The 55358-nt window shown below is 55.8% G+C and carries 59 protein-coding genes, 1 tRNA gene and 1 other RNA gene (2 of these 61 only partly in view); 37 read left to right on the top strand and 24 right to left on the bottom strand.

Annotation, left to right across the window (positions count from 1 at the left end):
• Window positions 1-1122, top strand: the 3' portion of a protein-coding gene (gene cls, locus CA832_RS12260; protein WP_088341890.1) for a cardiolipin synthase. It extends 276 nt beyond the left edge of the window; 1122 of the gene's 1398 nt are visible here — the last part of the coding sequence; its start codon lies beyond the left edge, outside the window; the stop codon is at window positions 1120-1122.
• 3 nt (window positions 1123-1125) lie between these two features.
• Here cls and CA832_RS12255 read toward each other — a convergent pair whose 3' ends face one another.
• The 5 genes from CA832_RS12255 to CA832_RS12235 all read right to left on the bottom strand — a co-directional run bounded on the left by CA832_RS12255 (window position 1126) and on the right by CA832_RS12235 (window position 5398).
• Entirely contained in the window at window positions 1126-1773 is a 648-nt protein-coding gene (locus tag CA832_RS12255) for a hypothetical protein (RefSeq protein WP_088341979.1), read from the bottom strand.
• Between the two features lie 124 nt (window positions 1774-1897).
• On the bottom strand, window positions 1898-3262 hold the full coding sequence (locus CA832_RS12250) for an MBL fold metallo-hydrolase RNA specificity domain-containing protein (RefSeq protein ID WP_088341889.1): 1365 nt from the start codon (window positions 3260-3262) through the stop codon (window positions 1898-1900).
• Window positions 3259-4122, bottom strand: coding sequence for a restriction endonuclease (locus tag CA832_RS12245; protein WP_088341888.1), 864 nt, complete (start codon window positions 4120-4122; stop codon window positions 3259-3261). Before CA832_RS12245 ends, CA832_RS12250 begins: the two co-directional genes overlap by 4 nt.
• A gap of 1 nt (window position 4123) precedes the next feature.
• Complete coding sequence (locus tag CA832_RS12240; protein WP_088341887.1) at window positions 4124-4528, bottom strand: hypothetical protein; 405 nt, start codon at window positions 4526-4528, stop codon at window positions 4124-4126.
• Window positions 4529-4540: 12 nt separating this feature from the next.
• The gene (locus tag CA832_RS12235; RefSeq protein ID WP_088341886.1) at window positions 4541-5398 is read right to left on the bottom strand and encodes a universal stress protein; all 858 of its coding nucleotides are present in this window, start codon (window positions 5396-5398) and stop codon (window positions 4541-4543) included.
• A 115-nt stretch (window positions 5399-5513) separates the two neighbouring features.
• Between CA832_RS12235 and trxA the strand changes: the two genes are divergently transcribed.
• Window positions 5514-5813, top strand: coding sequence for a thioredoxin (gene trxA / locus CA832_RS12230; RefSeq protein ID WP_088341885.1), 300 nt, complete (start codon window positions 5514-5516; stop codon window positions 5811-5813).
• 7 nt (window positions 5814-5820) lie between these two features.
• Here the strand turns inward: trxA and CA832_RS12225 are convergent, their stop codons facing one another.
• A complete protein-coding gene (locus CA832_RS12225) occupies window positions 5821-6252 on the bottom strand; it encodes a doxx family protein (RefSeq protein WP_233131799.1) in 432 nt (143 codons plus the stop codon).
• Window positions 6253-6522: 270 nt separating this feature from the next.
• On the opposite strand from CA832_RS12225, the gene CA832_RS12220 reads away from it, so the two are divergent.
• From CA832_RS12220 to CA832_RS12210, 3 genes are read left to right on the top strand one after another with little or no spacing between them, the layout of a single operon-like run.
• Entirely contained in the window at window positions 6523-7602 is a 1080-nt protein-coding gene (locus tag CA832_RS12220; protein ID WP_088341977.1) for an efflux RND transporter periplasmic adaptor subunit, read from the top strand.
• Window positions 7599-8861: an ABC transporter permease gene (locus CA832_RS12215; RefSeq protein ID WP_088341884.1), complete on the top strand. Its 1263-nt coding sequence runs from the start codon at window positions 7599-7601 to the stop codon at window positions 8859-8861. The genes CA832_RS12220 and CA832_RS12215 overlap by 4 nt, the downstream gene beginning before the upstream one ends.
• 5 nt (window positions 8862-8866) lie before the next feature.
• The gene (locus CA832_RS12210; protein WP_088341883.1) at window positions 8867-9547 is read left to right on the top strand and encodes an ABC transporter ATP-binding protein; all 681 of its coding nucleotides are present in this window, start codon (window positions 8867-8869) and stop codon (window positions 9545-9547) included.
• Here the strand turns inward: CA832_RS12210 and CA832_RS12205 are convergent.
• The 3 genes from CA832_RS12205 to CA832_RS12195 are packed head-to-tail and all read right to left on the bottom strand — an operon-like array spanning window position 9544 to window position 11526.
• The gene (locus CA832_RS12205) at window positions 9544-9840 is read right to left on the bottom strand and encodes a chaperone modulator CbpM (protein WP_088341882.1); all 297 of its coding nucleotides are present in this window, start codon (window positions 9838-9840) and stop codon (window positions 9544-9546) included. The genes CA832_RS12210 and CA832_RS12205 overlap by 4 nt on opposite strands.
• A gap of 3 nt (window positions 9841-9843) precedes the next feature.
• Window positions 9844-10734 (bottom strand): DnaJ C-terminal domain-containing protein, encoded by an 891-nt coding sequence (locus tag CA832_RS12200; RefSeq protein ID WP_088341976.1) that lies wholly within the window; start codon window positions 10732-10734, stop codon window positions 9844-9846.
• A 30-nt stretch (window positions 10735-10764) separates the two neighbouring features.
• On the bottom strand, window positions 10765-11526 hold the full coding sequence (locus tag CA832_RS12195; protein WP_088341881.1) for a sulfite exporter TauE/SafE family protein: 762 nt from the start codon (window positions 11524-11526) through the stop codon (window positions 10765-10767).
• A gap of 155 nt (window positions 11527-11681) precedes the next feature.
• On the opposite strand from CA832_RS12195, the gene CA832_RS12190 reads away from it, so the two are divergent.
• The 8 genes from CA832_RS12190 (at window position 11682) to CA832_RS12155 (ending at window position 19415) form a co-directional block, all read left to right on the top strand.
• Window positions 11682-11764: transfer RNA gene (locus CA832_RS12190), tRNA-Leu, on the top strand.
• A 432-nt stretch (window positions 11765-12196) separates the two neighbouring features.
• Window positions 12197-13447: an NAD(P)/FAD-dependent oxidoreductase gene (locus tag CA832_RS12185; protein WP_088341880.1), complete on the top strand. Its 1251-nt coding sequence runs from the start codon at window positions 12197-12199 to the stop codon at window positions 13445-13447.
• 155 nt (window positions 13448-13602) lie between these two features.
• Window positions 13603-14502 (top strand): MerR family transcriptional regulator, encoded by a 900-nt coding sequence (locus CA832_RS12180; protein WP_088341879.1) that lies wholly within the window; start codon window positions 13603-13605, stop codon window positions 14500-14502.
• Window positions 14503-14519: 17 nt separating this feature from the next.
• Window positions 14520-15995 (top strand): phytoene desaturase family protein, encoded by a 1476-nt coding sequence (locus tag CA832_RS12175; protein ID WP_088341878.1) that lies wholly within the window; start codon window positions 14520-14522, stop codon window positions 15993-15995.
• A complete protein-coding gene (locus tag CA832_RS12170) occupies window positions 15992-16831 on the top strand; it encodes a phytoene/squalene synthase family protein (RefSeq protein ID WP_088341877.1) in 840 nt (279 codons plus the stop codon). The genes CA832_RS12175 and CA832_RS12170 overlap by 4 nt, the downstream gene beginning before the upstream one ends.
• Before the next feature lie 2 nt (window positions 16832-16833).
• The gene (locus tag CA832_RS12165) at window positions 16834-17283 is read left to right on the top strand and encodes a sterol desaturase family protein (protein WP_088341876.1); all 450 of its coding nucleotides are present in this window, start codon (window positions 16834-16836) and stop codon (window positions 17281-17283) included.
• 6 nt (window positions 17284-17289) lie between these two features.
• Window positions 17290-18756, top strand: a complete 1467-nt coding sequence (crtD, locus tag CA832_RS12160) for a 1-hydroxycarotenoid 3,4-desaturase CrtD (protein ID WP_088341875.1) — start codon at window positions 17290-17292, stop codon at window positions 18754-18756.
• Window positions 18753-19415 (top strand): carotenoid biosynthesis protein, encoded by a 663-nt coding sequence (locus CA832_RS12155; protein ID WP_088341874.1) that lies wholly within the window; start codon window positions 18753-18755, stop codon window positions 19413-19415. The genes crtD and CA832_RS12155 overlap by 4 nt, the downstream gene beginning before the upstream one ends.
• On the opposite strand, the gene CA832_RS12150 is transcribed toward CA832_RS12155, so the two are convergent.
• Genes CA832_RS12150 through CA832_RS12140 form a run of 3 tightly spaced genes read right to left on the bottom strand, consistent with a single transcriptional unit; the run spans window position 19378 to window position 23000 of the window.
• Entirely contained in the window at window positions 19378-20067 is a 690-nt protein-coding gene (locus CA832_RS12150) for a DUF3291 domain-containing protein (RefSeq protein WP_143542387.1), read from the bottom strand. The genes CA832_RS12155 and CA832_RS12150 overlap by 38 nt on opposite strands.
• 52 nt (window positions 20068-20119) lie before the next feature.
• A complete protein-coding gene (locus tag CA832_RS12145; RefSeq protein ID WP_088341872.1) occupies window positions 20120-20683 on the bottom strand; it encodes a TlpA family protein disulfide reductase in 564 nt (187 codons plus the stop codon).
• Between the two features lie 46 nt (window positions 20684-20729).
• Window positions 20730-23000 (bottom strand): aconitate hydratase, encoded by a 2271-nt coding sequence (locus CA832_RS12140; RefSeq protein ID WP_088341871.1) that lies wholly within the window; start codon window positions 22998-23000, stop codon window positions 20730-20732.
• Between the two features lie 360 nt (window positions 23001-23360).
• On the opposite strand from CA832_RS12140, the gene CA832_RS12135 reads away from it, so the two are divergent.
• Window positions 23361-23840, top strand: coding sequence for a hypothetical protein (locus CA832_RS12135; protein WP_088341870.1), 480 nt, complete (start codon window positions 23361-23363; stop codon window positions 23838-23840).
• Window positions 23841-23888: 48 nt separating this feature from the next.
• On the opposite strand, the gene CA832_RS12130 is transcribed toward CA832_RS12135, so the two are convergent.
• From CA832_RS12130 to CA832_RS12120, 3 genes are read right to left on the bottom strand one after another with little or no spacing between them, the layout of a single operon-like run.
• Window positions 23889-24842, bottom strand: coding sequence for an AAA family ATPase (locus tag CA832_RS12130; protein ID WP_088341869.1), 954 nt, complete (start codon window positions 24840-24842; stop codon window positions 23889-23891).
• A 1-nt stretch (window position 24843) separates the two neighbouring features.
• On the bottom strand, window positions 24844-26289 hold the full coding sequence (locus tag CA832_RS12125; protein ID WP_233131798.1) for a peptidylprolyl isomerase: 1446 nt from the start codon (window positions 26287-26289) through the stop codon (window positions 24844-24846).
• Window positions 26276-27163 carry a peptidyl-prolyl cis-trans isomerase gene (locus CA832_RS12120; RefSeq protein ID WP_233131797.1) on the bottom strand — a complete coding sequence of 296 codons (888 nt, stop codon included), beginning with the start codon at window positions 27161-27163 and terminating at the stop codon, window positions 26276-26278. Before CA832_RS12120 ends, CA832_RS12125 begins: the two co-directional genes overlap by 14 nt.
• Window positions 27164-27278: 115 nt before the next feature.
• On the opposite strand from CA832_RS12120, the gene CA832_RS12115 reads away from it, so the two are divergent.
• Genes CA832_RS12115 through CA832_RS12105 form a run of 3 tightly spaced genes read left to right on the top strand, consistent with a single transcriptional unit; the run spans window position 27279 to window position 29128 of the window.
• Window positions 27279-27734, top strand: coding sequence for an SRPBCC family protein (locus CA832_RS12115; RefSeq protein ID WP_088341866.1), 456 nt, complete (start codon window positions 27279-27281; stop codon window positions 27732-27734).
• A 12-nt stretch (window positions 27735-27746) separates the two neighbouring features.
• Window positions 27747-27983, top strand: a complete 237-nt coding sequence (locus CA832_RS12110; RefSeq protein WP_088341865.1) for a hypothetical protein — start codon at window positions 27747-27749, stop codon at window positions 27981-27983.
• Window positions 27980-29128, top strand: a complete 1149-nt coding sequence (locus tag CA832_RS12105; RefSeq protein WP_088341864.1) for a serine hydrolase — start codon at window positions 27980-27982, stop codon at window positions 29126-29128. The genes CA832_RS12110 and CA832_RS12105 overlap by 4 nt, the downstream gene beginning before the upstream one ends.
• Window positions 29129-29308: 180 nt before the next feature.
• Here the strand turns inward: CA832_RS12105 and rny are convergent, their stop codons facing one another.
• The 4 genes from rny to CA832_RS12085 form a co-directional block, all read right to left on the bottom strand.
• A complete protein-coding gene (gene rny / locus CA832_RS12100; RefSeq protein ID WP_088341863.1) occupies window positions 29309-30877 on the bottom strand; it encodes a ribonuclease Y in 1569 nt (522 codons plus the stop codon).
• Window positions 30878-30954: 77 nt separating this feature from the next.
• Window positions 30955-31061, bottom strand: a non-coding RNA gene (gene ssrS, locus CA832_RS12095) — 6S RNA.
• Between the two features lie 54 nt (window positions 31062-31115).
• Entirely contained in the window at window positions 31116-31412 is a 297-nt protein-coding gene (locus tag CA832_RS12090) for a cell division protein ZapA (protein WP_088341862.1), read from the bottom strand.
• A gap of 15 nt (window positions 31413-31427) precedes the next feature.
• Window positions 31428-31718, bottom strand: coding sequence for a hypothetical protein (locus tag CA832_RS12085; protein WP_088341861.1), 291 nt, complete (start codon window positions 31716-31718; stop codon window positions 31428-31430).
• Window positions 31719-31872: 154 nt separating this feature from the next.
• Between CA832_RS12085 and CA832_RS12080 the strand changes: the two genes are divergently transcribed.
• Both CA832_RS12080 and CA832_RS12075 read left to right on the top strand, forming a co-directional pair.
• Window positions 31873-33573 (top strand): M23 family metallopeptidase, encoded by a 1701-nt coding sequence (locus tag CA832_RS12080; RefSeq protein WP_088341860.1) that lies wholly within the window; start codon window positions 31873-31875, stop codon window positions 33571-33573.
• Between the two features lie 95 nt (window positions 33574-33668).
• Entirely contained in the window at window positions 33669-34316 is a 648-nt protein-coding gene (locus CA832_RS12075; protein ID WP_088341859.1) for a hypothetical protein, read from the top strand.
• Window positions 34317-34320: 4 nt separating this feature from the next.
• Here the strand turns inward: CA832_RS12075 and CA832_RS12070 are convergent, their stop codons facing one another.
• Window positions 34321-35478 (bottom strand): cysteine desulfurase family protein, encoded by a 1158-nt coding sequence (locus tag CA832_RS12070; RefSeq protein ID WP_088341858.1) that lies wholly within the window; start codon window positions 35476-35478, stop codon window positions 34321-34323.
• A 109-nt stretch (window positions 35479-35587) separates the two neighbouring features.
• Here CA832_RS12070 and CA832_RS12065 point away from each other — a divergent pair, with 109 nt between their 5' ends.
• Window positions 35588-36094: a hypothetical protein gene (locus tag CA832_RS12065; protein WP_088341857.1), complete on the top strand. Its 507-nt coding sequence runs from the start codon at window positions 35588-35590 to the stop codon at window positions 36092-36094.
• Here the strand turns inward: CA832_RS12065 and CA832_RS12060 are convergent.
• Window positions 36091-36633, bottom strand: coding sequence for a Smr/MutS family protein (locus tag CA832_RS12060; protein WP_088341856.1), 543 nt, complete (start codon window positions 36631-36633; stop codon window positions 36091-36093). The two genes, CA832_RS12065 and CA832_RS12060, sit on opposite strands and share 4 nt — an antisense overlap.
• Window positions 36623-36814: a hypothetical protein gene (locus CA832_RS12055; protein ID WP_088341855.1), complete on the bottom strand. Its 192-nt coding sequence runs from the start codon at window positions 36812-36814 to the stop codon at window positions 36623-36625. Before CA832_RS12055 ends, CA832_RS12060 begins: the two co-directional genes overlap by 11 nt.
• Before the next feature lie 43 nt (window positions 36815-36857).
• Between CA832_RS12055 and CA832_RS12050 the strand changes: the two genes are divergently transcribed.
• From CA832_RS12050 to CA832_RS12035, 4 genes are read left to right on the top strand one after another with little or no spacing between them, the layout of a single operon-like run.
• Window positions 36858-37166, top strand: a complete 309-nt coding sequence (locus CA832_RS12050; RefSeq protein ID WP_088341854.1) for a DUF2752 domain-containing protein — start codon at window positions 36858-36860, stop codon at window positions 37164-37166.
• Between the two features lie 12 nt (window positions 37167-37178).
• Window positions 37179-37508, top strand: a complete 330-nt coding sequence (locus CA832_RS12045; protein ID WP_088341853.1) for a CCC motif membrane protein — start codon at window positions 37179-37181, stop codon at window positions 37506-37508.
• A 27-nt stretch (window positions 37509-37535) separates the two neighbouring features.
• Window positions 37536-37823, top strand: coding sequence for a CD225/dispanin family protein (locus tag CA832_RS12040; protein ID WP_088341852.1), 288 nt, complete (start codon window positions 37536-37538; stop codon window positions 37821-37823).
• Window positions 37810-38211 carry a DUF2752 domain-containing protein gene (locus CA832_RS12035; RefSeq protein ID WP_088341851.1) on the top strand — a complete coding sequence of 134 codons (402 nt, stop codon included), beginning with the start codon at window positions 37810-37812 and terminating at the stop codon, window positions 38209-38211. Before CA832_RS12040 ends, CA832_RS12035 begins: the two co-directional genes overlap by 14 nt.
• A 5-nt stretch (window positions 38212-38216) precedes the next feature.
• Here CA832_RS12035 and recQ read toward each other — a convergent pair whose 3' ends face one another.
• Window positions 38217-40412, bottom strand: coding sequence for a DNA helicase RecQ (gene recQ / locus CA832_RS12030; protein WP_088341850.1), 2196 nt, complete (start codon window positions 40410-40412; stop codon window positions 38217-38219).
• A gap of 245 nt (window positions 40413-40657) precedes the next feature.
• On the opposite strand from recQ, the gene CA832_RS12025 reads away from it, so the two are divergent.
• The 4 genes from CA832_RS12025 to lptB are packed head-to-tail and all read left to right on the top strand — an operon-like array spanning window position 40658 to window position 43593.
• Window positions 40658-41623 carry a KpsF/GutQ family sugar-phosphate isomerase gene (locus CA832_RS12025; protein ID WP_088341849.1) on the top strand — a complete coding sequence of 322 codons (966 nt, stop codon included), beginning with the start codon at window positions 40658-40660 and terminating at the stop codon, window positions 41621-41623.
• Entirely contained in the window at window positions 41623-42462 is an 840-nt protein-coding gene (gene tatC, locus CA832_RS12020; protein WP_088341848.1) for a twin-arginine translocase subunit TatC, read from the top strand. The genes CA832_RS12025 and tatC overlap by 1 nt, the downstream gene beginning before the upstream one ends.
• Window positions 42446-42799, top strand: coding sequence for a carboxymuconolactone decarboxylase family protein (locus CA832_RS12015; RefSeq protein WP_088341847.1), 354 nt, complete (start codon window positions 42446-42448; stop codon window positions 42797-42799). Before tatC ends, CA832_RS12015 begins: the two co-directional genes overlap by 17 nt.
• A gap of 53 nt (window positions 42800-42852) precedes the next feature.
• Window positions 42853-43593 carry an LPS export ABC transporter ATP-binding protein gene (gene lptB / locus CA832_RS12010; protein ID WP_088341846.1) on the top strand — a complete coding sequence of 247 codons (741 nt, stop codon included), beginning with the start codon at window positions 42853-42855 and terminating at the stop codon, window positions 43591-43593.
• Window positions 43594-43601: 8 nt separating this feature from the next.
• On the opposite strand, the gene CA832_RS12005 is transcribed toward lptB, so the two are convergent.
• Window positions 43602-44336: a CDP-alcohol phosphatidyltransferase family protein gene (locus CA832_RS12005; protein WP_088341845.1), complete on the bottom strand. Its 735-nt coding sequence runs from the start codon at window positions 44334-44336 to the stop codon at window positions 43602-43604.
• A 135-nt stretch (window positions 44337-44471) separates the two neighbouring features.
• On the opposite strand from CA832_RS12005, the gene CA832_RS12000 reads away from it, so the two are divergent.
• The 9 genes from CA832_RS12000 to CA832_RS11965 all read left to right on the top strand — a co-directional run.
• Window positions 44472-45644: a lipoprotein N-acyltransferase Lnb domain-containing protein gene (locus CA832_RS12000; protein WP_088341844.1), complete on the top strand. Its 1173-nt coding sequence runs from the start codon at window positions 44472-44474 to the stop codon at window positions 45642-45644.
• Entirely contained in the window at window positions 45641-47521 is a 1881-nt protein-coding gene (locus CA832_RS11995; protein ID WP_088341843.1) for an ABC-F family ATP-binding cassette domain-containing protein, read from the top strand. The genes CA832_RS12000 and CA832_RS11995 overlap by 4 nt, the downstream gene beginning before the upstream one ends.
• Before the next feature lie 42 nt (window positions 47522-47563).
• Window positions 47564-48034, top strand: coding sequence for a hypothetical protein (locus CA832_RS11990; protein ID WP_088341842.1), 471 nt, complete (start codon window positions 47564-47566; stop codon window positions 48032-48034).
• 21 nt (window positions 48035-48055) lie between these two features.
• Window positions 48056-48220, top strand: coding sequence for a hypothetical protein (locus tag CA832_RS15160; protein ID WP_198944484.1), 165 nt, complete (start codon window positions 48056-48058; stop codon window positions 48218-48220).
• A gap of 4 nt (window positions 48221-48224) precedes the next feature.
• The gene (locus CA832_RS11985; protein ID WP_088341841.1) at window positions 48225-48794 is read left to right on the top strand and encodes a cob(I)yrinic acid a,c-diamide adenosyltransferase; all 570 of its coding nucleotides are present in this window, start codon (window positions 48225-48227) and stop codon (window positions 48792-48794) included.
• A 121-nt stretch (window positions 48795-48915) separates the two neighbouring features.
• The gene (locus tag CA832_RS11980; protein WP_013551418.1) at window positions 48916-49140 is read left to right on the top strand and encodes a DUF2795 domain-containing protein; all 225 of its coding nucleotides are present in this window, start codon (window positions 48916-48918) and stop codon (window positions 49138-49140) included.
• 213 nt (window positions 49141-49353) lie between these two features.
• Complete coding sequence (gene secA, locus CA832_RS11975) at window positions 49354-52716, top strand: preprotein translocase subunit SecA (RefSeq protein WP_088341840.1); 3363 nt, start codon at window positions 49354-49356, stop codon at window positions 52714-52716.
• 157 nt (window positions 52717-52873) lie between these two features.
• Window positions 52874-54091, top strand: coding sequence for a sensor histidine kinase (locus CA832_RS11970; RefSeq protein WP_233131796.1), 1218 nt, complete (start codon window positions 52874-52876; stop codon window positions 54089-54091).
• A gap of 62 nt (window positions 54092-54153) precedes the next feature.
• Window positions 54154-55358, top strand: partial view of a M14 family zinc carboxypeptidase gene (locus CA832_RS11965; protein WP_088341838.1) — the 5' end (the start) only. The gene runs 1312 nt beyond the window's last position; the window shows 1205 of its 2517 coding nt (coding positions 1-1205); its start codon is at window positions 54154-54156; its stop codon lies beyond the right edge, outside the window.

Raw genomic sequence — 55358 nt, 5'->3', positions numbered from 1 at the left:
ATCGCATCACAAACCGGATTCCCGCTTAGTGCGGACAATGAGGTGGTCTTCCTCAAGGATGGGGAAGAGACCTTTAACCGTGTATTTCAGGCCCTGCAGGATGCCCGCACCACCATCCACCTGCAGTATTATATTTTTGAAGAAGGGGAACTGGCCGAGCGGCTGCTGGAACTTTTTACCCGAAAGGAAGCCGAAGGGGTGGAGGTCCGGCTTATCTACGACAGCATTGGGAGCTATTCCCTGAGCCCTTCCTACCTAAGGCGCCTGCGAAAGGCAGGGATTGAGGTCTATGCCTTCCTCCCGTTCCGGCTGGGTAAATTCATGACCTCGGTAAATTACCGCAACCACCGCAAGATCATTGTGGTGGACGGGGAAGTGGCCTTTACAGGGGGAATCAACATTTCGGACAAATACCTCAAAGGAGACCAGGACCTTGGCATGTGGCACGACATGAACCTGATGGTGCGCGGCAGTGCAGCGGTGCACCTGGACACGGTATTCGCCAACGATTGGGAATTGGTAACCCGCCAGCACCTTCCGCTGCCGGATTACCCAAAAGATGAGCCCCGAGGGTCATCGGCGGTACAAATCCTCGCTTCCAGCCCGGACGACGATTTCCCGCTTATGGAGCAGTTTTATTTCTCCCTGATCAACCATGCCCGCCGGCATATCTACATCACCAACCCCTATCTGATCCCCAGCCCGGCCATTCAGCTGGCCCTGCAAACCGCTGCCCTGGGCGGGGTGGATGTCCGGGTCCTGGTTTCAGCCCAGGCAGACAGCGCCCTGGTAAACTGGTGTGTCCGCTCCTACTTTAACGGGTTCCTGAAAAGCGGAATCCGGATTTACCAGTACCCGGAGGGGTTCCTCCACAGTAAAACCATTACGGTAGACGACCGGATTTGCACCGTGGGGACGGCCAATGTAGACAACAGGAGTTTTCAGCACAACTACGAGGTAAACGCCTTGATATTCGACCCGGAAAAGGCCATCACCCTGCGAGAGGATTTCATCCGGGACAGCGAGCGGAGTATTGTGCTCGATTATGAAACATTCCGCAGGCGGCCGTGGACCCACCGGCTTATTGAAGGTGCTGCCAGGACCCTGAGTCCCTTGCTGTAGCCCCTAAAACGCTTCGGTGCCCAGCAGGACCTGGTTCTCGGTCATGTTTTGGGTAATCAGTTCAATGAAGTCCTTCACGGCCTGACGCGTATTTCGGGGTTCTGAAATCAGCACCACACTGCGCCAGATCAGGTTGCGCTCCTTGCCTTCGCAGATGCAGTACACCGAGGTTTCGGCGTAGTAATCCGTGGCGAGTTCATAGTAGGAGCGGTCGTAATACACCCCCTGGTGAAGGATGTAGTCTTCGTTGAACCGGTCGTAGGATTCGCCAATCTCCCTTATTTTACGCCGTAGGGTGGTCCGGGTTTCCGTTCCGAGGACTTTGGTAAACAGAATGGCGTCGAAGTCCTTTTCCAGGAGTTGCTGTTCCACCAGGTCCAGTTCGGCCTCGGAGCGTTCGGAAGCGGTAAACTCCACGTCGAAAACATCGATACTGCGCACAGTTTCAATGCCCTGGTCTGAAAAGATTTCCTGCAGGCGGCTTTCGAACGCCTCCCGCACCCCCATATCCTGGGTAAGGCCAATTACGAGTAATTTGTTGGCGTTAAAGAGAACCGTATCGGGATCTTTATAGGAACTCTCCAGACGAACCGTACTACAGGCCATTGGGAGCAATAACAGAAAGAGACTGAACAATCGGAAAGGTTTCATGGCGTCTGTCTTTTCAGGGTTTGAGCGATTTCGGGAGAACGCCGGCTCCTCCTCCGGCAGGGTCCCACGCTTTTCTACAAGGTACACCCCAGAAGCGGTACCCCCAATGACAAAGGTCAGGGCTCTACAAGGTCACCACCTGCCCCTGTTGGGGCATTTCGGCTTCCCACCCGCGCTCGGTATACAACTTCACCCGTAAGGCGTCGCGGGCGGTTTCTTCCCCATGAACCAGGAAAACATGTGCGGGGCGTTCCCGGATTTGGGAGGTCCACCACAGGAGCTCCTCCTGGTCGGCATGGGCCGAGAGGGCATCGAGTTGCCGGACTTTTGCCGCTACCCGGGTATACCGGCCAAAAAGCTTCAGCTCGTGTGCACCTTCCAGCAGGTTTCGGCCCCGGGTCCCTTCTGCCTGAAAACCCACCAGTACAATGCGGGTAGTCTCCTGGTCCAGCAACTGGCTCAGGTAGGTCAGTACCCGACCGCCACTGAGCATCCCGCTGCCGGCAACCACCACCTTGGGCCGGGAATCATCTATGGCTTTCCAGGTATCCCGGTACTCCCGGATTAGGGTAACAGAGCGGGCCATAATCCCAAACTGGTCTTCGGGCAAGCGGTGCCACTGGGGAAAGCGCTGGAAGAGGGACCATACGTCAATCCCCATGGGGCTGTCCACATAGATCGGCAAGGGAGGGATGCGGTTCGCTTTCCGAAGCTGCCAGAGCAGATACACCACGGTTTGGAGGCGCTCAACCGCAAAACTGGGGATAATACAGGTCCCCCGGTCCCGGACGGCAGCATTGATCTCCAGGGCAAGATCCCGGCCCATATCGTCTTTGGGGTGCAAGGTATTTCCGTAAGTGCTCTCCAGAAGGAGTACATCTGCCCGGTCTGGCCGCTGGGGCGGGTAAAGCAAGGGGTCTTCCGGCCGGCCCACATCGCCGGAAAAGACCAGACGCTTTCCGTCCAGGTCCATCTCGATGAAGGCGGCCCCGAGGATATGTCCGTTGTACCGGAAGCGGAACCGCCATCCGGGCCGGATTTGCCGCCACTCTTCCAAGGAAACCGACTGCAGCAGCGGCAGGCTTAGGGCAACATCGGCAGGCTCGTAAAGGGGTTCCGGCCTGGCGTGACGGCTGTAGCCCTCCCTGGCCGCTTTTTCGGCTTCCTCTACCTGTATTTCCGCGCTGTCCTCCAGGACAATCCGCGCAACTTCCAGGCTGGGCGGCGTACCATAGACCGGGCCCCGGAATCCCTGACGGACCAACCGGGGCAGAAGCCCCACATGGTCCAGGTGCCCGTGGGTAAGCAACACGGCACGGATCGACTCCGGGGCAAGGGGCCAGGGGGCGCGGTTCAGGAGCCGTCGTTCTTTAAGACCCTGAAACAGGCCACAATCGACCAATACCCGATCCTCTCCGGATTCCACCAGGAATTTGGAGCCGGTAACCCCTCCGGCAGCACCCCAAAAATGAATCTTAAAAGGGCTCATGTTTTGTTTTTGGGTTCACACAATTCCAGGAATTCCCCCAGGATCCTGTCTTTCCTTTCCCGGGATACCCCAAGGTGGTCCAGCAAAAAGGCAGACTCCAGGAGCTGGCGCCCCAGCACCACCTCCCGTCCGAGTAAAAACTCCTTCTCCCGGCCACTTAGAAGCATACTGACCGTTATGGGGTATAGGCGGTGCCGGTCAATGCGGTCCTTCAGGCCATTCCCTCTGGGGTGGTTCCAACTGAGCAGATACAACCCCGCGCAGTTGCCGTACTTCAGGGCGTCGGAGGTGAACCGGGTATTGGTGACCACCCACCCGGGTTCCAGGCGGATGTCTAAAGCACCGTTTTTATCGGAACCGGCAGCGATATCCCGAAACCGGGAATCGATATACAGCGGGACTTTCACATGGCATTTGCGGCCGTCATCTGCATGGAACTTACATTCTATCAGGGTCTGGGTATCCCCGTTGCGGGCCACCACATCCACCTCGTGGTCTACGCAATCCCCATGTAGTATCACGTTGGTTGTCGCTGAGTACCCGGAGTGGTTCAGCAAGGCCGCAACGAATTTCTCGAAGGGGAATCCCGTGGGACCCAATTCGTAGATGGCCCGCTTGAGTTTGTAACGGGATGCAAAGGAATTCCTGTAGGCCCGCAGCAGGGAAAAGGCCCGGTTGTAAATCTCACGCGTGGTCATGCCCGGGTATAACTCACTGTTCAGGGTTTGGACAATGGCATCCACCGCCCCGGGATCTGCCCCGCTCCTGCGGAGCGAACGCCGGAGTTTAGCCTCCGAATACGTGGCCATCTGGCCCGAGGCTTTGCGGATTTTGGGCTTGGAAGCCCTGCTGCCGGCCATGTCAGTGGGCGTAATACTCCCGTACCAGGGCCCGGAACTGGTTCTCGGTCATGCTGTCTGCCGTGAGGACATCGCTCACGCGGGCAGCCAGTTCAGGGTGGCGGCGGTCCAAATAACGCTTAAACTGTTCGTTGGTTCCTGCCGGCCCGTAGAGGACCAGTTTGCCGGTATCCCCCAGACGGGCGCTGAGATCTTCGAAATAGCGATGCAGCTGTTGTTTTTCGCGCTCGGTGTACTTGCTGTCGTGCACCACCTGCTGCGGCCCCCACCGGGTTTTGGAACGGGACCCCCCTTTGGGGTTGAAAAATTCCACTTCAGAGGCTACTGTTTCGAGATGTTCTCCTGTTTCTGCCAGGTGTACCAGCCAGGCTTCCTGCTTGTCTATCCAAATGCCTGTATCTTTCATGACATACTGTTTTTAAGGGTTTGTAATCGATACCTGGGGGAGCACGAGCAACGGGATCCGGGTATGGAACCCAATCTGGTCGATGACCGGGGTCACCAACAGGTTCTCCAGGAAGGTATGGCGGTTGCGCACCAGGACCAGGAGCTGGACAGGTACTTCCGCCGCAAACGCATTGATGGCTTCTACCAGCCCGGCGCTTTCCCGCTCGTGCCATTCGGGTTTGAAGGGTTCGAGGCTATGGGCCAGGGCTTCCTTTCCGGCCACCCGCTCCGGGCTTTCATCTTCCGCTGTATACGTATGCAATACGTGCAAACGGGCACTGGTTTGGCGGAGTATCGCCTCCAGGACCGTCCAGGGCAAGGCGGCATAGGAAGCGGTATAATCGGCCGGGAAAAGGATGTTTTCCACCTCCGAAGCCTGTGCCTCTGAAGGAATGATCAATACGGGGATCCTGGATTTATGGGCTACCATAACCGCGTGGGTACCCAACAGTACTTCCTTGGCCCCTGTGGCCCCCTGGGTCCCCATGGCAATGAGGTGGAGGGATTCCTTTTCCGCCATTTCATTGAGTTCGGCATCGAGGGTGTTGAAAGCCGCATGGGTTATAAAACGGTGCTTCGGGTTATCTGCACTTTTCTGCAGCCGCTTGCGAAGCGTACTGAGCTTATCCATTACCCGGAACCGATAAAAATCGCCCAGTCCTATCTGCCCGGGGCTGTGCAACAGGTACTCGGCCCTGAAAAAAGAAGGGGTATAACTGTGCATCAGGAAAAAGACACAGGGCACCTCCCGGAAGAGTTCCAGGGTATAGCGGGCTGCCTTTTCGGCGGCCGGGGAAAAATCCGTGGGGATGGCAATACGCAGTTCCATAGGGCAGGTCTTGGAGGTTTATTTAAAGATACCCATCTTCCTGCCAACGGCATATGACTTAGGTCATGGGAGCCCTGGGGTTCCTATCCGTATTTTTGATCTATAAACGTGTAATATGAAGGCCTCCTTCAACCAGCTTATCGCCTCCGAAATCCCTGTCCTGGTAGATTTCCACGCCGAGTGGTGCGGGCCCTGCAAAACAATGGCTCCCATCCTGAAGCAACTCAAGGACAGTGCTGGCGCCCGCATTAAAATCATCAAGATAGATGTAGACCGAAACCCGGCCATTGCCGGGCGTTACCAGGTAAGGGGCGTCCCTACCCTGGTCCTGTTCAAAAACGGGCAGGCCGTATGGCGCCAGTCCGGGGTGGTCCCCATACAGGCGCTTACCCAGGCCGTAACCCCGTTTTTATAACACAGGCTTAGCTGCGCGGGAGCTTGCGGTACATGGCAACCATAACCCCCAGGAAAACCACGTTTTTGATGATATACTGCCCCACAAGGGTCAGGCCGAAGGGAAATTCAGTAAAGCAGAGTTCAGGAAAAAAGAACAGGGGGGTAAAGGTCAGGACAATGTGCAGAAGCGCTGCCGTTAAGGCACATTTGCGGCAAATACCCGTAATAAGCAGGGTGCCGATGGCGAATTCCCAAAGGGCGAGCAGGACCAGACCCAGGGAAGGGCCTATCAGGCCAAAAGTAAGCACTTCTATAGTGGACCCCGCCAGGGCTTCTGCCGGGCTGAGGCCCGGAAAGAACTTCAGGGCGCCAAACCAGAGGTATACCAGTCCAAGGCCCCTTGCAATAAAACCGAAGGGCTCAGATTGGGTCGATTTAAGTACAGATGGAAAATTCATACGTGTTAATTTATTAATGGTTTTGACGTTTGACTGGGGCCCAAACTAAATCTTTGGCCAGGGTCAAAATATGACAATCCTCATCGTCTGTTGCCCGAATCCGCGTCATTAACCCTTTATTAATCAACTTTTATCATCATTAACCCGGGGCAGGATTACCTGATACTTCCTACAAGCCCCTTTAATGAGAATTGTCATGCATATCTTCGGTTTACGGTGGTACCTTTAAGAATCCTTAACCTCTTGCGGATGAAACCTATTTCCCCTTTGATGGCAGTTGTATCTGCCCTTTCTGCCGCACTCTTGTCCGGGTGCCGGGGTGGCGAGGCCGGCATCGCCCCTGAAATCCTGGATGTGACCGAAGCGGTTTATGCCTCCGTAACCATTGTGCCGGACAGCATGTACCGGGTCCACGCTGCCGTGAGCGGCATCCTGGAGGCCAATCTTGTGGAAGAAGGCCGGCAGGTCGTTCCTGGCGACCCTTTGCTGCAGATCAACGGCCATGCCACGGACTTATACCGTGAAAACGCCCGCCTGCAAATGGAACTGGCAGCTTCCAACTTGCAGGGGGAAGCCAGCCCGCTCAATGACCTCGCAGCCCGGATACGGGTGGCTGAACTCACCTACCGGGACGATTCCACCAACTACGACCGCCAAACAAAACTCTGGGCACGGCAGATAGGCTCCCTGGCAGAACTGGAACGCCGGCAATTGGCCTTTGAGCGCTCGGCCAGTACCCTGCGGGAACTTCAAAGCGAATACCACCGCCTGCAGCGGGAACTGCGCACCCAGCTGGAACAAGCCCGAAACACCTATCAGGCCAGCAGTTCCGATGCCGAGGAGTTCCGTATACGCAGTACTATTTACGGTAAGGTTTATGCCCTCTACAAAGAACCGGGGGAAGCCGTCCTGCCCAACGAACCTTTGGCGATGCTGGGCAGTGCGGAAACCTTCCTTGCCGAAATGCTTGTAGACGAGGTAGACATAGTACGCCTGAAAACGGGCCAACAGGTTCTGATAACCCTGGATGCCTATGCAGACAGGCTTTTTGAGGGTAAGGTCTCCAAAATCTACCCGGAGAAAGACACCCGGAACCAAACCTTCCTGGTGGAAGCGCGGTTTACCACCCCCCCGGAAGTACTCTACCCTGGCCTTTCCGGGGAGGCCAACATCGTGATTGCTACCCGTCAGGACGCCCTGACAATACCGCGCAGCTATCTGGTGGGTGCCGACAGCGTCCGTACCACAGCGGGCATGGTTAAGGTGGAAACAGGTCTCATTACCCTGGATCGGGTGGAGATCCGCTCCGGATTGCAACCGGGAACACGTTTACTAAAACCCGAAGAATGAACCGGCTGAAACTCATCCTGGGGATTGCGCGAACCCACCTGGTAACCAAGATAAAGTCTACCGTAACGGCAGCCCTTGGGGTTACCTTCGGCATTGGCGCCTATATCACCCTGGTGAGTTTTATGACCGGGCTCAACCAGATGCTGGACGATTTGATCCTGAACCAGACCCCGCACATCCACCTCTACAACGAAGTGGAACCCGCGGCCGTACAGCCTGCCCATAGGCTGGAATCCCTCTCCGGTGATCTGCTGCAAATACAGTCTGTAAAACCCAAACAGGGCCAGCTGAAAATACACAATGCCCTGCCCATCCTGGACTACCTGCGCCGGGACGATCGCGTTCTGGGGGCCACCCCCCAGATCCGGGCACAGATATTCTATCTGTCGGGTTCCCAGGACCTGGGTGGTGTCCTTTCCGGAGTGGACATCCTGGAGGAGGACCGACTCTCCAATATCGGGGATTACATTGTGGCGGGCAGTCCGGAGGCCTTACATCGTTCCGAGAACGGCATTATCCTGGGCGCAGGACTGGCGGATAAGTTCTCCCTGGCCCTGGGAGACCGGATCCAGGTCAGTACCCCGGAAGGCGGGGTTTTCCCCCTTAAAATCGTAGGCCTCTACCAGAGCGGCCTGGCCGAAATAGACAATAGCCAGAGTTTTGCCCAGGTGCAGACGGTACAGCGGATTATGGGCAAGCCTACCAATTACATCACCGATATCAACGTCAAACTCCACAGGCTGGAAGCAGCAGTCCCAATGGCCCGGGAACTGGAAACCCTGTTCCGGGTGAGGGCGCGGGACATTCAGGAGGCCAATGCCCAGTTCGAAACCGGAACCAGTATCCGCAACCTCATCACCTATGCCGTTTCCATTACCCTGCTGATTGTAGCCGGCTTTGGCATCTACAACATCCTCAATATGCTCATCTACGAGAAGATGAACGATATCGCCATCCTGAAAGCCACGGGGTTTTCGGGCAGGGATGTCCACCAGATTTTTATGAGCCAGGCCCTTATTATCGGTCTGGGGGGCGGGTTGCTGGGCCTGCTTATCGGCTTCGGCCTCAGCCACCTCATCGACAGCCTGCCCTTCGAAACGGAGGCCCTGCCCACCATAAGCACCTTCCCGGTAAACCACGACCCCTGGTATTACCTGATCGGGATTGGTTTTGCCCTGGTGTCCACCTTTATTGCCGGGTACCTCCCTGCAGCCCGGGCCCGCAGGATAGACCCGGTTAAAATTATCAGAGGAAACTAATGCCTATGACCCCTGTCCTGGAAGCCAAACATATAGACAAGCACTTTACCAAGCCCGTGCGCTTCCACGTGCTGAAGGATATCGGTTTTAGCATACAACCGGGGGAATTCACCAGCATTATGGGGAAGTCAGGTTCCGGGAAATCTACACTCCTCTATATCCTCTCTACCATGGATACCGAATATACCGGATCCCTGTACCTGAAAGGGGAATTGCTAACCAGGAAACCAGCCAACCGGTTATCTGCCATCCGCAATGCCCATATCGGTTTCGTCTTCCAGTTCCATTACCTTTTAGGGGAATTCACCGTCCTGGATAATGTGATGCTCCCGGGCCTGAAACTGGCCCGGAAAACAACGGCGGAAGTCCGGCACGATGCCATGGAAAAGCTGAAAATGCTGCACATAGACCATCTGGCAGCCAAGCGGGCTTCGCGCATATCGGGAGGGGAAAAACAACGGGTGGCCATTGCCAGGGCCCTGATCAATGACCCGGCCATCCTGATGGGCGATGAACCCACGGGCAACCTGGACAGCTACAATTCCGAAAATGTCTTTCAGATTTTCAGGCAGCTCAAAGAAGAGAAAGGCCTGTCCCTCCTTATTGTGACCCACGACGAGGACTTTGCCCGCCGCACGGACCGCATCATCCAGATGGAGGACGGAAGGATTGTGACCGGGGGTTAGAAATCCTCCCAGCGACCCAGACGGGACCGGAGCATCCGGATTTCATCCTGCAACTCCCCTACACGTTGCAGCAACTGTTCCACTGCCAAGAGCCCCTGTGGTTCAATTTCAAGGTCGCGGTGCAATCGGATAAGGCGCTCCAGACGGGGTAACTGGCCATGGTCTATGACCTCTCCTGAATCCGTCTCCCGGATCTCAATGAGTTCAAATTCCCTCAGGCGGTACAAAAAGGTGCGTTCCAGGCCATGGCCCCGGCAAACATCGGAAATGTGGATATAGGTCTTGTTTTTCATGGTTCAGAGTTGCGTCTCTTTTAGCTGTTCGAACAAGGCTTTCTGACGGTCCGTAAGCTGTGTGGGCAGGGCCACCTCGTAGGAAACCACCAGGTCCCCATAAACGCCTTCTTCCTTATAAAACGGGAACCCTTTGCCTTTGAGTTTCACCCGGGTCCCGTTCTGGGTAAGCGGTTTGACCTTTAACCGGGCCTGCCCATCGAAGGTGTCGATAGTTAAGGTACCTCCAAGGACGGCTGTAGTAAGAGGAACCCGAACGGTTTTGTACAGCTGCGGGCCTTCCCTGGTGAAACCGCTTTGGTTCCGGATACTGAAGGTAATGTAGAGGTCACCATCCGGCCCACCGTTCAGGCCAGGCCCGCCATGGCCCTTGATCCGTATCGTCTGCCCGTTTTCCACCCCCGCAGGAATAGTGATGCGGATTTGTTTGCCGCCCAGGTCCAGGGTCCGTTTGTGCGTGCGGTAGGCCTGCTGCAAGTCCAGTTCCAGGGTTGCCGACAGGTCGGGCCCCTTAAACCCCCTGGCCTGGCGTGAACCGGAACGGGAGAACCCCCCGAACATCGATTCGAAAAAGTCCGAAAAGTCTCCCTCGCCACTGCCACTGTGGGTATGAGCCCCTCCCGTACCACGGGTCCGCCGGGCTTTCCGCTGCGCCTCGAAGGCCTCGGCGTGTTCCCAGTCCTTGCCGTACTGGTCGTATTTCTTGCGTTTCTCCGGGTCGCTCAGTACCTCATGGGCCTCGTTGACCTGCTTAAATCGCCGCTCGGCTTCCGCATCGCCCGGGTTCAAGTCCGGATGGTACTTCCGCGCCAGCCTCCTGTAGGCCTTTTTGATCTCTTTTTCACTGGCCGATTGGCCGAGTTCCAGAACCTTGTAATAATCGATAAATTCCACCATCACAAAAACATATAAATGCACCGATTCTCAATCTGCTACCCGAATCCAACCCAAGACGCCCGGTACATGGTAAACCAGGGTGACCAGGCCTATGAGCAGTAGCAGGAACAACACAAACTTCCTGAACTGCTGTTGGGTAATCCGCTGCAGTATTTTTTTCCCGATATACGTGCCCACAACGCTTACCACAATCAGAAAGGGCACCAGGTACAGATCGTGTTTGTGGATATACCCGTTGTTGGCATAAACCAGGGTCCGGCTGACATCAACAGCCAGATCGATGACTGCCGAAGTAGCGATGAATCGCTCCTTGGACAGGTTATAGGTAGTCATCACCGCACCGCGTACCGCCCCTCCGGTTCCCAAAATACCAGCCAGGAACCCCGAAAGGGCTCCCCCTATCAGGGCATTCTTCCCATCGGGCTTCACCTTAAGGTCACGCCGGATTAGAAATACCAGGGAGAACACCAGCAGGAAGACCCCCAGGACCATACTCAGCGACTCCGGGTCAATCCAGCGACTCATCCATGCCCCGGCCGAAACCAGCACCACAGCCGGGATTCCCATGTACAGGATCAGCGATTTATCGATCCCTTTACGGAAAAACCCGATCTTACTGAGGTTGCTCGCCAGGTGGTACAAGGCCGTAATCCCCAGCACGGACTGGAAATCCATGAAGAAATTGGCCATGGGCACGAAGTAGACGGAAGACCCGAAGCCCCCGACCGTCCCCAGAATTTCAGCCAGCAACGCCAACAAAATAAACCATGGCAGATACCGAGTGAGCATCAGCGTATGTGCTTTTCCCGAAGGTACATCTTTAAAAGGCCCAATTCCCTGATTTAGATCAGCCTCCATGCCCGTTGGACGGAATTTTCAGAAAACCTTGGAAAAGGTTTGGGCGGGATACAAAAAGGGGGTTATATTTGTGCCGCTAATTTCAGGGCCACGTGGCGGAATTGGTAGACGCGCTACCTTGAGGGGGTAGTGTCCTCAGGACGTGCTGGTTCGACTCCAGTCGTGGTCACTTAAAGCGAAAACCCCGCTCTCGCATGAGAGCGGGGTTTTGTTTTTCCGGGACCCGTCAAAAGCAAGCTTTTGTAAGGGGACCGGGAAAACAAAACCGCACTGGCAGAGCCAGTGCAGGGTTTGCATTTTCATGCGGGAGCACATTCTGGAGCACCGACCCCGATAGCTATCGGGGGAGGTACTCCAGATGAACATGCCAACCCGATAGGTGTCGGGAACAAACCCCTAAGAATTTAAAAGAGCTGCAATGGAGGTGCGGGGAAGGCGTGTACCTTGCATCCGGGGATTTGGGGCATTCCCCTTTGTGATTCGTCCTCTTTTTCTGAATCCCCACATCCCATGCGCCCCCAAATACCCCCTTCCAAATTCCATACTGTTTCGGCCAATGAAACCGGGCAATTCGTACATTAGCCCTACCAATTCAACGGCTATGGCAAAACATGTAGTTGTAATCGGAGGGGGCATCATGGGGCTCTGCTCGGCCTATTACCTGAAAAAAGAAGGACACCAGGTAACCGTTCTGGACCGCTCCTCTATGGATGGCGGGGCCTCCTACGTGAATGCCGGGTACCTAACCCCAAGCCATATCGTTCCCCTGGCGGCCCCAGGAGTCATGGCCAAGGGGCTGAAGTGGATGTTCAACAGCAGCAGCCCTTTCTACCTTAAACCGAGGCTCAATGCCGATTTTTTACGCTGGGCCTGGTACTTCCACCGCTCCTCCACGGCTTCGAAGGTGGCCCGCGCCCTGCCGGTCATCGCCGAGATCAACCTGCTGAGCAAGGCCCTGTACGAGGAAATGCATTCCAGTGGAGACCTGGGGCCGTTCCAACTGGAAAAAAACGGCCTGCTGATGATCTTCAGAACAGATGCAGCCAGACGCGCCGAATCAGAAGTCATGGCCTGGGCCCGGGACCTGGGCCTGGAAGCAGAGGAATTATCCCGGACAGCCCTCGACTCCCTTCAGCCGGGTTTGCGCCCGGAGATTGAAGGGGCATTCCATTACCATTGCGACGCCCATACAACCCCTACCCAGCTTATGCCCCTGTTGCGCAAATCTCTGGAAGAAAAGGGTGTTGCGATCCGGGTTAATACCGAAGCCACTGGCTTTAAGACGGCGGGAGGACATATCCGCAGTGTGCAGACACCCGAAGGCGAGGTCTTCGCAGACGAAGTGGTATTGGCTTCCGGCTCCTGGAGCCCGCTACTCGCCAAAAGACTCGGGCTTCGCCTTTCCCTGCAGGCCGGAAAGGGGTATCGCATAGATATTAAGGGCCAGACACCTGTACGCCTGCCGGCTGTATTGATGGAAACCAAGGTGGCTGTCACCCCCATGGAAGGGTTCACCCGTCTGGCCGGGACCATGGAACTCTCCGGAATTAATCACCAAATCCGGGAGAACCGGGTGAGGGCTATCGCCAGGGCAGCTGAGACGTATTATGAGGATTTCAAGGTCACCGAACCGGATTTGGCCGCGGCTAAATGCGGGCTCAGGCCTGTAAGTCCGGACGGGTTGCCCTACATCGGCCGTCCTGCTAAATGGGAAAACCTCACCCTGGCCACCGGACATGCCATGATGGGTTGGAGCCTGGGGCCTATTACAGGGAAGCTTATCTCAGAAATCATTTCGGAGAAACCTGCGTCCATGGCTTTGGACGCCTTCCACCCGGACCGGCGTTTTTAGCAAATTCCCACGCAACCGGCGGATCAAGCCGGCGTTTTGCAGCACTTTATGAAGGGACCTGCGGATTTTAAAGCAGTTCCCACAGAATTTTAACGATTCCTAAAGGTAGTGTTCCCATATTTTTGATACTTTTGTTTAATATTTGAGCTGAAAAAATGAACAGTGTTAAAAAATCCTTTGGTATCCGAGACCTTGAAAACCTGACCGGTATCAAGGCCCATACCATACGGATTTGGGAAAAGCGATACAACCTGCTGGAACCCGAGCGTACAGCCACCAATATCCGGACCTACAGCCTCAAAAGCCTCCAGAAACTGTTAAACATTACCCTGTTGTACAACAACGGGTATAAGATTTCCAAGATTGCAGAAATTCCGGAAGGCGAGATCCCGGTTCACGTCAGGGAAATTGTAGCTCAGAGTACGGTGAAAAGCCATGCGATAAATGCCCTGAAGCTCGCCATGATCAATTTTGATCAGGGCCTCTTCCAGAAAACCTTCGCCGGGCTTTTGTCCGAAAGGTCCTTCCGGGAGATTTTCTGGGATGTCTTTATCCCGCTACTGCATGAGTTGGGCCTGCTCTGGCAAACCGATACGATCGGTCCTGCACACGAGCATTTCATTACCCACCTGATTAAACAAAAAATCTACACCTGTACGGAGAAGCTTCAGACTATTGAGCCCACCAAAACAGACAAGGTCTTTGTACTCTACCTCCCCGAGAATGAAATCCACGAGATTGGCCTGCTCTTTGTCAATTACGAGCTGGTCCTGCGCGGGTACCGGACCATTTACCTGGGGCAGACCATCCCTCTGGAGAATCTGCCGGACCTGAAGAATTACTACGACGAGCCGTATTTTATATCTTATTTTACGGTTTCCCCAACAGCCGACGGCCTGCAAAGTTACCTGGACGACTTCCGGGAGCACCTGATGACCGATTCCCCGGCCCACCTGTGGATTCTCGGCAGACAAGCCGAACAGTTACTGGAAAAGGACCTGCCTGAGCATTTCCGAGCATTTAATTCCATCGAGCACTTGCTGGATGAAGTTTAAGCCTTAATTTAAGTCCCATGGAGAAGCGCGTTGCGATTATCGGATCCGGGTTTTCCGGCCTTTCAGCGGCCTGTTACCTGGCCCGGGAAGGCCACCAGGTTACTGTCCTGGAGAAAAACGAACAGCCTGGGGGCAGGGCCTCCCAACTGGTACGCGATGGGTTTACCTTCGATATGGGACCCAGCTGGTACTGGATGCCCGATATTTTTCAACGCTTTTTTGAGGATTTCGGCAAACAGGTGTCAGACTATTATACCCTGGACCGCCTGGACCCCGGTTACCAGATCATCTTCGAAGACGAGGTGGTGACCATCGGGGATAGCATGGAGAAGATCCAGGCCGAGTTCGAACGCATAGAACCCGGGAGTTCCCAGCCGCTGAAGCGGTTCATGGAACGGGCTGCCGACCATTACGATATCGCCATCAACAAGATGGTCTACAAACCAGGGCAATCGCCCCTGGAACTGGTTAGCCTCGATACCGTCCAGCGGGTAGGCCGCTTTTTCAGCACCATCAGCCGGGATGTGCGACGGGATTTTAAAAACCCGAAACTGGTTTCTATCCTCGAGTTTCCGGTCCTCTTCCTGGGGGCCAAGCCGTCGGACACCCCGTCGTTTTACAGTTTTATGAACCATGCGGATTTTGCCCTGGGCACCTGGCACCCCCGCGGGGGGATGTACCGGATTGTGGAGGCCATGGTCTCCCTGGCCAAATCCCTCGGCGTCCGGTTTGAAATGAATACCCCCGTACAGCAGATTGCCGTAGCCGATGGGCGCGCGACCGGGGTTTATACGCATCAGGGATTCTTCGAGGCAGATGTCGTCCTGAGTGGGGCGGATTACCACCACACGGAGACCCTTTTGCCACCAGAATACCGACAGTATTCCGAATCGTATTGGGATAAACGCACGTTTGCTCCCTCCTCCCTCTTATTCTATGTGGGATTCGACCAGAAAATAGGCGGTGTAAAACACCACAACCTGTTTTTCGATACCGATTTCGGGCAACACGCACGGGAAATCTACGATACTCCCAAGTGGCCCGAGGCCCCTCTGTTTTATGCCAACTTCCCCTCGGTAACCGATCCGTTGATGGCCCCTGAAGGCAAGGAAGCCGGATTTTTCCTGATTCCCCTGGCCCCGGGCCTGGAGGACAGCCCGGAGCTGCGGGAAACCTATTTCCAGCGCATCATGGACCGCTTTGAGGCCCGCACGGGAGAAAAGGTGCGCTCGAGCATCCTGTTCAAGGAAAGTTTTTGTGTCTCCGATTTTATGGAGCGCTATAATTCTTATAAGGGGAATGCCTATGGAATGGCCAATACCCTGAGGCAAACCGCATTTCTGAGGCCCGGCCTGCAGAGCAAAAAAGTGCAGGACCTCTATTTTACGGGCCAGCTCACAGTTCCCGGCCCGGGGGTACCCCCCTCCCTGATCTCCGGGAAACTGGTCTCCGAACTCATCGTGAAGCAAACCCCGCAACCCAGCACCGTATGAAAGCTCTCTTCGATACCGTCTCCCAACGCTGCAGCCAGGTCGTAACCCGGCGGTACAGCACATCGTTTTCCCTTGCCACCCGCATGCTGGCTCCCAGTATCCGCCAGGACATTTACAACATTTACGGCTTTGTGCGTTTCGCAGACGAAATCGTGGACTCCTTTCACGAATTCGATAAGGCTGACTTACTGGAGCGGTTCGAAGACGACCTGGAACACGCCCTGAAATCTGAGATTAGCCTGAACCCCATCCTGAATGCCTTCCAGGCCACCTACCACCGCTATAGCATCCACAGGCACCTGGTGGATGCCTTTATGAAGAGTATGCGGATGGACCTGCACAAAAAGGTCTACCGGTCCGAGGAGGAGTATAAGGAATACATCTACGGGTCTGCCGACGTTGTGGGCCTGATGTGCCTGTGTGTCTTTGTAAAGGGGGACCAGGTCCGCTATGAGGAACTCAAGGATTCCGCCATGGCGCTGGGCTCGGCCTTCCAGAAGGTCAACTTCCTCCGCGACCTGAGAGCGGATTTCGACGGGCTGGAACGCACCTATTTCCCCAACACCAACCTGCTGGAACTGGACGAAGCCTCCAAGGATCGGATTGTAGCGGAAATCGAGGCAGATTTTGCCAAAGGCTATGCCGGCATCCTTAAACTCCCGGCCGAATCCAAGTTTGGGGTTTACATGGCCTACCGCTACTACCACAAACTTCTGAAGAAGCTCCAGCGCACCCCATCCATGGAAATCCGCCACACGCGGATCCGGGTTCCCAATTATCAGAAAGTGGGGCTGCTGGCGCGTTCCTATGTAAAATATCGTTTAAATTTAGTATGAGTATGCATACCCTGTTCTGGATCGGAATCTTCCTGGCAACCTTTTGCTTTATGGAGTTTATGGCATGGTTTACCCACAAGTTCATCATGCACGGTTTCCTGTGGGTCCTGCATAAAGACCACCACCGCAAGGACCACGATTCCTGGTTTGAGCGCAACGATGCCTTCTTTATTTTCTATGCCGTGGTTTCCATGAGTTTCATCGCCACGGCAGTCAACACCTCCTTCTGGCAGGGATGGCCCATAGGTTTGGGCATCCTGGCTTATGGGATAGCGTATTTCCTGGTACACGACATTTTTATACACCAGCGATTCAAGCTGTTCCGCAATGCCAACAATTGGTATGCCCGGGGCATCCGCCGTGCCCACAAAATCCACCACAAGCACCTCGGCAAAGAGGATGGGGAATGCTTTGGAATGCTATTCGTACCCTTCAAATATTTCAAGAAATAACAGCCTATGGCTAAGGCATGTGTGGTAGGTTCCGGCATTGCTGGCCTGGCATCGGCTATTCGGCTGCGTCGTAAGGGATATCAGGTGGATGTCTTTGAAGCCAACCCCTACCCCGGCGGCAAAATGCACTCCGAACAATACCAGGGGTACCGGTTCGACCTGGGGCCTTCCCTCTTTACCATGCCGGGGTTGGTGGAAGAGCTTTTCGAGCTTTGCGGTAAAAGTCCGAAAGACCATTTTCCCTATATCCGCAAGGACACGCTCTGCCACTACTTCTGGGAAGACGGTACCCGGTTTCAGGCACCGGCCCCTCTGGCCTCCTTTGCCAGGGAGGCGGCTTGTATTTTCGGGGATGACGAGGACCGCATTGCCGCTTACCTGGAAAAAAACCGGAGGAAATTCGAACTGACCCGCTCTGTTTTCCTGGAACAATCCCTGCATAAACCCAAGACCTACCTGAAAGGCAGTACCCTCAAGGCATTGGCGGGTATCGGAGGGCTCGGTATTTTTAACACCCTCGATGGGGTTAACCGCGCCTACTTCCAAAGCCCAAAACTCGTACAGCTTTTCAACCGCTATGCCACCTACAATGGCTCCAACCCCTATCAGGCTCCTGGCATCATGTCTATGATTCCCCACCTGGAGATGGGCCTGGGCACTTACTTCCCCCGGGAGGGGATGCACCAGATTCCTGACAGCCTATACCAGCTGGCCTGCGAGCAGGGGGTCACCTTCCATTTCAACACCCCGGTAAACCAAATCCTGACCAAAGGAAAACGCGCCTGCGGGATTCGGGCAGGCGGGGTTGAAATACCGGCAGACCTGGTGGTATCCAATATGGACATCTATCCTACCTACCGCAACCTCCTGCCGGACCACCCAGCTCCGGAACGCACCCTCTCCCAAGAGCGATCCAGCTCTGCACTGATCTTTTACTGGGGCATACGAAAGGTATTTCCGCAGCTGGACCTGCACAACATTTTCTTCAGTGAAGACTACCCGGAGGAATTCAGGCAAATCTTCGAAGCCAGGGGGCTGTCTGCGGACCCCACGGTCTACATCAACATCACCAGTAAGGAGCGGCCAGCCGATGCTCCTGCCGGATGCGAAAACTGGTTTGTCATGATCAACGCCCCTGGGGACTACGGACAGGATTGGGACATCCTGGTAAATGCTGCCCGTAAAAACATCCTGGCAAAGCTGAGCCGCATTCTGGGGGAGCCCCTTGAGACCCTCATTGAAGTGGAAAAGGTGCTTACGCCCCCCGGGATATCCGAGCGTACCCGTTCCTTCCGCGGGGCCCTCTACGGGGCCGCCAGCAACAACCGTTTTGCGGCTTTCCTGCGGCACCCGAATTTCAGTAACCGAATCCGGGGATTATACTTTACAGGAGGGTCGGTCCACCCGGGAGGCGGGATTCCGCTTTGCCTGTTGTCCGCCAAAATCGTCAGCGATTCCATTCCCGCCGCATGAAGAACCTCGTTACCCTGTTAAACCGTCACAGAACCAAGGCTGGTATCTTCCTGATATGGCTGTTCCACCTGAGCGGCCTGGTGGGAATCCTGCTGGGCGGGGCCGAGTGGTTTATTCCCAAAACACCCCTGAACCTGATCCTCTGCGCCGGGTTATTCCTCTGGGTATTTCCGGTGAACACCCTGAAAAAGTCATGCTTGTTTGCCCTGATTGTGGTTTGCGGCATAGGGGCCGAGTGGATTGGGGTCCATACCGGGTACCTGTTCGGATCCTATTCCTACGGCGAGAACCTCGGTCCCAAACTGGATGGGGTGCCCTATCTCATCGGGATCAACTGGGCCTTGCTAAGTATGGCCAGCGGCAGCGTGAGTCAGTACTGGAAGCTGTCCATGGCCTGGCAGGTCCTCATCGGCGGGCTGCTGATGGTAAGTCTGGATTTCTTCCTGGAACAACTGGCTCCGGCACTAGGGTACTGGACCTTTGTCGGGGGGCATCCACCCCTGTGGAATTATATCTGCTGGCTGGTGTTGGCTCTACTCTTTCAGGGGTGCTACCATGCCCTGAAAATCCGGGGAAACCAGGAATTCTCCCTGCACCTGTTGGGTGCGCAATTTGTCTTCTTTATATCCCTTGCCCTTTACTATCCGGGCCTTCCCTGAATAGTCCCAGGTCGGGAATATCGGCCCAGCTTCCTACCGCGCGGTAGGGCAGGAACCGGGCAAAAAGCTCTTCCCGGTACCATCCCAGCTCCCGGGTTTTTCGGATAGCTACTTTATGCGCATCGGTCCCGTAGGCATAGCTTTCCATAGCTTCGGCGTTTTCCCATAGACTGAAAGTAGCCATGTCGATAAATGGGGTTTCCCCAACCCCTTTGCTATAGAGTAACCCCGGCATGGATACCAGGGGGCGCTGGGCAGAGGGGACATACTTCCAAAACCGGTAGAGGTACCGCTTGCGGATGGTGGCCCGGGTCAGCACCGCCACCGGACCGGTGCTGGCACCTGTTGGGGATGCTACAAACGGATTGCGGCCATCCCATTTGCCGTGGGATCGCAAGGGGCGCATAAACAGAGTCAGGTGTTCCGAGGCACGCTCCCGGAAGGCGCACATTATGGTGTGGGAATCCAGGAAATGCGTGGCATCGCCTTCATCATGCCAGGTCTGTAACAAGGCGTACACCCCCCAGTCCGGCCTGGTACTGAAGCCCGAGCGGCCCGTGCCCAGCATCTTGAAAAAAGTCTGGCCGGGGACATTCTTAAGCCTTCCGGGGGCCAGGCCCATCTGGGAAAGCGCCCAGAATTGATTGCTCAAACCGGTATACCGAAATAGCGTTATGGTGGTCATGGCTGGCATGGCACGGCACCTACTGGCGTAACAACCGGTCCAGCAAGTCCCGGACCTTACGGGAATCCCAGTCGGAGATGCCCTCCTCGGCCACCACTATGGCCCCGTTGCGGTCTATGACATAGGAACGCGGAGGATCCTGGGTCTCAACCGGGCTGGGCTCGCCAATAATGAGATAGGTAACCGGGAAGGTGAAGCCGTGTTCCTCCATAAAGGCCTCTACCGGCTCCCGCTCCTCGTCGGTAATGATGTAGAAATCCACCTTGCCCGCGTAGTCCTCGTATAAGGCCTGCATACTGCGCAGCTCGGGCAGGCAGGGCAGGCGCCAGGATGCCCAGAAGTTCAGGACTACAACCCGATCCTGGGACTGCCTGAAATTGAAAAACTCCCAGGAAGCATCTTTCAGGGTCCAGTCGTAGGAAGCCAGGGTTGGTCGCTCCCCTTGTGGCAGTTCAGACGGTGCAAAGGCAAAGAGCTCCATTAGCAGGAGCTTGGAGTGGTGCCCCAGAGGGGTGACAAAAAAAGACAGGACCACGCCTATCAGCAGGATATTCAGGAGGGTCTTTCGCTTTATCTGGGCCATGGGATAGAAAAAAAGCCCCCGCCTGGGCGGGGGCTTTAGGTTAGCATCAGGCGTTTTCCTTTTTAATCAGGTTCAGGGCCGAACCTTCCCGGAACCACTGGATCTGGGTGTTGTTATAGGAATGGTTGGCGATAATGGTATCGGTGCTGCCATCGGCATGGACCACTTCAATGGTAAGCGGTTTATCCGGCGCAAAGGCATCGATATCCACAAAGTTGAAGGTATCGTCTTCCTGGATTTTGTCGTAATCGGCCTCGTTGGCAAAAGTCAGCGCCAACATCCCCTGCTTCTTCAGGTTGGTTTCGTGGATACGGGCAAAGGACTTCACCAGTACGGCAGCCACCCCGAGGTGGCGCGGCTGCATGGCCGCATGCTCGCGGGAGGACCCCTCTCCGTAGTTGTGGTCGCCCACTACCAGGGTTTTGATCCCCTTGGCCTTGTAGGCCCGCTGGGTATCGGGGACTCCGCCATATTCGCCGGTGAGCTGGTTTTTGACAAAATTGGTCTTCTTGTTAAAGGCGTTTACGGCACCGATAAGGGTGTTGTTGGCAATATTGTCCAGGTGGCCCCGGAAGCGCAGCCAGGGCCCGGCCATGGAGATATGGTCGGTGGTGCATTTGCCGAAGGCTTTTATCAAAAGCTTCATCCCCTGCAGGGATTCCGGGCGGATGGGTTCAAAGGGCTCCAGCAACTGCAGGCGCTCGCTGTCTTCGGCCACGATTACTTCCACCCCGCTGCCATCGGCCATGGGGGCAACAAATCCGGCGTCTTCCACTGCAAAACCTTCTGGCGGTAACTCATAGCCCCGAGGCTCATCCAGACGTACCTCTTGCCCATCTTCATTGATGAGGGTGTCGGTTAAGGGGTTAAAATCCAGACGCCCGGCAATGGCTATGGCCGTAACCAATTCCGGTGACCCCACAAACGCGAGCGTATTGGGGTTGCCGTCTGCCCGCTTGGCAAAGTTGCGGTTAAAGGAGTGCACGATGGTGTTGCGCGGCCCCTGTGCAGCTTTGTCTCCATAGCGGTCCCACATCCCGATACATGGTCCGCAGGCATTGGCGAAGACCGTAGCCCCGATGTTGTTGAACGTATCGATAAACCCGTCCCGCTCTATGGTGTAGCGCACCTGCTCGGAACCGGGGGTAATGGTGAAGTCCGCTTTGGTCTTCAAGTTCTTTTCAGCCACTTGTTTGGCCAGAGAGGCAGCCCGTGAAATATCCTCATAGGAAGAGTTGGTACAGGAGCCGATCAGGCCTACCTCTACCTTGAGGGGCCAGTCGTTTTCCCTGGCGGCTTCCGACATCTTGGAGATGGGAGTGGCCAGGTCCGGCGTAAAGGGCCCGTTCAGGTGGGGCTCCAGGGTATTCAGGTCAATCTCTATGACCTGGTCGAAATAGGCCTCCGGGTTCGCATAGACCTCAGGGTCTGCGGTGAGGTATGGCGCCACCGCTTTGGCAGCATCGGCCACATCCGCCCGCCCGGTGGCGCGCAGGTAGCGGTCCATGGAGTCGTCGTATCCGAAGGTGGAGGTTGTGGCTCCAACTTCTGCGCCCATGTTGCAGATGGTTCCCTTCCCGGTACAGGACATGGAAGTAGCCCCTTCCCCGAAATATTCGATGATGGCACCGGTACCTCCCTTAACGGTTAGGATATCGGCCACCTTCAGGATGACATCCTTGGGGGCGGTCCACCCGGAGAGCTTCCCGGTGAGTTTTACTCCGATCAGTTTCGGGAATTTAAGTTCCCATGCCATCCCGGCCATCACATCCACAGCATCGGCGCCGCCTACGCCTATGGCCACCATTCCGAGGCCCCCTGCGTTTACGGTATGGGAATCCGTTCCGATCATCATCCCGCCGGGGAAGGCATAGTTCTCCAGGACCACCTGGTGGATAATCCCTGCTCCGGGCTTCCAGAAGCCGATTCCGTATTTATTCGATACCGAGCCGAGGAAATCAAAGACCTCGTTGCTGGTTTCATTGGCCCGCTTTAAATCTTTTTCGGCGCCTACCTTGGCTTGAATCAGGTGGTCGCAGTGCACCGTTGTGGGTACCGCAACCTTGGGTTTTCCGGCGTGCATAAACTGCAGCAGCGCCATCTGGGCCGTGGCATCCTGGCAGGCTACCCGGTCCGGGGCAAAATCGACGTAATCCTTTCCCCTTTCAAAAACCCGGGTCGGGGTACCGTCCCAAAGGTGAGCGTACAGGATTTTCTCCGCGAGGGTCAGGGGTTTGCCCACGAGTTTGCGGGCAGCGTCCACGCGGCCGGGCATGGCCTGGTAGACTTTTTGGATCATATCTATGTCGAATGCCATTCTCTAAAATTTTTCGGGTTTCGAATAGCTCCAAAAGTACTAAAAACAGCAGGGAATTAAAACTATTATCGGACCGGGAGCCACCGATTTGTGAAATCGGCAAATTCGGCATGCCTTCCTTGTCCAAACCTGGCCTTCTCTGGCAGGGAAACCGGTATTGCGGCAATACAGGGTGGCTTCTGTTCAGGACCCCGAAAACCGGGGAAAACCATGCCCCGCCAAAACGCCTTTCATTACGGAAATCAGTTGATTAGTGGGTTGATAAGTTTCATTCGTCGATAGAAGTTGTATTTCATGGAACATATACCTTTACCCATAGGTTTCCCCAATACATTTATAGTACCTATTAACCTTTTGAAAATGAAAAATGCCCCAAAAATCCTGCTGCTGCTTTTGCTATCCCTCGCATTGGCCTGCAGCAAAAGCGACGACGGAAAAACCCCCGATCCCGACAGCAACCCCGATCCTGAACCCGATCCCGTAGAACGCGTTACCTACAACCTGGTAGCGGCGAACGGCTCCGGAGCGGCGGGAACTGCCGAGCTGATCCGAAACGACAATGGAACCTCCACCATTTACATTGAACTCACGGCCGGCCCTGAAGGCCTGCACCCTGCCGCAGTTCATTACAACAGTGTAGCGGAAGGCGGAGCGGTGGCCATTACCCTGAATGCATGCGAATGCCAGATTAGTGAAACGGTCATCACCCAACTGGACAATGGCACCGCCATTAGTTTCGACGAACTAATGACCTTTGACGGCCACATCAACATCTACCAATCCGAGCAATTGCCGGAGAATGTGATTGCCCAGGTAGACATCGGGTCCAATGCCTTCTAGGAATAGCTTTAAATGAAGAAAACCGGCCAAACGGCCGGTTTTTTTGTTTCAGAGGAGCTTGCCTATGATATCGGCATCGGTAATGCCTTCTGCTTCTGCCTTGTAGTTCCTGAGGATGCGGTGCCTGAGGATGCCCATGGAAACCGCCTTCACATCTGAGATATCCGGGGAGAAACGCCCGTCTACCGCAGCGTGGGCCTTGGCAGCCAGTACCAGGTTCTGGGAGGCCCGGGGCCCGGCGCCCCAATCCAGGTATTCGTTAACCAGGTCTGGTACCCCGGGCTGGCCCGGGCGTGTTTTCTGGGCCAGTTCCACGGCGTAGCGCACAACGTTATCGGCCACCGGGATCCGCCGCACCAGGTGCTGGACCTCCAGTAGTTCCTCGGCCTGGAAAAGGGTTTTCAATTCGGGTTCGGTGTCGTCTGTGGTGGTCTTTACCACCTCGATTTCCTCCTCCACGCTGGGGTAAGTAAGTTCTATGGCGAACATAAACCGGTCCAGCTGGGCTTCGGGCAAGGGGTAGGTCCCCTCCTGCTCTATAGGGTTCTGGGTGGCCAGAACGAAATACGGGCGGGGCAGCTGGTAGCGCTGACCCGTAATAGTTACAGCCTTCTCCTGCATGGCTTCCAGGAGGGCTGCCTGGGTTTTGGGCGGGGTCCTGTTGATTTCATCGGCCAGGATGATATTGGCAAAAACGGGGCCCTTAACAAAGTGGAACTTGCGGTGTTCGTCCAGGATCTCGCTACCCAAAATGTCCGAAGGCATCAGATCCGGGGTAAACTGGATCCGCTTGAAGTCCAGACCCAGGGTCCTGGCAATGGTATTGACCATAAGGGTCTTGGCCAGGCCGGGTACCCCGATAAGCAGGGAATGCCCCCCGGTGTAGATAGACCACAATATCTGGTCTACTGCAGCCTGCTGGCCCACAATTACTTTCGCGATTTCCCTTTTGAGCTCCTGGTGTTTTACCACCAGCCGTTCCAGGGCAGCTACGTCGGACATACTATTCTTTTACCCAGTTATTGGCGAAGGAACAGGACTTGTATTCCCCGTTTACGCTGATATAGGTCTCGTCTATGTGCTCCTGTATCCATTCCCGGATGGCCTTAAACTGTTTGTCCCTGAGGGCCAGCTCCTGAATCTTCAGGTAGTCCTGGGCAAAGTCGGCCTCATGCTCGTCATACCGGTTGGAAACCATCAGGATTTTGTAAGTAGAGGGACCACCCCTGGGGTCATCTTCCCGGATGGGGAGGGAAATCTCGTTGTCCTTCAGGTTGCGCACCTGGTTGTAGAGGTTGGGGTCCATCTTGGTCAGCTCAAAACGGGAATCGAAGTTCATGGGGTTGCGCAATAACCCACCGTCAAATTTGGTCTCCTTCTCGTCCGAGAAATTCCGGGCCGCTTCGGCAAAGGTGTATTTGCCATCCATGATGTGCTTGCGTATAGTGTCTAGCTCCTTCCGAGCCGCTTCCATAGCGGAAGCTGGTACTTCGGGCTGGATCAGGATATGCCGGAGGTCCACTTCCTGACCCCGGATTTTTTCGATATAGATGATGTGGTACCCGAACTGTGTTTCAAAGGGTTCGGAAATCTCGCCTTCGCGCAGGCTGAAGGCCACATCCTTGAATTCCTTAACAAATTGGGTCTGGCGGGTGATGCTGTAAAACCCACCGTTGGATTTGGATCCGGGATCCTGGGAAAACAGGATAGCCTTAACGCGGAAATTGGCTCCATTGTCCTCCACGTCCTGTTTGATTTCCCGTAGCTTGTTGATGACCTTTTGCTTCTCCTCTTCCGGAATAACCGGCTTTTTAACGATCTGGGAGATCTCCAGCTCTGCTCCGAACACGGGCTTCTCATCTTCCGGGATGGCCTGGAAGAACTGGCGTACCTCTTCCGGAGTTACCTTGATTTCCCCAACGATTTCCTGCTGCATCTTCTGGGAAAGCATCTGCAGTTTATTGATCTGGAACAACTCCTCCCGCAGGTCTTCCACGCTTTCCTTGTTGTAGAATTCCAGCACCTTTTCCACAGAACCCAGGCGCTGCTCAAACTCCTGCATATACCGATCGCTGGTGGCGTACACCTCCTCGTCCGAGACCAGGATACTGTCCTGTACGGCCTGGTGGGCGTAAAGGCGGTCCTCCAGGAGTTTACCCAGCAGGCTGCAGCGGTTCACATCGGACTCGGTGGCACCCTGGGCCCGCAGGTCGATCAGGGTTTTTTCCACATCCGAATCCAGGATCACATAATCGCCCACAACGGCGGCAATCCCATCCAGCTTAACGCGCTGGCGCTGTTGCGCCCCGGTGTTCTCACTCATCTCCGCAGGGGGGGTAAGCTCCGCAGGGGGTTCAATCTGGGTGTCCGGCACAGAGTCTCTGACCTGGGCCCTGGCCACGCCTGCCGCCAGGAGCAACAGGGGCAATAGCAATTCAATTCTTTTCATAAATCTCAAATTCATTACGCTGTACCGCCTCGCTGAGCAGATCCGCCTCCAGCGTACTGAGGTAGCGCATTTTCCTACGGTTTAACAGTACCTGACGAAGGGTGGGCTCAATGAAGGAAAGGGGGGCGATGTCATTGATTTCGAGCACATCGACCACCTCTGCCAAATATACCCCCTGTTCGTCTTCCAGTTCAAAAAATTGTGACTTTTTTAAATATTCCGGGGCGTTTTCGGCGGTAAGAGGGGGGATTTCCGCAATAACTCGGGAGGTCTGAACCCAAAGGGAGTCGTTAAAATGCAACTTGCGGAACTGCACGCCTACAGAATCCAGGTATCGTACATCCTGGTCCGAAAAGCGTCGCAGCCGTTCCCGTACCTCGTCCGTATTGAGGAATTGCCGGGGCAATTCCACAAACCGCATTTGGACAAGGGGTTCCTGCAGACGGAAATTCTCCTTTTCCGCATCGTAAAAAGCCTGCAATTCGGAATCCCGGACCAGGGTATCCGAGGCTTCCGCAACCAGGGCTTCCTTGTAGGCCCGGGTATACAGGTCGGTGCGGTAATCCGAAATGAGTTTCTCGTATTCGGCAATCTGCTCCTGGGGCAGGTTCAACCGGGCTTTATCCATAAGCAACCGCCGGGTAGCCCAGACATTGATCAGGTTGGTCACAAAGGCTGCGCTGTCTTCTTTGGAAAGGTTCTCGGCAAGCAGTGGGGCCACATCGTCCCTGTAGAGGTAATGCTCCCCGACCCGGGCAATGGGTGTGCGCTCCGGCTGTTTGTTCCACAGGGATTCACACCCCACAACAGCCGTCAGGATAAGGGCCAGCAGCCCGGCCATCCGCAAACGGGAAACCAGCATCGGTTGGGTCATTCGCCAAAAATAACAATAACCACTGCTCCGGCAAGCGGGGAGTTTCGGATTAACAGATTTTTAGTAGGCCCGCACACCTCCATTTTTTGTATCTTAAAAGCCAAAGCAAGCCCCCATGAAATACACCTGCGAAATCACCATTGACCTGCCCCGGGACGAAATGGTGAAACTCCTGGACAACCCGGAAAATATGAAGCACTGGCAACGGGGGCTAACCGGATATAAGCACCTCTCGGGGACCCCGGGCCAGGAAGGCGCGCAGACCGAACTGGAATACCGCATGGGCCGCAGGCATATGCTCATGGTAGAAACCATCATCAAACACAACATGCCCTATGAAATGCACACGACTTACGACGTGAAGGGGGTGCATAATATCCAGAAAAACTATTTTCGCGAAGTAGACCCGACGCGGTCCCAGTGGGTGTCCGAATCCGAGTTCCAGTTTGCTTCCCTGGGGATGAAGCTCATGGGGTGGATCATGCCGGGCGCCTTTAAAAAGCAATCGATGAAATACCTGCAGGACTTTAAGCGCTTTGCCGAAACCGGCACTTCCGTTTTGCAGGAGTAACCGACCCAGCCTATGGAACGGACCGTAAAACTGATCTGGGATTTCCGCGGGCCGGACGCCCCGGCCACGGCAGCCCACTTTTTGCACCACCTCCAGGCCTACCCCCTGGAAGGCCTTGACCCGGAAACCGGGACGGAAAATAACGGGCCCTCACACAGCATTGCCTATATGATAGTACCGGAAAGCGCCATCCGTACCCTCCGGGATGCCTTAAAACCCCATAGGGGTATATATGTGGAATCGCCATGAGACTCATCCGTTACTTGCACATCCCGATCCTGCTCCAGTCCCTGTGGCTCTTCTTAGGCTGCGGGCAGGAGGCGGCCCCTGAAGACCCCCTCGCAGCCATCCTGCAATCCAGCGACCCGGCCATTGCACGGGTCATGGCAGACCCTGGGAAGTACGAACTGCAAATCCGGTATACCCAGGTACGGCGCGAAGGCGACTCGGTGCGTTTTGACGCGTTCGACTACCGGGTAGACCCTAGGGTGTATTACTACCCGGCCAGCACGGTAAAATTCCCGGTAGCGGTCCTGGCCCTGGAAAAACTCGCCACCATAGACAGCATAGACCGGGACACCCGGTATTACATTGAGGGTGACAGCGTGGAGCAGTCCTTTGCAGATGACCTGGTGCAAATCTTCGCGGTTAGCGACAACCACGCCAATAACCGCCTCTTCGAATTCCTCGGCCAGGATGCCATTAACGACTCCCTCGCCGCCCGCGGGGTGGGACCTGTGCGGCTTTCTCACCGCCTGGGGTACCACCGGGACGACACCAGCACCCAACCCCTGGTCTACTACCGCAACGACAGTACCACCTTCCAGTCTGGGCCTCTCACCAACCGGCCAGCGCAGCGCCTGGACCTGCCCGGGATCACCAAGGGGTCCGGGTATATGAGTGAAGACTCACTGGTGGCCCACCCCTTCGATTTCGGGCTGAAGAATTACCTGCCCTTGACCAGCCTGGACGGCATCCTGAAGCGGGTGATCTTCCCCGAGGCATTCCCGGAGCACGAGCGCTTCCGCCTGAGCCCCGAACAATTGGACTTTTTGCGGTATGCCATGCAGATTACCCCGAGGGAGGCCGGGTACGACCCGGAAATCTACCCGGACGGGTACTGCAAGTTCTTCATCTTCGGGGACGGGCAGGTCCGTATCCCTCGGGAATTGCAAATCTTCAATAAGGTGGGGTTTGCCTATGGTACCCTTTCGGACGGAGCGTATATCCGCGACTCCCGATACGGGGTGGAGTTCTTCCTTTGCGCCACCCTGCTGGTGAATGAGAACGGGGTATTCAACGATGACCAGTACGAATACGACGAGGTGGGCATCCCTTTTCTCGCTGCACTGGGACGCGCTGTTTACGAATATGAAAAACAGCGGGAAAAATAAAAACCCTTGGAAGGATAGTCCCTTACCGGATTCACCTGAGAAATCCTGATTCGTGCCGGGGGCGTCCCAGGGAGGCCAACCTGAAAGCCTGGCTGGAGCACGGCATCCTGCTCCACGAAAAAGAAGCCGACCTGAGGGGGGACCCCCTGGCCGGCTTCCAGTTTGTCAATATCTAATGGTTTATTTAGCTACGTTTACCGAACGGGTCTCCCGGATTACGGTAACCTTGACCTGCCCGGGGTAGGTCATATCGGTCTGGATCTTCTGGGATATCTCGAAGGAAAGCTGGGCAGCCTTTTCATCGCTTACCTTTTCGCTTTCCACAATGACCCGTAATTCGCGACCGGCCTGGATGGCATAGGCCTTCTGGACGCCGCCAAAACCAAAGGCGATCTGCTCCAGGTCCTTCAGGCGCTGGATGTAGGAGTCCAGTACCTGCCTGCGGGCGCCGGGGCGGGCGCCGCTAATGGCGTCACAAACCTGTACCACAGGGGCAATGAGGGACTGCATTTCCACCTCGTCGTGGTGGGCGCCAATGGCATTGCAGACTTCGGGTTTCTCCCCGTGTTTTTCCGCCCACTGCATCCCCAGGATGGCGTGGGGGGTCTCCATATCCACCTCGCTGATCGGCACCTTGCCGATATCGTGCAGCAGGCCGGCGCGTTTGGCCAGTTTGGGGTTCAGGCCCAGTTCGGCCGCCATCACCCCGCAGAGTTTGGCAACCTCCCGGGAGTGCTGCAGGAGGTTTTGCCCGTAGGAGGAGCGGTATTTCATGCGCCCGACCAGGCGGATGAGTTCCGGGTGCAGCCCGTGGATGCCCAGGTCAATTACCGTGCGCTTGCCCACCTCCACAATTTCCTGTTCGATCTGCTTCTCGGTCTTGCGGACGATTTCCTCGATCCGGGCCGGGTGGATGCGCCCGTCGGTCACCAGTTTGTGGAGCGACAGGCGGGCTACTTCCCGTCGTACCGAATCGAAGCAGGAGAGGATGATGGCCTCCGGGGTATCGTCTACGATGATCTCAACGCCCGTTGCCGCCTCTATGGCGCGGATGTTGCGGCCTTCACGGCCAATGATCCGGCCTTTTACATCGTCCGATTCCAGGTTAAAGACCGACACGCAGTTTTCCACGGCCTCTTCGGTCCCAATGCGCTGGATGGTGTTGACGATGATCTTTTTGGCTTCCTGCTGGGCGGTCATCTTGGCTTCCTCCACCGAGGTCTGTAAAAACGCCATGGCATCGGACTTGGCCTTCTCCTTGAGCGATTCCAGGAGCTGCGCCTTCGCCTCCTCGGCAGAGAGGCCGGAAATAACCTCGAGTTGCTGTACCTGGGAGGTGTGCAGTTTCTCCAATTCCTCCTGCTTGCGCTCGTAGAAATCCCGCTTCTGGTCAAGGTCATGAAGCTGGGCCTCCAGCTTCTCGTTGAGTTTTTTATTGCGGGCCAGTTCACTACTGACCTGCGATTCCTTGTCGCGGGTCCGTTTCTCGGCCTCGGAGATTTTCTTGTCCTTGGAGAGGATTACTTTTTCGTGTTCGGCCTTGAGTTCGAGGAATTTCTCCTTGGCCTGGTAGATTTTGTCTTTCTTGATCCCCTCCCCTTCGGACTGGGCATTTTTGATGATGGCGGCCGCCTCTTTCTTGGCGGAAGCGATGGTTTTGGAAGCTTTGCCCTTTTCGAGCATCTTGGCAATAAGGAAGCCTATCAGAAGGCCTGCTGCCAATGCGATAATACCAGTAGTCAGATCCATGTGTAGTGTTTTATAGTATCGCGGGCAGGGAGTGCACGGCTACGAAAAAAAAAGCCCACATTGATGAAGTTTTGTACAAACTCCAAAAAACAGGTTTAGGGCTAACAGGCTGATCAAGGATCCTTTCAGGAAGGCTTGCTTTTACAACCTAAACTCACCCTTTTTAAAAATGTAAGTGTTGAGTTTGTCAAAAAAATAATACCAATGTGGGCAGTATCCGTATGCTATGTAAAAGAACTTAAAGCGTACTCAGTTTGGATGTTACCAGGGCTTCGAGGGCTTGCAGGCGCTCGGTTACCTCCTGGTTGTCTTCCTGTTTTTCTATACCCCGCTGTTCAATTTTGGATGCAAACTGCAGGGCACACATGGCCAGCACATCCTGTTTATCTCTAACGGCGTAATTCTGTTCAAATTGCTTCGCAAGCTGCTCAATATTCTTCGCTGCCTTCCGCAACCCCTCCTCCTGAGCCGGGTCTATGGTCAGGGGGTAGACGCGGTCTGCGATGGATAGCTTTATCTTGAGCCTCTCGGTCATGGTTCTGAACCCTTGTTATTCAGCCAACTGGACGATACAATGGTCCAGTTCCCTGATTAACGCATTTATTTTGAGCTTGGCTTCTTTATTATTGGTCTCACTGCCCAGCACGGATTGGGCCATTTTCAGGGAGTTGTATTGCTGCTCCCACTCTTCGGCGGTGCGTTGGGCGGCTTCGTATTGGTCCCGCAGGGCCTGCAGGTCTCCTTCGAGGGCGGCCTTCTGTTGCTTAAGCAAATCCAGCTTGTGCAGCAGCTTGCTCACCTTGTTCTCGAGGGACCCGACGATATGTACCAACTCACTCACCTGGCTTCTTCCATGCTTTACACAAAGCTAACAAACCGGGGCCGACTTCGCAACCCTTTTCACATTTATAACGCGTAAGGGCACCCGGGCAAGGAAGTACCCCAGGCGCAGTGTTGCAATATTGCGGGCCGAATCCGTACTTTCGTATCCCAGTATGAAGCCCCTTTATTTTTTAACAACCCTGTTTGTTTTTATTGGCATGTTCCGCCTTGGCGCGCAATATGCCCCGGAAGAAACCCAGTTCAGACCACCCCTGGATATCCCTATTATCCTCGCGGGAACGTTTGGAGAACTGCGGTCTAACCACTTTCATGCCGGGGTGGATATCAAAACCCAGCAGCGCCAGGGTTTACCCGTATACGCCGTGGCAGACGGGACCGTGAGCCGGATAAAGGTCTCCCACTGGGGGTACGGCAAAGCCCTTTACGTGTCCCATCCCAATGGCTATACCACCGTCTATGCCCATTTGCAGAAATTCGGGCCGGGGATTGAGGAGCACGTGCGGGACTTGCAATATGGCAAGCAGTCCTACGAGGTGGAAACCTTCCCGGATTACGGGGAGCTGACGGTCAAAAAAGGGGATATTATCGCCTACAGCGGGAATACCGGCGGTTCCTCAGGGCCCCACCTGCATTTTGAGATCCGCAACAGCCTGGATGAAAAACCTACCAACCCCCTGCTCTACGGCCTGGAAGTGCGGGATGCCACCAACCCAACCCTGGAAGCGGCCTTCGCCTACCCCATCTCGGACAAGGCTCAGGTCAACCAAAGTGCGGATCGGGTTAAACTCACGGTCCGAAGGCAGGCAGACGGCAGTTTCCTGGCCGACCCTGTAACAGCCTCCGGCACCATCGGGTTCGGGGTTTCCGCCTACGACCGGCAGGACATGGCGGCCAACAAGAACGGGATTTACCGCCTGGTGCAGCGGGTCAACGGCACCACCCTTACCGACCTGGTCTTCGAACGGTTCTCCTTTGGGGAAACCCGTTATATCAACACCCTGATCGATTACCCTTATTACGCCCGCTACCGCAACCGGATCCAGAAGTGTTTCCGTGATCCGGGCAACAACCTCAGCATGTACCGGACCCTTGAAAACGAGGGCATGGTCGTCGTGGTGCCCGGGATGGACTACCAGGTGGAGGTGGAAGTGTTGGATCTGGCGGGCAACCGGACCCTGCTCCGCATCCCTGTGGAAGGCCGGGACCTCCCCCTTTCTGCGCCCCGGGAAGAGGCCCGCACGCCCTATTACGCCCGGGCAGACAAACCCTCGAGTTTCGACCTTGGGCAGGCCCAGGTGTATTTCCCATCCGGCAGCCTATACCAGGGCGCCTACCTCAACCTCGAAGCCAATGGAGATACCGTTCGCATCCACGATGCCAGCCTGCCGCTACACCGGAACTTCACCCTGACATTCGATGTAAGCCACCTCCCGGAAGCCAGCCGCAGACAGGCGTTTATTGCTCGCCTGGACGATCGCGACCGCCCGCAGTACACCCAAACCTATAAGCGGGCAGACCGTTTCAGCATGCGCAGCCGGGAACTGGGCCGTTTTACCCTGGCTTCGGATACCGTCCCGCCTTCCATCCGCCCCAAGAACTTCAAACCAAAGCAATGGCTCACCAATTACCGTTACCTCAGCCTGCAAATCCAAGATGACCTGAGTGGGATCAACACCTACTCCGCCCGGATAAACGGGCAGTGGATCCTGATGGAATACGAGCCCAAGACCCGGACCCTTACCTACACCTTCGACGACCGCATCGGGGATGCACGACAGTGCGACCTGGAGGTGGAAGTCACCGACAATGTGGGGAACACCAGCCGGTACGAAGCCACCGTCTTCAGGCGCTAAACCCCCGCCTTTAACGCCGCTTTGGGAATTCTCACCCTTGCCCTGACGGCATTTTGGCGTACTTTTGCAGCAGCCAAAAGCTGCAGATGCCGCCCATGAAAAAAGCATTATTCCTTCTTTTCCTATCGGTTTCGCTGGGTGTCAGCGCCCAGAAGGACATCTACCAGAGCAACCGCTTTGAGGAGCTGAGCAAGGACCACCGCGTTTTGGCTATCCTGCCTTTTTTTACCCACCTGGACCTGGACGATATACGCCCGGCCGAGCGGGAGCCCCTGGAAGAAAAGGAAGGCTATGCCGTACAGGATGCCCTCGAGATGTATTTCGGGCGCGGGCGGAAGAAAAAGAAATTCACCGTCGATTTCCAGAATACCCAGGAGACTAATGCCCTGCTGGCCCAAAATGAAATCACCTTTGGGAATATAGACCGCTACACCATCAAGGAACTGGCCGGGATATTGGGTGTGGACGGCATCATCAGCGGGAATCTGGACGTAAACGTCCTGCTTTCACAGGGGGTGCCGGCGGACTTCAGCCTGCTGGACTACTTTATGGGGGAAGCCGACTATGGCCGGATCGGGATAAAGATCAGTGATGGGGACTCCGGAAAGCTCCTGTGGAAATACGAGCAGGTGATCAGCCGAAAATCCGGGAAAAATACGGCAGATCTCATCGACAAGATGATGAAAAAAGCGGCCCGTAAATTCCCCTACGACAAGGAGAGCCGCCGGCAGTCCGGAAGTTAGGCTGTTATCCCTTTTGACCTTCCACGAACTCCTTCAGTACGGCAACCGTATAATCTACCTCCTCCCGCGTATTGTAATGCGACAGTGACAGCCTCAGGGAAGGCTGGCGGCGCTGCTCGGCATCCAGGATCTCGTTGAGTACGTGCGAGCCGCTGTCTGCACCGCTCTGGCAGGCACTCCCCCGGGAGCACGCGATACCTTTCAGGTCCAGGTGGAACAGCAGGAGCTGCGCCTGGTCTTCGGAAAGGGGCAAACGGACGCTTACCAGGGTATATGTACTGCGCTGAGGGTCGGCAGACAAACCGTTAAAAGCCACCCCGGGGATAGCTTCCCGGAGCTGGTCTATAAGGTATTGTTTCAACCCGGCCACGTAAGCCCGCTCCTTTTCGAGTTCGCGATAGGCCGAGGTAAATGCGGTTTCCAGCCCCAGGATGTTGTGGTACGGCTCGGTACCGGCCCGCTGGCCCCGCTCCTGGGCACCCCCGAGGATTAACCCCCCAAGGCCCGTGTTTTTCCGGATATAGGCAAACCCCACCCCTTTGGGGCCATGGAACTTATGGGCAGCAGCCGTCGCAAAGTCCACCGGGGCGGTACTGAAATCCCAGGGAAAATGCCCGATGGACTGTACCGTATCCGAATGGAAAAGTGCCCCGTGTTCCCGACAAAGCGTACCAACGGCTTCGATATCGATCAGGTTGCCGATCTCATTATTCACATGCATGAGGCTGACCAGTTTTTTAGACTCGTCAGAACCCAGCAAAGCGCGCAGGCTTTCCAGGTCCGGGTTGCCGTCTGCATCGAGGTCTACGAATTCCAGTCGGATGCCGCATTCCTCGGCAAGTGCCTCTGCGGTATGCAACACGGCATGGTGCTCAATGCGGGAGGTGATCAGGGTTTTTACGCCCAGGTCCCGCACCGCACAGCGCAGGATCATGTTGTCTGCCTCCGTACCCCCGGAGGTGAAGATGATTTCCCCGGGTTTGGCCCCCAACTGGGCCGCAATGGCCTTACGCGCCTTCTCCAGTCCGCTTTTGGCCATCCGGCCAAAGGCATGGGTGGAAGACGGGTTGCCAAAGCACTCGGTGAGCGCCTGGCTCATGCAGGAAACGACTTCTTCGCGAATAGGCGTGGTAGCGGCGTTATCGAGGTAAACCTGGGACATAGACAATGGTTTTACAGGCAGTGGCCAAAAGTATCGATTTCCGTTAAAACCTCCTAAAAAGCACGCCCCTGGTTGGGAAGAAAGTACGGATTTCTCCTATCTTTGAGCCATGCGGAACGTGTTTAGCCTTTTGCTCCTGATGGCCCTGTCGGCTTGTTCTACGGGGGATTTACAGATCGAGACCATCGATTTCGATTCGGCCTCCGTGCAGTTTTGCGGTACGGCCACCACCAGCACCCAGCTCCTGTTTAAACTCAACAGCCAGGAAGCCCTTATCCTGGAGCTGCAATCCGGGCTGCTACTGAACGAGGCTTCGGATGGTGCCCGGGAAAGCAACATCCCCGGCCAGTCCCAGCTCACCTACCGGATTTTCGACGGCAATGTTACCACAGGGTATTTCTGCGATGCCATCCCGCCGGCCCAGCCCTCGGTCCTGGAAGATGTACTCGCCGAGGCCGGGACCGTCCTGGTGACCACGGTACAGGATGCCCAGGACACCACCCGCTTTACCCACACCATAGACCTCAGCGGGGTTACCTTTGTGAATGAAAAGGGGGAACGGCTGACCAACCTGGCCGTAGAAGCCTTCGGTAGCATTACCACAACGTCCAATTAACGCAGGGCCTCCTGGGTAATCCAGACCTGAGTGGCTCCCTGGCCGTATTCCCGGTAGTCCGCATCCGAGAAACGAATCCCGTCATAGCGCCTCAGCAGGGTATGCAACTCTGCCTTGAGCACCCCTTCCCCAACCCCGTGGATGAAAACCACCTGCTGCAGGCGTTTGCGCATGGCGAATTCGAGTTGCCCCCGTGCCGTATCCAATTGCAGGTCCAGGGCTTCGAAGGGTTCCAGGGTACCGGGCTTGTCTACCAGTTTTTCAATGTGCAGGTCCACCTCCAGGACAGGGCCTTTCCGGGCCTTCTTCCCTTTCTTGTGGGTAGGGCCGGGCTTTGTGTCGAGTTCCTTGACCGTACCCCCGGGCACGACCATTTCCAGGGCGTCCTGCTCCGGGAGGGCCACCAGTTGGGAGGGTTTCAGCACCATGGGAAAACCGTCCTGGGTCACCACGGTAATGCGGTCTGCCGAAACCGATTCCACACGGCCTTCCAGTGCCTCGTCCAATAGCTGTACGCGTTGTCCGGGCCTATAACTCATCGTCTTCCAGGGTTTCGTCCTGGCCCGAGGGGATACTCCGGGTCATACCGTAGAGGCCAAAGAGCAACAAGGCAAAACCCAGGGCCAGCCCGAGCTCTTGCCCCAGCCATCCTGGGGCCAGGAAAAGGGCCGCCACCCCTGCCAGGGCAGCCGCAAAATAAATGGAGGCTTTTATTTTCATTGCTCAAAAATAATAGTAATTTTCGGAGCACTAACGCTTTACCATGGCTTTCTACGCCCTTGCGATACCCACCCTCTCCGAAGCCGATATGCTGCCCTGTATGAGCAAGCAGCTCCTGGGTATGGAGTGTCCCGGATGCGGGTTACAGCGGGCCGTCGCCCTGCTGCTGCGGGGGGAAGTGGTGGAATCTTTCCTCATGTACCCGGGCCTGCTGCCCATGTTGCTGCTCTTCGGGTTCATGGGGGCAGACAGGGTTTTCAGGGTACCCAACGGGACCCGTATTACCTCCTGGCTGGCAATACTTACCGTGAGTGCCATCCTGATCAATTTTGCACTTAAACTCCTCAACTAAATACCCAATCTGATGGAACAACAAAAATTACCCAATGTAACGATCGCCATCGTCCTGGCCATCCTCGGTTACCTGTGCTGCTGCATCTGGGGCCTCCCGGCCGTCCTTTTCGGCGGTATAGGCCTGTTGCTGCTGCGTTCGGACGCCAAAAAATACGCGGAAAACCCCGAGGGGTACTCCAACTACAGTGGCTGGAAAACCGCCCGGATCCTCTGTATCATTGCCGTGGCCATCGGAAGCTTGTATTTCCTCTTCGCCCTCTACCAGATTTACAGCATGGGCGGGTGGGAAGCCTATATGGAACAAGTGCGCAATATGACAGAGCAATGGGGAATGGAATAATCCCCCAAACCCGAGTAAACCTTTACCATGAGTGACCTGAGCAACCAACCGGCCAAACCCAATAATTACCTGGTGTTGGCCATCCTGTGTACCGTTTGTTGTTGCCTCCCTGCAGGGGTAGTGAGTATCGTCTATGCCGCCAAGGTAAACGAGACCTACGCGAGGGGAGAATACGACCTGGCCGAAAAATACTCCAGCAATGCCCGTACCTGGGGGATTGTGGGCCTGGTGGTAGGCGGTATCGGGGTCATCCTCTATATTGCCCTTATCGGGTTCGGGGTCTTTGCCGGAATCATGGAAAATGCAGGCTACTAGCCTTCCAAAGAAGTCCTTTCTACTTGCAGGGACAGCAGGCCTTCTGGGCCTGCTGTCCCTGTATTACTTTTTCGACCCGCACCAAGGCGCCTTCCCCGCCTGCCCGTTCTACCAACTTACCGGGTGGTTCTGCACCGGCTGCGGGAGCCAGCGGGCCCTGCACGACCTGCTCCACCTGAACCTGCTCGAAAGCCTGGGGCACAACCTGCTGCTGCTACCCGCACTGGTCCTGGTAGCCTGGCATGGCGCCCACCTGGCCGGGGTAGGCCCAAAGGCCAAAAGCCCCCTGGGGGCCACCCGGGCCCCGCGATATATCCTTATGGTAATCGGGATTTTTACCCTGGCGCGAAACCTGCCCTGGGACCCCTTTCAGTTCCTGGCTCCGTAGGCGGGTCAGTTGGCTACTTCGCTCATGAATTTCAGGCGGTAGAGGCGGAGTTCCTCGTCTTCGTATTCCCCGTCGAACTCCTTAACGGCCGCTTCGATATTATCTGTCTCGGCCTCCAGGAAGTACTCGTGGATTTCTTCCTGCTGGTCTTCGTCCAGGATCTCGTCTATATAGTACCCCAGGTCCAGGCGGGTACCGCTGAAGACAATCTGTTCCATGGCCTTAACCAGTTCGTCCAGTTCCAGGCCCTTGGCCGCGGCAATATCGTCCAGGGGTAACTTGCGGTCTATGTTCTGGATGATATAGAGCTTCAAAGCGGAATTGGCCCCGGTACTGCGGACCACCAAATCGTCCGGGCGGCTGATGTTGTTGTCCTCCACATACCGGAGGATAAGCTCCACAAAGGGCTTCCCGTATTTGCGGGCCTTCCCGTCTCCCACCCCGTGAATCCCGACCAGTTCTTCCATCTGGATGGGGTATTTCAGGGCCATGTCCTCGAGTGAGGGGTCCTGGAAAATCACATAAGGCGGCACCCCGTGCTTCTGGGCTTCCTTCCGCCTGAGGTCCTTGAGCATCTTCAACAGGGTATCGTCTCCGGAGCCGGCTTTGGGCCGGACCACGGCCCCGGTAGCGGCTTCTTCCTCCCCGCTGTAGTCATGGTCCTTGGTCATCATAAAGGAGGCAGGCGATTCCAGGAACGCCCGGCCGGCATCGGTCAGGTGGAGGATGCCGTATTGTTCGATTTCCTTGTGGAGCAGGCGAGCCACCAGCAGCTGCCGGATAAGGGCCATCCAGTAGCCCTTCTCGTGGTCTGCACCAATCCCGAAGATGTCCTTTTCATCGGTTTTGTGGGAGGCAATAAGCGCGTTGGTGGAACCCACCAGGGTTTTCACGATTTCCTTGGCCTTGAATTTTTCCTTGGTCTGCTGCACCACCTTGAGGATTTTGACCACCTGGTCCCGGGCCTCCTCCTTGGGCTTGGGGTTGCGGACGTTGTCGTCCATATCGGCCCCTTCCCCGTTCACCTCGTCGAATTCCTCCCCGAAATAATGGAGGATGAATTTCCTGCGGGAAATGGACGTTTCGGCATAGGCTACGATTTCCTGCAGCAGGGCATTCCCGATTTCCTGTTCCGCAACCGGTTTTCCGGCCATAAATTTTTCCAGTTTTTCCACATCCTTATAGGAGTAAAAAGCCAGGCAGTGGCCCTCTCCCCCGTCCCGGCCGGCACGCCCGGTTTCCTGGTAATAGCTCTCGATGCTCTTGGGGATGTCGTGGTGGATTACATAACGCACATCGGGCTTGTCTATCCCCATGCCAAAAGCGATGGTGGCCACCACCACGTCTACCTCCTCCATGAGGAACATATCCTGGTACTTGGCCCGGGTCTTGGCATCGAAGCCCGCGTGGTACGGGACTGCACTCACCCCGTTTACCTGCAGTACCTGCGCGAGTTCTTCCACCCGCTTGCGGCTCAAACAGTAAATTATACCGGACTTCCCTGCATTTTTCTTTACAAAGCGGATGATGTCCGCATCTACGTTCTTGGTCTTGGGCCGCACCTCGTAAAAAAGGTTGGGCCGGTTAAAGGAGGCTTTGAATACCTTGGCATCGGTAATGTTCAGGTTCTTGAGGATGTCCTCCTGTACCTTCGGGGTTGCGGTGGCCGTCAGGGCAATCATCGGGATGTTATCGCCAAGGCGGTTGATAATGGCCCTAAGGTTCCGGTATTCCGGCCGGAAATCGTGCCCCCACTCCGAGATGCAGTGGGCTTCGTCCACCGCCACAAAGGACAGGGTAATCCCCTGCAGGAATTTCACATATTCCTCCTTGGTGAGAGACTCCGGCGCCACATAAAGCAGTTTGGTGACCCCGTTGCGGATATCCGACATCACCTGTTTGACCTCCCCCTTTGTCAGGGAGGAATTCAGCACATGGGCTATCCCGTTTTCATCGGACACGCCCCGGATGGCATCCACCTGGTTCTTCATCAGGGCAATAAGGGGGGAAACCACGATAGCGGTCCCCTCCTTGATCAGCGCCGGGAGCTGGTAGCACATGGACTTCCCCCCTCCGGTAGGCATAATGACAAAGGTGTTCTTCCCCTGGACGACGTTGCTGATAACGTCTTCCTGTAGTCCCTTGAATTGTGAAAAGCCAAAATACCGCTTCAGCGATGCCCTCAGGTCAATATCATTCATAGCGTAGTACGAAATAGGGTCTGCAACCCTGAAAGTTCCGGAAGATTATTGCCCCTAAAAAGACAAGGCACAGGAGGTTTTCAACTGCGCGGCAGTGGGGTTATGTGAATTGCAGATCGCCAGGAAATGTTTCTGATAAGTTTGTGTACTTTTGTTCCTTAAATATAGAACATTCTTTTACAAAAAGGCTTTTTTTTAAGGACTTTTTGGGAAGGTGACACAGACCCTAATCAGCGCTTAAAAACTTGAAGGACAGCAAGGCAATACTCGAGATGGCGCGGCAGACCATCGCCCTGGAAGCCAAAGCCGTGGAGAACCTTTCGGACCAACTGGATGCGGACTTTGCCGAAGCGGTCCGGTGCATTCTAAAATCCAAAGGCCGGGTGGTGATCAGCGGGATTGGCAAAAGCGCCATCATCGCCTCGAAAATTGTGGCAACCCTGAACTCCACGGGCACGCCGGCCATCTTTATGCACGCTGCCGACGCCATCCATGGGGACCTGGGCAACATCCAGCAGGACGATGTGGTTATCTGCATCTCCAAAAGCGGGAACACCCCGGAAATCAAAATGCTGGTCCCCCTGATCAAACAGGGCGGCAACCCCCTGATCGGGATGACGGGGAACAAGGATTCCTACCTGGCCCAGCAGGCCGATTTCGTACTGCACACCGAGGTGGAGAAGGAAGCCTGCCCCAACAACCTGGCCCCAACCACCAGCACCACGGCCCAATTGGTCCTGGGCGATGCCCTGGCCATATGCCTGCTGGACCTGAGGGGTTTCAGCAGCAGCGACTTTGCCCGCTACCACCCCGGGGGGACGCTGGGCAAAAAACTCTACCTGCGCGTGGCGGATATTGTGGCACAGAACCAGGTGCCCCGGGTAAGCCCGGAAACCCCGGTAAAGGATGCCATCCTTGAGATTTCCGCCAAGATGCTCGGGGTAACGGCCGTCCTGGATGGGGAAGCGATTGCCGGGATCATCACCGACGGGGATATCCGGCGGATGCTCAACAAATACGACAATATCGGGGAGCTGCGCGCCCGCGATATCATGACGGCCTCGCCCAAGACCGTGGAAACAGACATCCTGGCGGTAAAAGCCCTCAAGCAAATGCGCGAAAACGACATCTCCCAGCTCCTGGCCACCGAAAACGGGACCTATGTGGGGGTTGTCCACATCCACAACCTCATTAAGGAAGGCATACTCTGATGGCACGAAGAACGCAGGACCCCAATGAAATGTCCTTCCTGGACCACTTGGAAGAACTCCGGTGGCACCTGATCCGCTCTACCATGGCCGTGGTTATCGTGGGCCTTGTGGCGTTCCTGATGAAGGATTTTATATTCGACACCATCATCTTCGGACCCAAGAAGATGGATTTCCCCACGTACCGCCTGTTCTGCCGGATTGCCACCAACCTGGGCTTTGAATCTGCCTTCTGCGCGGATTCCCTGCCCTTCACCATCCAGAACAGGACCATGGCTGGGCAGTTTTCCGCCCACATCTGGACCTCCATCTGGGCAGGATTCATCGTGGGCTTCCCTTATGTACTGTGGGAAGTATGGCGCTTTATAAGCCCGGGGCTTTATGAAAAGGAGCGCAAGTATTCCAAAGGGTTTATCCTGGTGGCCTCCTTGCTGTTTTTCATGGGGGTGCTTTTCGGGTACTACGTGGTCGCCCCTCTGTCCATCAATTTCCTGGGAACCTACCAGGTAAGCCAGGAAGTGCAGAACGAGATCGACATCAGCTCATTTATCTCCACGGTCCGGGCCTCGGTCATCGCCTGTGGGATCATGTTTGAACTGCCCATTATCATCTTCTTCCTTACGAAGGTGGGCCTGGTGACACCGGTAATCCTCCGGAAATACCGCAAGATTGCCCTGGTACTGGTGCTGATCCTCTCCGCAGTGATTACCCCGCCGGATGTGGCCAGCCAGATCATCGTGGCCGTGCCGGTACTGATCCTCTACCAGGTGAGTATTTACATTTCCTCCTACGTCCTGAAGCGGGAGGCCAAATCCAAGAAAGCACATGAGCAACCCCGTTGACCAGTTTAACGCCTACCGGGAGCGGATGAATGAGAAACTCCTGGAGGGCAACAACAAACTCATCAAGCGTATCTTCAACCTGGACACCAATGCCTATGCACCGGGGGCCCTGGATGTGAAGACCAAGGAATTGCTGGGCCTGGTGGCCTCGGCCGTCCTGCGCTGCGACGACTGCGTCCGCTACCACCTCCAGACCCTGCACCAGGCAGGGGCCTCCAAAGAGGAGGTCATGGAATCCCTGGGGATCGCCACCCTGGTGGGCGGGACCATCGTCATCCCCCACCTCAGGAGGGCCTATGAGTTCTGGGAAGCCCTGGAGGCAGAGGGGGTTAAATAATTCACAACCCCTAAGGGCGGGGTGGTAAAAAAATGTAAGTTTGGGCTGTTTCCATGAAGCTGAGAGCTGAAAATATCATGAAATCCTACCGGGGCCGCAAAGTGGTCAAGGGGATTTCCCTGGAAGTAAACCAGGGCGAAATCGTTGGCCTGCTCGGGCCTAACGGGGCTGGGAAAACCACCTCCTTCTACATGATTGTGGGGCTGATAAAACCCAATGGCGGACGCATCTTCCTGGACACCACGGAGATCACCACCTTCCCCATGTACAAAAGGGCCCAGCACGGGATCGGGTACCTTGCACAGGAGGCCTCGGTGTTCCGCAAACTCAGCGTGGAAAAGAATATCCTGAGCGTACTTCAACTCACCAACCTCAGCAAGAAGGAACAGCATATGCGCATGGAAAGCCTTCTGGAGGAGTTCGGCATCGGCCACATCCGAAAAAACCGGGGGGACCTGCTCTCCGGGGGCGAACGCCGGCGGACCGAAATTGCCCGGGCCCTGGCAACAGACCCCAAATTCATCCTGCTCGATGAGCCCTTTGCAGGGGTAGACCCGGTAGCCGTGGAAGACATCCAGCGCATTGTAGCCCAGCTGAAAAACCGCAATATCGGGATCCTGATTACCGACCACAACGTGCAGGAGACCCTGGCTATTACCGAGCGCTCCTATCTCATGTTTGAGGGAGGCATCCTCAAATCCGGCATCCCGGAGGAACTGGCCGAGGACGAAATGGTCCGCAAGGTGTACCTGGGGCAGAACTTCGAGCTGCGCAAGAAAAAACTATTCACCTGACCGGTGGCTCAGCCTTCGGCCTTCTCCCGCATCCCCAGCGAAAACAAGACGTAAGTGATGATGACCAGCGGTACCGCCAGGTACTGCAGGGTCAGCAGCAATACGGCACTGAGCAGGAGGAACAGGTAGCGGCCTGCATTTTCGCGGAACCCCCAGCTTTTGAACTTCAGCGCAAAGAGGCGGATGGGCGCATTGAGCATAAATGTAGAGAGGACCGTGAGACCCAGCAGCACCCAGGTATTGAGGATCAGGGCATTGGTCCCCTCGCTTCCATTATACATCAGGATGAGGGGGAGGGAAATTACCCACAGGGCATTGGCCGGGGAGGGCAGGCCTATAAAGGAACTCACCTGGTTCTCGTCTATATTGAACCGCGCCAGGCGCCAGGCGGTGCCGAGGGTAATGAGCAATCCTCCAAACGGAAGCCACCCGGAGGGGTCCGGGAAGGCGTGGAAAAAACCATCGTTGTTCCACCCACCGCTCATGGACATCCCCAGGAGCTGGCACATGACCAACCCGGGCACCAGGCCGCTGGTAACCATGTCGGCCAGGGAATCCAGCTGCACCCCCAGTTCGGATTGGACCCCGAGCATACGGGCCATCCACCCATCCAGAAAATCGCAGACAACCCCGAGCAGGAAAAACAGCGCAGCCCATTCCAGGCGGTTTAACACCGCAAGAACGGCAGCTATAGAGCCGAAAAACAAGTTCAGCAGGGTCAGAAGGTTGGGCAGGTGTCTCATCGGAATGGCAGTTGGTTACCAGCGTAAATGTAACAAAATCCGGGTTTGGGACTACCCGGTACTGCCAGAAGGTACCACCTTGCGCATTGCTAAATTATTAGGATATTTGCCCTGACCCGGCGACGCCATCCCACTATGAAACACATCCGAATCCTGCTGTTGTTGCTCCTCTCCCTGGTTAGCCGGGCAGCGTACGGGCAACAACTCAGCCCCCAAGCCCAGTTTAGCGTGGTCACCTGCGGCCCGGGCACGGACCTGTATGCCGGCTTCGGGCATAGTGCATTCCGCCTTCGCGACCCGGCACTGGGTATCGATTGGGTGTATAATTACGGGACCTTCGATTTCAACACCCCCAATTTCTATGTGAAATTCGCCAGGGGAAAGCTCCCGTATGCCCTGAGCAAGTCAGACTTTGCGGATTTCCTGTATACCTACCAGCTGGAGCGCCGGTGGGTGAAGGAACAATTGCTGGACCTGGATGCCGGGCAGAACGCCAGTCTGCTGGCCTTTCTGGAAGAGAACAACCGCCCGGAAAACCGCTATTACGCCTACGATTTCCTCTTCGAAAACTGCGCGACCAAAATCCCCGACGTGCTGAAGGAGGTACTCGGGCCCGGGCTCGAATTCCGGCCGGACCACCTGGCGGGAAACCGGACCTACAGGGACCTGATCCAACTAAACCTGGAGCGAAACAGCTGGTCCAGTTTTGGGATAGACCTGGCCCTGGGGGCCAAAATAGACCGGGAAGCCCCGACGGAAGGCTATATGTTCCTGCCGCATTACGTGCGGGAACAGATGGACAACACCACCCTCTCCGGGCAGCCCCTGGTGCTGCGCGAGCGTACCATCCTGGACCTGCCTAACCCGGAAAACCCCTTGTATTTTACGGCTACCCCCCTGTTCTGGCTCCTGCTACTGCTGGGCTTTACCCTGGCCATTACCACCATCGATTTCCGGAACGACACCCGTAGCCGGTGGATGGATTTTACCCTCTTCCTGCTGAGTGGCGGCAGTGGTGTAGTCTTGTTTTTCCTTTGGTTTTTTACCGACCACAGCACCACGGTATGGAATGCCAACCTGCTTTGGGCGTTCCCGCCCAACCTCGTCTGGGCATTCCTGCTCCTGAGAAAGAAGCGGCCCGGAGCCCAAACCAGGAAATACCTCTACCTCTTGCTGGGGCTGCTGGGGCTTTGTTTTCCCCTCTGGATTGCCGGGGTACAGGCCTTCTCTCCCTTGCTGGTGGTCGCCTGGGCGGCCCTGGGGATCCGTTATGCCTACCTGGTCCGTTACCTGAAAGCTGCATCGTGAACCTGCTCAGCGCCGACAACCTATCGAAATCCTATGGGGAACGGGAACTGTTTTCCGGGCTTACCCTGGGGGTAAACCAGGGGCAGAAAATTGCCCTGGTAGCCCGCAACGGAAGCGGAAAATCGACCCTGCTCGATATCCTGGCCGGCAAGCACCCGCCAGATACCGGGACGGTAACCTACCGCAAAGGGATCCGGATGGCCTACCTGGAACAGGAACCTTACCTGGACCCCGGGCTCACCGTTCGCGATACCCTTTTCGCCTCGGACAACCACCTGGTCCGCACCCTGGGGGCATATGAAGCGGCCCTGCAAAACCCGGAAGACACCAAAGCCTACCAGAAGGCTTACGAAGCCATGGAGCGGGCCGGTGCATGGGACCTGGAAACTCGCTTTAACCAAATCCTGTCGCGCCTCCGCCTGGATAACCCGAAGGCCCTCGTAGGTTCACTCTCCGGGGGGCAGAAACGCCGCCTTGCACTGGCCCACGCCCTCATCGAAGACCCGGATCTCCTGCTGCTGGACGAGCCCACCAACCACCTGGACCTGGAAATGATCGAGTGGCTGGAGAACTATTTCAGGACGCAGGACACCAGCCTGCTGATGGTTACCCACGACCGGTATTTCCTGGACCGCGTATGCAACCAGATCCTGGAACTGGAAGACGGGGCGCTGCAGCCTTACCCCGGGCAGTACGAGGACTACCTCCGGGAAAAGGCCGAGCGGGAGGCCGTGGCCGCAACCACGGAGAAGAAGGCCCGGTCCCTCTACCGAAGGGAATTGGAGTGGATGCGAAAGCAACCCAAGGCCCGAACCACCAAATCCAAGTCGCGCATAGACGACTTCCATGCCCTCAAACAGCGCGTGTCCCGAAAATCGGATGCACGGGAGCTGGAGCTGGAGATCAATATGGAGCGGCTGGGGACCAAGGTGATCGAACTCCATAACGCAGCAGTACAGTTTGGGGAGCAACCCCTTTTTGAGCACTTTACCTACCATTTCAAAAGGGGGGAACGCATCGGGCTTATCGGTCCCAACGGGAGCGGCAAGACCAGCTTCCTGAATCTGGTGGCCGGGCTTCTGGAACCCACGGCTGGGAAGGTGGTCCGGGGCGAGACGGTACACCTGGGCTATTACACCCAGCAGGGCAAACAGGCAGACCCCGGGAAGCGGGTCATTGACGCCGTGAGGGAATTTGGCGACTACATCCCCCTGAAAAAAGGACGCCAACTCTCGGCCCAGCAACTCCTGGAGCGCTTCCTCTTCGACCGCAAGGCCCAGTACGACTTTATCGAAAAACTCAGCGGGGGTGAACAAAAGCGGCTTATGCTGTGTACGGTACTGATCCAGAACCCGAATTTCCTCATCCTGGACGAACCCACCAACGATCTGGACATTGTTACCCTCAATGTCCTGGAAGCTTTCCTGCAGGAGTATCCGGGCACCCTGCTCATCGTTTCTCACGACCGTTATTTTATGGACAAGATCACCGACCACCTCTTCGTGTTCGATGGGGAAGGCGGTATCCGGGATTTTCCCGGCAACTATTCCGACTACCGCCAGACAGGGTTCCCGGAGGATCAGGAGGCTGCAGCACCCACCCGCCCATCCTCCCCGGGTAAAACCGAAGCCCAGCCGACAGGATCGGGCATGCGCAAGGGAAAACGCTCCTACCGGGAGCAGCGGGAATACGAAGGGCTGGAAAAGGAAATCGCTGCCCTCGAGGAACGGAAAAAAGAAATAGAAGCGGCGTTTGCCAACCCTGAGGAAGAGGGCAACCGGATGGACGCCCTCTCCATTGAACTGGCCGCCATCCTGTCCGACCTGGAAACCAAGACAGAGCGCTGGTTTGAGCTGGCCGCCATTGAGGAAGGCTAACCGAACCCTTCCGGAGGCGTATCTTTGCCAAAATTTCCCGCCATGCTGCACCGACTGCTTTTCAACCTAAGGGCCCGAAACCGCCATGGCACCCATTCGCCCTTCGTTTACCGTTTTCTGGACAAGGCCCTGTATACCAAGTCATACAAGGGGCTCCCTCCTGATAAAAAACTCCTGCTGGCCGCGGCAGATCACTTCCGGGTACAACGGGCCGGACCGGAGCCCCATTCCGGACTTGCACAGTGGCTGGCCAGGGAGCGGCCCGGCATCCTGTGGGAAGGCCCCCCTTATGACCTGTTCCTCTCCCAAACCCTGGAAGACATCCCCGGGCCCGGCACCTGGCACCCTGACGGCTTCCTCTATGCCGGAGGACAACACGCTTCCGAAAAGAGGGAAAAGTGGCAGGTCCTGCTGGCCGGCGGCACCTTCCGCGTCGTTGTGGAAACCCATGCCGCCGCCTTGCTCTTTTTCAGGCCCCAGCAGGCCCGGGAGCATTTTAGAATACGGATTTAAACCCCTATTTTTGACGCAATTATGAATCAGTCGATCTACTACATCCTCGGCGGGTTACTCCTGGTGTACTTCCTGATTGCCACCTTTAACAAAAAACAGGGGAAACGGTGGAAGTCGCGCAGCTTTATGGAAGGGCAGCGCCTGAAGGACCGGCGTTCGGATACGGCCGATAAAGACACCCCCTGACCTCATGAAGATTTATACAAAAACCGGCGACGCCGGGACCACCGGCCTTTTTGGGGGCACCCGTGTCCCAAAACACCATATCCGTATCCAGAGCTACGGCACGGTAGATGAACTGAACTCCTGGCTGGGGTTGTTGGCGGACCAACCGGTAGATGGGAAACACCAGGCCTTCCTCCGGAAAATCCAGGACCGCCTGTTTACCGCGGGAGCCATGCTGGCTACCGAACCCGAAAAAAAACGAAACTCCTCACGTTTTTCGACCCCGAAACTGAAAGCTGTCGATATTACGGACCTCGAAGACGAAATTGACCGGCTCAACGAGGAACTGCCCCCCATGACCCATTTTATCCTGCCGGGAGGGCACGCATCGGTGTCCTACTGCCATATTGCCAGAACCGTCTGCCGTCGTGCCGAACGCATGACCGTCCTGTTGCACGAACAAAGCCCGGTGGACGAAATCCTGCTGGCCTACCTGAACCGGCTCTCCGATTACCTCTTTGTCCTGGCGCGAAAGTGGTCTGCCGAACTCGGGGCTGATGAGATAAAATGGATTCCCACGCCCGAAACGGAATAATTCCGCAATTCCTTCGTTATGTTTTTGCTCAAATCGCAAAATTTGGGCATGTCCGGTAAATATGTTATGATTTACTTGGACAATTAGCATTAAAAATTATTTTTGCAAAAATTTTAAAACGATGTACTGGACACTAGAATTGGCATCCTATCTGAGCGACGCCCCCTGGCCGGCTACCAAGGATGAACTGATCGATTACGCGATCCGTACGGGGGCACCCCTCGAAGTCGTGGAGAACCTCCAGTCTATGGAGGAAGAAGGCGGTGAGATCTACGAATCCATCGAGGAGATCTGGCCGGATTACCCAACTGAAGAAGACTACCTCTGGAACGAGGATGAATATTAATACCGAATCGGTTAAGATTCCACTAAAAAGCCTCCGTTGAGGCTTTTTTTTATGTAATTTTGGCAGTCCGCGGACCCTATACGGGGGTTGCGAAAAAACTGGAACACCTTTTGCACCGCAGGCCGTGCGGGATGTAACCCGCAGCCAACAGCCACCGCTTCCGGTTACCGTCCGTCAAGCTACACCGGAAAGGCGGTTCAAATACAGCATACTATGAGTTTTATCAATTCAGTCTTAAAGGCATTTGTCGGCGACAAGGCCAAGAAAGACGTTAAGGCCCTGGAACCCCTCGTGGAGAAGATCAAATCCTTCGAAGGCGAGATGCAGGGGCTTACCCACGATGCCCTTCGCCAGAAAACCCTAACCTTCAAGGCCCTTATAGCAGAGCGGATAGAAGGCTTTAAGGCCGAAATAAGCCAGCTTCAGGAAGAGGTAAACGCCTCGGACGATATCGACAAAAACGAACAGCTCTACGCCAAAATCGATGAGCTGATGGACGCGGCCCACCAGCGCACCGCAGAAACTCTGGATGAGATCCTGCCGGAGGCTTTTGCCGTGGTAAAGGAAACGGCGCGCCGCTTTGCCGAGAATACCACCCTGGAGGTAACGGCCTCGGAATTCGACCGCCTCCTTTCCGGGCGGGCAGATTACGTGACCCTGGATGGCGACAAGGCCATTTGGAGCAACTCCTGGGACGCTGCGGGGAAACCCGTTACCTGGGATATGGTCCACTACGACGTCCAGCTGATTGGGGGGATTGTCCTCCACCAGGGAAAAATCGCCGAAATGCAGACGGGGGAAGGGAAAACCCTGGTTGCCACCCTCCCGGTCTACCTCAATGCCCTGGCCGGCCACGGGGTACACCTGGTTACAGTTAACGACTACCTGGCCAAGCGGGACAGCGCCTGGATGGGGCCCCTTTTTGAATTCCACGGGATGTCGGTGGATTGTATCGACAAGCACCAGCCCAACAGCGACGCCCGACGGGCCGCTTATAATGCGGACATCACCTATGGGACCAACAACGAATTCGGCTTCGACTACCTGCGCGACAATATGGCACATACCCCGGGCGACCTGGTACAGCGTCCCCATCACTACGCCATTGTGGACGAGGTGGATTCCGTGCTTATCGACGATGCGCGGACGCCGCTAATCATCTCCGGGCCCGTTCCGGAAGGGGATCGCCATGAATTCAACGAACTCCGGCCGAAGGTCTCGGAACTGGTACAGCGCCAGCAGCGTTACCTGACCGGGGTCCTGGCCGACGCCAAAAAGAAAATCGCCGAGGGCGACCTAAAAGAAGGCGGGTTCCTCCTGCTTCGGGTCCACCGCGGCCTGCCCAAGAACAAGGCGTTGATCAAGTACCTCAGCGAGGAGGGCATCAAGCAACTGCTGCAGAAGACCGAGAACTTCTACATGCAGGACAACAACCGGGAAATGCCCCAGGTAGATGCCGAGCTCCTGTTTGTCATCGACGAGAAAAACAACCAGATCGAGCTGACCGATAAGGGGATCGAAGTGATTTCCGGGGACCAGGAAAAGGACTTTTTTATTTTGCCCGACATCGGCGGTGAAATCGCTGCCATAGAAAGCCAGGATCTCGAAATTGAAAAGGAGGCCGAACTCAAGGACGAGCTCTTCAAGGATTTTGCCGTAAAGAGCGAGCGCATCCACACCATGACCCAACTGCTGAAAGCCTATGCCCTTTTTGAAAAGGACGTGGAATACGTGGTTATCGACAACAAAGTGATGATTGTGGATGAGCAAACGGGTCGGATCATGGAAGGCCGCCGCTATTCCGACGGACTCCACCAGGCCATTGAGGCAAAGGAGAACGTGAAGATCGAGGCCATGACACAGACCTTTGCGACCATTACCCTGCAAAACTATTTCCGGATGTACCGGAAACTGGCGGGGATGACGGGTACCGCCGTAACCGAGGCCGGGGAATTCTGGGAAATCTACAAGCTGGATGTGGTGGAAATCCCCACCAACAGGCCCATTGCCCGGGATGACCGCAACGATCTGATCTACAAAACAAAACGGGAAAAATACAACGCCATTATCGAGGAGGTTACTACCCTGTCCGAACAGGGAAGGCCGGTGCTGATCGGAACCACCTCTGTGGAAATTTCGGAATTGCTTTCCCGCATGCTCAACATCCGGAAAATCCCGCATAACGTGCTCAATGCCAAGCTCCATAAAAAGGAGGCCGACATTGTGGCCGAGGCCGGGAACCCCGGGGTGGTAACCATTGCCACCAACATGGCGGGCCGGGGTACGGACATCAAACTGACTGCGGAGGTCAAAGCCGCCGGGGGTCTGGCCATTATCGGCACCGAGCGCCACGATTCTCGCCGGGTAGACCGGCAGCTGCGCGGGCGTTCCGGACGCCAGGGCGATCCGGGAAGTTCCCAGTTCTACGTGTCCCTCGAAGACAACCTGATGCGTCTTTTCGGCTCGGAACGCGTAGCTAAGATGATGGACCGCATGGGCCTTAAAGAGGGGGAAGTCATCCAGCACAGCATGATGACCAAATCCATTGAGCGCGCCCAGAAGAAGGTGGAGGAAAACAACTTCGGGATCCGCAAGCGCCTCCTGGAATACGACGACGTGATGAATGCCCAGCGCGAGGTGGTTTACAAGCGCCGGCGCCACGCCCTGCAGGGCGACCGCCTGAAGGTGGATATCGCAAACATGATCTACGATACCTGTGAGGTCATTGCCGATACCAATAAAGCTGCCAGCGACTTCAAGAATTTCGAGTTCGAGCTCATCAAGTATTTTTCCATCACCAGCCCGGTAGAGGAAGCCGAATTCAACAAGACCGGCTTCCAGGAACTGGCCCAGAAGGTGTACGATGCCACATACAGGCACTACCAGGAAAAAATGGGACGCTCAGCCCAGGTGGCCTTCCCGGTCATCAAGAAGGTCTTTGAGGACCAGGCCAACAAGTTCGAGCGCATCGTGGTGCCCTTCACCGATGGGATCAAGACCCTGAATGTGGTCACAGACCTGAAGCGGGCTTACGAAAGTGAAGGGAAACAACTCATTGCGGACTTTGAGAAGAACATCACCCTGGCCATTATCGATGAGGCCTGGAAGACCCACCTGCGCAAGATGGACGAACTCAAGCAGTCCGTACAGCTGGCAGTCCACGAGCAGAAGGATCCCTTGCTCATCTATAAGTTCGAGGCCTTTGAGCTCTTCAAAGCCATGATTGAGAAGGTGAACAAGGACGTGGTCTCTTTCCTTTTCAAAGGGGAGCTGCCGGCTGCCAATTCCCAACCCATACAGGAGGCCCGGCAGGTGCGGCGCCCCAAGGAAAACCTGCAGACCAGCAAGGAGGAAATCCCGAACAGCGACGAGCTGGCAGCCCGCAACCGGGCCGCCGGGCAGCAACAGGGTGGCCGGCCCCAGGTAACGGAAACCATCGTGCGCGAAAAGCCGAAAATTGGGCGTAATGAACGGGTTACCATCAAAAACGTGATGTCCGGACAGAACAAAACCATGAAATTCAAACAGGCCGAACCCCTGCTGGCCAAGGGGGAATGGGTGCTGGTAGACGAGTAACCGACCCGTGCGCCCATACGATAAAAGCGATCCCGAAGGATCGCTTTTTTGTTTTTTGATTTTATGCAGAAATAGGCATAGCTTTACAGTGCCTGCGGGGAAAGTGTTTTGCCGGAGGTAACCTGCCAGCATGTCTGAAAAGCCGATTTTCATAAGAATGAAGAAGAACGAGCGGCACCTGGAGCAAATCCAGGATAAAACCGCCCTCTTCTTTAAGGTAAGCCTTACGGCCACGGCCTGTTGCCTGCTGCTGGCTTTAATTTGTTGGACCCTGCTGGATATCCGGCAGCTTATTCCCTGGGTCCTCGCTGGGTTTGCCCTGCTCAACGGTGCCAACCTGCTGCTCTACCGGTTTCACAGTAGCCTGAAAACCACCTTCCATATAGCGGCCACCATGGCCCTGATGGGTGCTGTGACCATTGTCCTGTACAGCGGCGGGATTAACAGCCCCTTTATCTTTACCCTGGCTATTGTGGTGTTTTCCGGCTATGTGACCGCCCCGCGTTTCGGGCGGTTCTACCTGACCCTAAGCCTGCTGATCCTCGTAGGGATCTATTCCCAGAGCCTGGCGGAATACAGCATTGCCACCAACCTCGTCCCGGAAGCCTCCAGGGACGCCTTCGCCTTTTTGAGTATCCTGCTGGCCTTATACCTGCTGGGCGGTGTTTTCGGGTACCAGGTGATGCATACCCAGCATCGGCTTTACCGGACCAAAGGGGAAATGGAGGCCCGGATGAAGGAAAAGGAAATGTTACTCAAGGAGGTGCACCACCGGGTGAAAAACAACCTCCAGACCGTTTCGAGCCTGCTGCGCATGCAGAGCCGGGAGGTGGAGGACAGCTATATCCGCAACCTGTTCCAAAGCAGCCAGAACCGCGTGGTCTGCATGGCTATGGTGCATGAAATGCTTTATATGCGGGACGATCTGGCCAAAATCGAGTACCGGACCTATGTGCAGGACCTGGGCGAATACCTCATCAAATCCATCAAGGGAACCGAGAGCAAGATCAAGCTAAACCTGGACATTCCCGAGATTGAACTGGGAATCGATACGGCCATCCCCCTGGGGCTTCTCATCAATGAGGCGGTCACCAACGCACTGAAATACGGTTTCCAGAACCAGGACCAGGGTGAAATCAGCATCGTCCTGGAACAAGAGGACCAGAAGGAGTATGTGCTGCGCATTGGCGACAATGGGGTAGGCTTCCCGGAGGCCCTGACCCACAAGACCAGCAAATCCCTGGGACTCAAACTCATCCACAACCTGAGCCGGCAGCTGAAAGGCTCCGTGATCCGCGACCTGTCCAAACAGGGCACCAACTACATTATCCGTTTCCAGGAAATCAGCCAGGCCCCATTCCACACCATGGCCTGACCCCTCGGGGTTTATGCCTTTTATTGTTATCTTTAGTTCCACCTGACTAACGAGACCAACCCATGCGTACACTTTTCCTGTTGCTGCTTTGCTGCAGCGCCTTCCTGGGGTATTCCCAGGACTATTTCCTCGAGCAATTTGAACCCTACCGCGAGGAGGTACCCTCCCCGGAAGCCTTTCTGGGATATGGCATAGGGGAATACCACACCCGTCACGACCGGATTGTACACTACCTCCAGACCCTGGCCGAGAAGTCGGACCGGGCCCAATTGGAGGTGTACGGGTATACCCACGAGAAACGGCCCCTGGTGATCCTGCGTATCAGCAGTTCCCAGCACCTGGCAAATTTACCGGAACTCCAGGAGCGCCACCTGGCTTTCACCAACCCGGACACGCCTTTCCGCGCAGACCCGGAGCTGCCGGTCTTTATCAACCTGGGGTACAACGTCCACGGGAATGAACCCTCCAGTTCAGAGGCTGCTATGCTGGCGGCATATATCCTGGTTGCCTCGGAGCACCCGCGCATCGCGCAGTACCGGGAGCAGGCCGTGGTATTTGTGGATCCCACCATCAACCCGGACGGACGCGACAGGCATACCCAATGGGCCAATTCCTACCGGGGAGAGCCCCAGGTAAGCGACCCCCAGGATGCCGAACACAACGAATACTTCCCCGGAGGCCGGACCAACCATTACTGGTTTGACCTGAACCGGGACTGGCTGCTGGCCATCCACCCGGAAAGCCGCGGCAAGCTGAACTGGTACCACCAGTGGTACCCGAATGTAGTCACCGACTTCCACGAAATGGGAACCCAGAGCACGCATTTCTTCGAACCCATGAAGGCCAATGGCTCCCTGGACCCGATCATGCCCCGTGAGAATTACGTTGACCTCAACGACCGGTTTGCGGAATACTTTTCCGAGGCCCTGGACAGTATCGGGTCACTGTATTTTACCAAGGAGGTCTTCGATGGCACCTATCCGGGCTACGGCTCCTCTTACCCGGACCTGCAGGGCGGCCTGGGCCTGCTCTTCGAACAGGCCAGTTCCAGAGGTCACGTACAGAATACGGCATACGGTAAAATCACCTTTGCCTTTACCATCCGGAACCAACTGGTTTCGACCATGGCAACGGTAAAGGCCGCAGTGGAAAACAAGGATTACCTGCGCCGCTATCAGAAGAACTTCTTTACCAGCGCCCTGCGCAATGCCGCTGCGTCGAGGGTTGGTGCATACCGCATCCGCGAAAGCAAAGACCGCAACCGCCT

Origin of the sequence: Robiginitalea sediminis, from assembly GCF_002198115.1 — a bacterium.
Classification (GTDB): Bacteria; Bacteroidota; Bacteroidia; order Flavobacteriales; family Flavobacteriaceae; genus Robiginitalea; species Robiginitalea sediminis.
This window is presented reverse-complemented; position numbering and strand designations above follow the sequence as displayed.

Excerpts from the sequence above, each read along its gene's own strand:
- CA832_RS12255 (WP_088341979.1), bottom strand. The coding sequence starts at position 1,773 with ATGAAACCTTTCCGATTGTTCAGTCTCTTTCTGTTATTGCTCCCAATG.
- CA832_RS12250 (WP_088341889.1), bottom strand. The coding sequence starts at position 3,262 with ATGAGCCCTTTTAAGATTCATTTTTGGGGTGCTGCCGGAGGGGTTACC.
- CA832_RS12245 (WP_088341888.1), bottom strand. The coding sequence starts at position 4,122 with ATGGCCGGCAGCAGGGCTTCCAAGCCCAAAATCCGCAAAGCCTCGGGC.
- CA832_RS12240 (WP_088341887.1), bottom strand. The coding sequence starts at position 4,528 with ATGAAAGATACAGGCATTTGGATAGACAAGCAGGAAGCCTGGCTGGTA.
- CA832_RS12235 (WP_088341886.1), bottom strand. The coding sequence starts at position 5,398 with ATGGAACTGCGTATTGCCATCCCCACGGATTTTTCCCCGGCCGCCGAA.
- trxA (WP_088341885.1), top strand. The coding sequence starts at position 5,514 with ATGAAGGCCTCCTTCAACCAGCTTATCGCCTCCGAAATCCCTGTCCTG.
- CA832_RS12225 (WP_233131799.1), bottom strand. The coding sequence starts at position 6,252 with ATGAATTTTCCATCTGTACTTAAATCGACCCAATCTGAGCCCTTCGGT.
- CA832_RS12220 (WP_088341977.1), top strand. The coding sequence starts at position 6,523 with ATGGCAGTTGTATCTGCCCTTTCTGCCGCACTCTTGTCCGGGTGCCGG.
- CA832_RS12215 (WP_088341884.1), top strand. The coding sequence starts at position 7,599 with ATGAACCGGCTGAAACTCATCCTGGGGATTGCGCGAACCCACCTGGTA.
- CA832_RS12210 (WP_088341883.1), top strand. The coding sequence starts at position 8,867 with ATGACCCCTGTCCTGGAAGCCAAACATATAGACAAGCACTTTACCAAG.
- CA832_RS12205 (WP_088341882.1), bottom strand. The coding sequence starts at position 9,840 with ATGAAAAACAAGACCTATATCCACATTTCCGATGTTTGCCGGGGCCAT.
- CA832_RS12195 (WP_088341881.1), bottom strand. The coding sequence starts at position 11,526 with ATGCTCACTCGGTATCTGCCATGGTTTATTTTGTTGGCGTTGCTGGCT.
- CA832_RS12185 (WP_088341880.1), top strand. The coding sequence starts at position 12,197 with ATGGCAAAACATGTAGTTGTAATCGGAGGGGGCATCATGGGGCTCTGC.
- CA832_RS12180 (WP_088341879.1), top strand. The coding sequence starts at position 13,603 with ATGAACAGTGTTAAAAAATCCTTTGGTATCCGAGACCTTGAAAACCTG.
- CA832_RS12175 (WP_088341878.1), top strand. The coding sequence starts at position 14,520 with ATGGAGAAGCGCGTTGCGATTATCGGATCCGGGTTTTCCGGCCTTTCA.
- CA832_RS12170 (WP_088341877.1), top strand. The coding sequence starts at position 15,992 with ATGAAAGCTCTCTTCGATACCGTCTCCCAACGCTGCAGCCAGGTCGTA.
- CA832_RS12165 (WP_088341876.1), top strand. The coding sequence starts at position 16,834 with ATGCATACCCTGTTCTGGATCGGAATCTTCCTGGCAACCTTTTGCTTT.
- crtD (WP_088341875.1), top strand. The coding sequence starts at position 17,290 with ATGGCTAAGGCATGTGTGGTAGGTTCCGGCATTGCTGGCCTGGCATCG.
- CA832_RS12155 (WP_088341874.1), top strand. The coding sequence starts at position 18,753 with ATGAAGAACCTCGTTACCCTGTTAAACCGTCACAGAACCAAGGCTGGT.
- CA832_RS12145 (WP_088341872.1), bottom strand. The coding sequence starts at position 20,683 with ATGGCCCAGATAAAGCGAAAGACCCTCCTGAATATCCTGCTGATAGGC.
- CA832_RS12140 (WP_088341871.1), bottom strand. The coding sequence starts at position 23,000 with ATGGCATTCGACATAGATATGATCCAAAAAGTCTACCAGGCCATGCCC.
- CA832_RS12135 (WP_088341870.1), top strand. The coding sequence starts at position 23,361 with ATGAAAAATGCCCCAAAAATCCTGCTGCTGCTTTTGCTATCCCTCGCA.
- CA832_RS12130 (WP_088341869.1), bottom strand. The coding sequence starts at position 24,842 with ATGTCCGACGTAGCTGCCCTGGAACGGCTGGTGGTAAAACACCAGGAG.
- CA832_RS12125 (WP_233131798.1), bottom strand. The coding sequence starts at position 26,289 with ATGAAAAGAATTGAATTGCTATTGCCCCTGTTGCTCCTGGCGGCAGGC.
- CA832_RS12120 (WP_233131797.1), bottom strand. The coding sequence starts at position 27,163 with ATGACCCAACCGATGCTGGTTTCCCGTTTGCGGATGGCCGGGCTGCTG.
- CA832_RS12115 (WP_088341866.1), top strand. The coding sequence starts at position 27,279 with ATGAAATACACCTGCGAAATCACCATTGACCTGCCCCGGGACGAAATG.
- CA832_RS12110 (WP_088341865.1), top strand. The coding sequence starts at position 27,747 with ATGGAACGGACCGTAAAACTGATCTGGGATTTCCGCGGGCCGGACGCC.
- CA832_RS12105 (WP_088341864.1), top strand. The coding sequence starts at position 27,980 with ATGAGACTCATCCGTTACTTGCACATCCCGATCCTGCTCCAGTCCCTG.
- rny (WP_088341863.1), bottom strand. The coding sequence starts at position 30,877 with ATGGATCTGACTACTGGTATTATCGCATTGGCAGCAGGCCTTCTGATA.
- CA832_RS12090 (WP_088341862.1), bottom strand. The coding sequence starts at position 31,412 with ATGACCGAGAGGCTCAAGATAAAGCTATCCATCGCAGACCGCGTCTAC.
- CA832_RS12080 (WP_088341860.1), top strand. The coding sequence starts at position 31,873 with ATGAAGCCCCTTTATTTTTTAACAACCCTGTTTGTTTTTATTGGCATG.
- CA832_RS12075 (WP_088341859.1), top strand. The coding sequence starts at position 33,669 with ATGAAAAAAGCATTATTCCTTCTTTTCCTATCGGTTTCGCTGGGTGTC.
- CA832_RS12070 (WP_088341858.1), bottom strand. The coding sequence starts at position 35,478 with ATGTCCCAGGTTTACCTCGATAACGCCGCTACCACGCCTATTCGCGAA.
- CA832_RS12065 (WP_088341857.1), top strand. The coding sequence starts at position 35,588 with ATGCGGAACGTGTTTAGCCTTTTGCTCCTGATGGCCCTGTCGGCTTGT.
- CA832_RS12060 (WP_088341856.1), bottom strand. The coding sequence starts at position 36,633 with ATGAGTTATAGGCCCGGACAACGCGTACAGCTATTGGACGAGGCACTG.
- CA832_RS12055 (WP_088341855.1), bottom strand. The coding sequence starts at position 36,814 with ATGAAAATAAAAGCCTCCATTTATTTTGCGGCTGCCCTGGCAGGGGTG.
- CA832_RS12050 (WP_088341854.1), top strand. The coding sequence starts at position 36,858 with ATGGCTTTCTACGCCCTTGCGATACCCACCCTCTCCGAAGCCGATATG.
- CA832_RS12045 (WP_088341853.1), top strand. The coding sequence starts at position 37,179 with ATGGAACAACAAAAATTACCCAATGTAACGATCGCCATCGTCCTGGCC.
- CA832_RS12040 (WP_088341852.1), top strand. The coding sequence starts at position 37,536 with ATGAGTGACCTGAGCAACCAACCGGCCAAACCCAATAATTACCTGGTG.
- CA832_RS12035 (WP_088341851.1), top strand. The coding sequence starts at position 37,810 with ATGCAGGCTACTAGCCTTCCAAAGAAGTCCTTTCTACTTGCAGGGACA.
- recQ (WP_088341850.1), bottom strand. The coding sequence starts at position 40,412 with ATGAATGATATTGACCTGAGGGCATCGCTGAAGCGGTATTTTGGCTTT.
- tatC (WP_088341848.1), top strand. The coding sequence starts at position 41,623 with ATGGCACGAAGAACGCAGGACCCCAATGAAATGTCCTTCCTGGACCAC.
- CA832_RS12015 (WP_088341847.1), top strand. The coding sequence starts at position 42,446 with ATGAGCAACCCCGTTGACCAGTTTAACGCCTACCGGGAGCGGATGAAT.
- lptB (WP_088341846.1), top strand. The coding sequence starts at position 42,853 with ATGAAGCTGAGAGCTGAAAATATCATGAAATCCTACCGGGGCCGCAAA.
- CA832_RS12005 (WP_088341845.1), bottom strand. The coding sequence starts at position 44,336 with ATGAGACACCTGCCCAACCTTCTGACCCTGCTGAACTTGTTTTTCGGC.
- CA832_RS12000 (WP_088341844.1), top strand. The coding sequence starts at position 44,472 with ATGAAACACATCCGAATCCTGCTGTTGTTGCTCCTCTCCCTGGTTAGC.
- CA832_RS11990 (WP_088341842.1), top strand. The coding sequence starts at position 47,564 with ATGCTGCACCGACTGCTTTTCAACCTAAGGGCCCGAAACCGCCATGGC.
- CA832_RS15160 (WP_198944484.1), top strand. The coding sequence starts at position 48,056 with ATGAATCAGTCGATCTACTACATCCTCGGCGGGTTACTCCTGGTGTAC.
- CA832_RS11985 (WP_088341841.1), top strand. The coding sequence starts at position 48,225 with ATGAAGATTTATACAAAAACCGGCGACGCCGGGACCACCGGCCTTTTT.
- CA832_RS11980 (WP_013551418.1), top strand. The coding sequence starts at position 48,916 with ATGTACTGGACACTAGAATTGGCATCCTATCTGAGCGACGCCCCCTGG.
- secA (WP_088341840.1), top strand. The coding sequence starts at position 49,354 with ATGAGTTTTATCAATTCAGTCTTAAAGGCATTTGTCGGCGACAAGGCC.
- CA832_RS11970 (WP_233131796.1), top strand. The coding sequence starts at position 52,874 with ATGAAGAAGAACGAGCGGCACCTGGAGCAAATCCAGGATAAAACCGCC.